Genomic DNA, 47,769 nt, shown 5'->3' on the forward strand with positions numbered 1-47,769 from the left:
GCACTCGATCCATACCCGTCTACCGACCGAATCACCCTCATCGATCGGACCGGCTGTGCGACACACCCGCCCAACCCACAAACCAAACGCGCTCTGAGACCGGCACCCTTCAGCGGTGACTTGAAATGGCAAGCCCGCACATCTGCCGATGAGCGGGCGTAAGGCCTCGTTATCGTGCCCCTCCGCGGCGAGCTCCCCGATCGAAGCGAGCTCGGATGAGGCCAGACGACTTCCTCGGCTTTTTCTGCATACCCGTGCAGCACGGACTGCTGGTCCTTGGGGACATCAACTCGGTGGACACCCACGACGGCTGGGACGCTACGCAGCGGAGACCTCTTCGGCGAGACCGAAGGGGTCGACGTTGGCTCCGCAGCGGAGGCGGTAGGACTTCCAGACAGGGCGAGCATTGTCGTCACCGTCAGGTGGATTCGGTTCGTATGGTGTGATCGCCTCCGTGATGACGTGGAACGCGGCAGCGTACGAGATCCTTGGCGGGTTCGAGGGGGACGCGGCGGCAGGTACCGAACTGGCCGCGCTCGAGAGATGGGTTAGAGGGCGGCTGCCGGAAGCAGTCCGTGAGTGGTATCTGTTCGGCGGTGACCGGCGCTTGGCCTCGATTAGTTCCAACCTGGTCACGCGGACGCAGGATTTCACCAACCAGACGGTTATCCGGTTCCTCGCGTCTGGATACCTGCTGTTGGAGACCGACAGCCAGCACTGTTGCAGGTGGGTCGTGGAGGCCTCTTCCGCTGACGACGACCCGCAGGTGTACCTCGTCGATCCGGACGACGACGCTTGTACATCGGGAAGCCGCTACGTCGGCACGTTCTCCGACTACGCCTTCACCGCTGCGTGGGATGCGGTGCTCTGGAAGGGCGAGGTGTGGGCCGATTTCGACCATCCACTGCCCGTCGGCGCGCTTGACGCGCTGAAGACCCGGCTTACCCCGCTTCCGACAACGAGCGGGTGGGCTATGAACCAGAGGTGCGACGCGGTTTACCGATTTGAAGGAGTGGCGAAAGTCGCCGTGGCCGTAGCGGGAGGTAGTGCGCTGTGGAGCGCGATTGCTGCTCCGTCCATCGCCACGCGGAGAGCGTTCGCAACGCTCGTCGGTGCCACTCCGGAAGGCGCCGATGATCGTTAAGGCTGTCGTGCGCACCATCGGCTTGCCTGTGTTGGTCACCCGACGCGCACCCTCCTCTGAGGAGCCTCGGAGTACCCCCACTCGGTTATTCAGATGGCGTCGCCGAGCCCGCCGCACAGGCTGAAGGGGGCAGTCTGGCCGATCGCCGCCAGGGTGGACACCGCCACGTAGTTTGCGGACCAGGAGGTTCGGCTGGGCGAGGGGTGGGCGTCACGAGTCAACGGTCCGTCGTTGTGTCGCCGGGTCAAGTCGATGTACGCGGCGCGTAGTTTGCGCCCGAGTGGCGCTTCCACCTCTCGCAGCTGGGAGCCGCGTCACCGATCGCCGGCCCGGCCGATGTACTGGGCCTACCTGCCGGGACCTGGAGCCTGCCTGAAACCATCAGAGCCGTGACGACGTTCCGCCTCCTGCGGCAGACGAATCGCTTTTCGCGATTCGCTCAGGTCACCGTCGAGGTCGCACCGTCGGGCCAGCCTGACGTGGAGGTGACCGCCGTCGTGGTCGACGAACACCGGCGGGAAGCGGCGCTCGGCGCTCGATGGGCTCTGCATGGACTCCCCGCCGCAGCGAGGGTAACCGTGACCGACATCGTCACCACAGAAGCCGACACCAGCGTGGGCGACGTTCACGAGGCCACCTCCCGAGCAGTGTGGCAGGCGCTGCGCGTAGAGCGCCCGATGCCGCACGTAGGCTTCGGCGATCCCGAGATGGTCGCGTCGTGGCTGAAGAGCATGGTGGGCCGACGGCTCGACGCCGTGACGGAGGCCCGGTACTGGTGTGAGGGACGGCGTGGTCCGGATGCCGAGAGCCTGCTGCACGCGTGGCTGTTTTTCGCAGACGCGATGCCGGTCGGTCTGCACGGTCGTGGGGACGAACTCCTGCTCGCGAAGGAATATCCGTACCGCTCCTACGACATGGACGAGTACGCAGAGACCAGGGTCGGCCCGGCGCGACACCCGGACCTGCTGTCCGGGTTCATCGGCGCCCGGCTCACCGACGGCGCTGTGATCGTCGGCCACGACGTTGACGCGGTCTGCGCGGGTTTGGTGCTGCGGTTCGAGGAGGGCGATCTCGTTATCGGCACCCTTGGGGACGAGTGGGTTCTCGCCGTCGACCCGGTGCCGACGGCGGCCGCTCATTACTGGGCTGTGCAGCCCTTCGTGCACGGCGGCTGCCGGTAGCGGCGACTTCGTCAACTCCTAGCGGATCAGGCTGCGCAGATCATGACCGTGTCATCGCAGGCGCCATCCGAGTGTGACAGCCGTTGGAGGTTGCGCTCGTGCCAGTCGGCTCACGCGGGGGAGTCGAAATAGCCGATTTTCGTGGTGCCCGACGCGACGCGGACGCGATACCCCCAGTGCCGTAGGACCTGGGTGATCTTTGCGGCACCGGCCGGGTTGGCGGAATGGACGTTGATGACGCCGACGTCAAAGGGGCGGTTGTCGAAGGCGGCCCGTTCGAGGATCTGCACGACAGGCCAGATCGTGTCGTCCCCGCCGAGGTCGTGGTCCAGCCACAGCTCGTCGAGGCGCCGGTACCGGTACCGACAGAGGAGGTCCACTCCCGCGGCACTGGTGCGGGCCACCTCGGCGCGTCGGCCGTCCGCGAACGAACGGAGGTCATCGATTAAAACGATCGTTCGGCGGGCATCCACGCGACGATGATGCCTGGCAACGTCAGGATCCGAAATCCGGATTCACCACCGACCGCGCGCGTCGGCACCAAGGTCATCCCTCGTGACTACCGGTGGACAGTAGGCGATCGTGGCGATGTCGCTGTCATGGATGTCGACGGGCAGGGCCCGGCTTGTCGGCCGGCCCGTGCGCTCATGCCAAGTTGAGTGCGCCCCCGTGGGAGCGGGCTGCACATTGTCGCTATGGTCGGTGTCGTGGAGACACTGGGCCGACTTGCCGGAGTCACGGTCGACTGCCGGGATCCGCAGCGACTGGCTGACTTCTGGTCTGTGGTGCTTGGAGGACGCGCAACGGAGTCTCTTCCCGGCTGGCGGCGCGTCACTGTTGCCGGGGGCGGTCCGGTGCTGACATTCCAGCCGGTCCCGGAGCCCAAGGCCGGCAAGACGCGACTACACCTCGACATCGCCGTTACCGACGTTGACGATGCGGTCGATCGGATCGAGATGTTGGGCGGGCGGTGGACAGGTGAACGGCATGACTACCAGGAGGGCGCAGTCCTCGTCATGACCGACCCGGAGGACAACGAGTTCTGCGTCGTGCAGTACTACCGGGAGTGATCTGGTCGGGCTTTCGACCGAGCATCCGAGACCTGCTGATGGCGTCGTACGCGCACCGTCGTCGTTGCACACTGATCACAGGCGGCCGCGAAAGCGTGCAGGCGTCGACACACTCCTCTGCAGCGACGCGCGCGATCGGCCAGGCTCTCGGACGTCCGACTCTGTCGAGTTGGGGGAGGCGTTCGTATGGTGAGTCACCGCAGTGCTGCCGCGAGTTCGGCGGCGTTGTCGAACGCGGATGCCGCTCTTTCGGATTCGTCTTCCGTGAGCGCGACGGACTGGGCGCGGGCCAGCATCTCGGCCGCAGTCTTCGGATCGTGCAGCACCATCGCGAGTTCGGCGCGATAGACCAGGACCTCTACCTGCTCGACCGGGTCATCGTCGGCTTGCGTGCGGGCCAACGCGCTGTCGAGGATCCGAACGGCCTGTTCGACGCTCCCCCTGGAATCGGCCTGCACGACGGCATTCGCCAGGGCCTTGGCCAGCCGCCCGGCAGGCGTGGCGGCCGGCATGGGCGCGGTGGCGGCGTCCCGAAAGACGCGGATCCAGTTGCCGCCCGGGTCGATGACGCTGAACCCGCCCAACCCGTCTGCGTTCTTTCGCGCCCTGGGCCGGGTCATCCGCGGCGTTCCGGACACCAGTACCTTGCCGTACGCGACGCGCATGCCGGCCGCGAATGCCCGGTGTAGTCCCTCGATGTCCGCGGTGAGTACGAGACAGGAGCCATAGGACTGCTCCGGGTCAAATTCGGCGATCTCGAAGAACTGCAGATGCAGGTCTTCCCGCTGAACCCCCACACACGCGTTGGGCTTGCGTTGCTTGTACGTGGTGCGGAAACCGAGAACTCCGTAGAAGGTTCCGATGTCGTCGATGGATGCGCACGGCAGGAGGGGAACGGTCCGCTCGTTGGTCATGCCTCCTTCCTAAGCGTCGCAGGGTGTCCGTCGCACATGGAAATAGCCGATCGTCGCCTTCGGTCATCCGATCGGCTGATGACCCAGAACGCAAAGCTTTCCAGCCGAACCATGAGCGGTGCGATCCTGCCTGCCATACGTCTCGCCAAGATCAGGCACCCGGATCTGCCGCGCCCCGCGCGACTGCGCTTGAACTGTCGTCCGACGTACCCGACGTTTGCCGGCACTGCAACCGCTGCCGGGCCTCGGGTATCGCCGCATGGGTCTTGCACGACCGCCCCTGACGGGTGCCCGGCGGCTTTCGGCATGATGGCGGTCATGGACGTCGAGGAACTGATCGCGCAGCATCCGCAGGTCTTCCACACGATGTCGGCGACCGCGTGGCCATCCGTACGACGACACGGCCTCCTATCCACACAGCGACTGATCCAACTATTCGACCTTGATCCGGCCGAGCGCGACCGACTCCTGAACGCCCCTCGCAAGCAGTCCACCGTTCTGCGCGCGCCCGGCCTGGCGCCTGCCGTAATTCGTGATCAGAAGCCCATGAAGTTCGTTACGGAGAAGATCGATCCAGACTCGTCGCTGGCCGAGTACCTCGCGGCCATCAACTCTCGGGTCTTCTTCTGGGCCAGCGGTGAGCGGCTGGATCGGCTGCGTCAAGCAAAGGAGTACCGCACCGAGGACCAGGTGGTCCTGCACGTCGACACCCGTGCCCTCGTCGAGCGACATGGCCCACGAATCGAACTCTGCCGGCTCAACTCCGGTGCCGTGATGCAGAAGAACCACCCCCTGCGGGGGCATCGATCCTGGCTGCCGATCGCCGACTACCCGTATGCCGAGTACCGCCGCCGCTACGGCCGCCATGGCGCCCTGGTCGAGGTCACCGTGTTGGACGCGGTCCCCGACATCCTCGAACTGACTGACAAGATCGAGGGCACCATCAACTGATACCCCACCGGGATGGTGAGAGGACTGCTCTGCGCTCGGGAGTGCGGCACTCGAGCACCTTTGCGCCAATCTGACCACGCCCGGCGTGTCAGGCTAGACCGGTAGCGCCGTTAGGTGTTGCTGCTCCCGGGATGACTGGCGCCGGCCAACGTCTCGGTGTGCCTGAGGAGACGTCTGTCGGATTGCTGCAGATCCTTGTGGAGCTCTGCAGGCGAACTTGCTGGAATCCGTTGGGTTTCTTAGTTCGAAACACCGATCCCACGGGCGGGCGTGACCAGGCCCTTCAGTCTGGAGAACTCTTCGGCCGATCCAAGGGCGTCAGCGTCGGCACCCCCGCGGAGCGGTAAGGCGGCGTTTGCACATGCGGATGCGGGTGTTCGGAGTCGATGTGGTTGCGTCACAATTCCCGGAGGGCGGGTATTTTCGGCGGTGTTCGTCTGCTGCGCAGGCACCCGTCAGTCGACGTCGGCAAGGCCTAGGAGGTCCCGCAGCGCTGCTTTTCCGTTCGGAGTGAGCCGCACCGCCCGACCGGATCCAATTCGGGCCACCCAATCGTTGGCGAGGAACGTCTCACACAGCTTCGCCCCGGCCAACCCGGCTAGGTGCTGCCGCCGTTCCGTCCAGTCGAGGCATCCGCGTGCGAGGGGTCGGTTGCCGGGCCGTAGGTCTTCGGGGCTCAGCCTGAGGGTGTCGGTGAGCCAGGCCAGGCCGGCCGCGGTCAGGGCGAAGCCGCCGGCCTGGTCCAGCAGTCCCGCGCGGGTCATCGCGTCGGTCACCGCCACGCCGAGCCGTCCGGCGAGGTGGTCGTAGCAGGTGCGGCCACGTCGCAGGGCCGAGTTCGCCGTCACCTCCCGCAGCCCTCGCGGCGAAGCCGGGCGGTGCTCGATCCGGGCCGACAGGTCCTCGAGAAGCTGCGCGACGGACGCGCCGGCGAGTTGTACGTATCGGTGACGACCCTGGCGTCGCTCGACGAGCAGCCCGCCGTCGATGAGGCGGTGCAGGTGCTGGGTCGCAGTGGAGGGTGCGATGCCCGCGTGCGCCGCCAACTCGCCCGCGGTCCACGCGCGCCCGTCGAGCAGCGCGAGGCACATTGCGGCCCGGCTCTCGTCAGCCAGCAGAGTCGCGAGCGACGCCAGGTCGGAGGCTGAGGTCACGCACCCAGCGTAGGTCGCTTCTTTTCGGCCGCCGCCGAACGATCCCGACCGTACCGTCGCCTCATGCAGCAGATCAACGGCCGCGACGCGGCCTTTGCCGTCCTGAACAACCCGGCCTTCGTGGTGCCCCCGGTCCCGTCCGGGCCCGCCGGAGTCGCCTGGCTACGCGCCACGGTCGGCCGCTTCAGTACCGGAGAGGCCCACGAGCACCGTCGCGCGCTCTGCATCGCGATCCTGGACGCGATCCCGCCGGAGTCCCTCCGCGGCTACGGCCCGATGCATCCGGTGGCGGTCCTCGCCGGCAAGATGGGCGTCGACGAGCCCGTCGAAGACCTCGTACGCGATGTCGCGCAGGCCTACCAGCCCGGCACCGGCGACGAATCCAGGGCGGACGCGGCGGTCGGCCGGTTGGTTGCGGCCTTCGGCGGCGTCTTTGACGAGCCGACCGCGGCCCGCATCGGGCTACTCGTGCAGGCTTGCGAGGCCACCGTGGCCATGACCGAACGGGCCCGACACCGCCCCGTTGACGAGGTGCTACGCGACGACCCGCCGGTCCCGGCGACCAAGCGGCAGGCGCTCGTCACAGCCATCGTCGGTGACGTCACGGTCGAAGCCGGCGAGGTGGTGCAGGTGCGGCTGGCAGGCGATCTGGCATTCGGGGCGGGGCCACGTCGCTGCCCCGGACACGCACATGCCCTCGCACTCGTCGAAGGAGCCCTCGTATGAGGGACTTCGCCGCCCTTCACCGCAGCGGCGACCCGCTTGTCCTGCCGAACGTGTGGGACGTCGCGTCAGCCCGGTGTCTGGTCGAGGCCGGCTTTCCCGCACTCGGCACCACCAGCCTTGGCGTCGCGGCCGCAGCGGGCCTCCCCGACGGCGCGGGCGCCGCCGACGCCGAGACGCTGCGCCTGACGCGCGCCCTGGCGAAACTGCCGGTACACCTCACCGTCGACATCGAGACCGGGTCGGTCGGCACCGCGGTCGCCGTGGCTGCGGCCGGCGCGGTCGGCGTCAACATGGAAGACAACATGGGACCCGCCGAAGCGCACGCGGCGTTGATCCGAGTGGTGAAGCGGGAGGTCCCCCAACTGTTCGTCAACGCCCGGACCGACACTCATTGGCAGCGCCCCGGCGACCTCGACGAGACCCTACGCCGGGTACGGCTCTACGCGGACGCCGGCGCCGACGGGGTATTCGTGCCCGGTCTGGCGGAGCCGGCCGATGTCGGCGCCGTCGTGGCGGCGGTCGACGTACCGGTCAACATCCTGTTCCTACCTGGCCGGCACACCGTCGCGGCCCTGGCAGAACTGGGCGTCCGACGCATCAGCACCGGCTCCCTGCTCTTCCGCGCCGCCCTGGCGGCGTCCCTGGACACCGCGGAAGCCGTCCGCGACGGCCTCGCCGTACGACCGAACCTGCCGCCCTACGCCCAGGTCAATATCTGGTCGACGGCACAGTGACGCCAACGAAACCATGGCTTGCACAGGCAAGATCAACCATTCGCTCCTGCACTTGTCACGCCGTCAAGGAGGACTCCAGATCGCGACGGGTGAGAGCGGCGCGTAGCCGCAGCGCCTCGGCCGCGAGATTCTGTCGTCCACCCTGCTCGCGATCGATGGCGCAGATGACCGAGTCGACAACGGCGCCACTGGCCCTCAGTTGCCGGCACGACGCCAGCAACGCCCCGCCGGTGGTGACCACGTCCTCGATCACCACGACCCGCCGGCCGTCCACGGGGCCGCCCTCGGCTGCCCTGCCCGTGCCGTACTCCTTGGCCTGCTTCCGGACGAAGACGGTCGGCAGCCCGGTCAGCTGCGACATCACCGTCGCGATCGGTATGCCGCCCATCTCCATCCCAGCCAGCACATCGCACTCCGGCAGCAGGACGACCATCGCCTCGGCCACCTCACGCAACAGGCCGGGCTGCGCCTCGAACAGGTACTTGTCGAAGTATTCGTCGCTTACCTGCCCCGAGCGGAGGCGGAACGACCCGGTCAGATGGCACGCGTCGTAGACGCGACGCGCGAGCGGGGGAGTCACGCAATCAGCCTCGCATGACCCTGCCCGGTGTGGCCGCCCGAGCTTCCTCTCATGCCGCGATCCGCGCGTAGAGGGCGACCGCATCGCCACAGGCACCCATTCGATCAAGGCGTCCTACCGCCGCATTGACGCGGGTCTCAGCTCGATCGACCTACTGGTGCGGAGCATCCGGTGACGGGTGCGTCATGGGATGACGCGCACCAGCCGTCGTAGCGCGTCCCGGTCGCCGGTTATCTCGAAAGCATCCAGTGTGGACGGGTCGGCGAGCAGGTCATTGAAGGCGCGCGGGCTGGTGCTGATCCCCGCGTCGGCGTGGGGCGGCCCGCCCGCCTCGACGTGAATGCGGCCGTCCCGGGTCCGCACGGTCCAGATCTCGACGCTTTCGTTTCTGCCGCCCGGTTTACCGTCGACGCTGCGCTCGCGGAACTCGATACGGTAGGTCGCAGGCGGGGCTCCGGCGTCAGGGTGCCCGGCAGTGCGTAGGTACAGCAGGACGGACGTGGCACTGAGCGCGAACGGCTCTGGCGGCCGCGGTACGTCGGCACCCCACTCGCCCAGCGCGAGGAGGACGGGTTCGAGTCGCCGCCCCCGCTGCGTCAGCTCGTAGACCCAGGAGCCCGCCGGCGGCGGTAGCTTGCGGCGGCGGATCACGTCGCGGCCCTCCAGCTCGCGCAGCCGGTCGGCGATCAGGTTGGAGCTGGCCCCGGGCAGGCCGCGCCGCACGTCGGAGAAGCGCCGCGGGCCGAGCAGCAACTCGCGCACGACCAGCAACGCCCACCGCTCCCCAACGACGTCCAGGCTGCGTCCGATCGGGCACGCGTCGCCGTAGCTGCGGGTGGTCGGCATGGTAGAAACTTACAACCTCGTGGTTGTTCTTCACAACTAGCAGACCTATGGTGAGGGCTGACGAGCGAGAGGAGTCGGCCATGGCACAGCCAGTGGTGCACTTCGAGATCATCGGTACGGATCCGACCAAGCTGCGCGGCTACTACGGACAGCTGTTCGGCTGGCGGTTCGACACGGAAGGCTCGGTGGCGCCGTCGATCTCCGCAGCCGGCGACTACGGGTTCGCCGAGCTCGACGGGGTTCCCGGCGGAATTGGCGGGGGCACGGGCTTCGACCCGCATGTCGTGTTCTACGTCGGGGTGCCCGACGTGGAGGCCGCGCTACAGCAGGCCGAGCGCCTCGGCGGGATCCGCCGGATGGGCCCGGATCGGGCGCCCGGCCGAGACCTCGTCGTCGGCCATTTCACCGACCCGGAAGGTAACCTGGTCGGCCTCGCCGGTCCGGCCTGGGCCGTGTGATCGCTGAGGGACTGGCCCGGTCTGAGCCCGATCCGAGCTATTGGTACTCCGTCCACGGCCTGCCCTACGGGTACGACATCCAAGCGGCGGGCGTCCATGTCAAGCGAGTACCACCCGCCGTCCCGCCTGAATCCACGGCAAGGCCGATGGGCCGGCCAAGCATGAGTACGCCTGCCCGTCCCTCGCCGGGCCTTCAGCGTCAGTAGGGGAGCTTGACCGGGTCCGATACCGGCTGGCCGGTCGCCTCGTCGAAGAAGTCGTTGACGCCGGTGGCCCCTTGCCGCGTCAGCAGGTCCTCGGCTTGGGAGTTCTGAGCGTCGTCCAGCGCATATACCCGGCCGTTCCGAGCGAATTTGGTGTTCGCGTTCGCCGGGATCGTCAGGTCGAATGACGTCGACCGTCCGGTCATCTTCCGCCGGGGGTAGTAGTCGATATTTCCGTCGCCATAGTTCACCTCGACGACGAACCAGTACGTCAGCCCCGACTCCGGCTCCCCGGATGCGGTGGCCGTGACCTTGACCGTGTGCGGGTCGCCGGGCGATGAGCTGAGCTGATAGCGCAGATCCTCGGGTGTCGGGCTCGACGTGGTCGGTACGACGCTCGGAGTTGGTGTGGAGGCGGTCCTCTCGCCATCGGGTTCTTCCGGTGCTGCGGCGACGGCGAGCTGGGCGACAGCGGCAAATCCGAAGAGGACCATCGCCACGAAGGAGATGATCGCCCATTTGTTGCTGTGTTTGCGCAGATAGAAGAACGCGGCCACCAGGATCACGGTGATGAGTCCGCTGATGGCGGCGGTGATGTAGAAAGCAGTGCTGCTCACGCGGCGAGTCTGCCGTATGGGAGCCAAGCCGCGCCCTGTCAGTATTGCGACAGGGCGCGGGAGCAGCGATTTTACTGGTCCGGATTGCGGATCGACGGATTCGGCGTTTCCGTGAATGCGGGGGCGGCCCGCTCACTTCAGGTGCGGACGTGCGAAACGGTCGGCCGATTCTGCCGGAGCGTCCGGCCATTCTCGACCATTGGTGCCGTCCAGTCAGCCGGCCAGTTGCCGGCGGCGAGCCGCCAGGTCCTCCAGCACCTGGCCGCGCCGGTCGTGCCAGGCCAGGGAATCGACGATCCCGGTGGACAGGTCGCGCTGTGCCCGCCACCCCAGCACCTCCCAGGCCCGGCGGCTACGGGTGAAGGCACCGGCCGTGTCTCCGGGGCGCCGTGGTGCCTCGCGGACCAGAACCGGACGGTCCACCACCGCGTTGAACGCCGCGACCAGTTCCAGCACCGTCGTGCCGGTGCCGCTGCCCAGGTTGAGGGCGGTGTGCGGAGCACCGCCGACGGCGAAGATGTCGTCGAACCGGTCCAGTGCCCGAAGGTGGGCGTCGGCCAGGTCCCAGACGTGGACGTAGTCACGCAGCCCCGAACCGTCGCGCGTCGGCCAGTCCAGACCGTTGACCGAGAACGGCACGCCGGTCTGGTGCGCCTGCATCAACCGGCCCAGGGCGTGCGAGGGCGTGGCGACCTGGAGCCCGGTGCGCAGCGCCGGATCCGCGCCGATGGGATTGAAGTAGCGCAGGGACAGCACCCTCAGTGGACTGCTTGCCGCGATGTCGGCGAGCATCCGTTCCACCACCAGCTTGGTCTGCGCGTAGGGGCTGGTGGCGTCCAGTGGCGAGACCTCGTCGACGCCGAGATCCGCGTCCGGCCGGTAGATGGCCGCGGACGAGCTGAAGATCAGCCGGTGTACGCCGTGCGCGAGCAGTCGGTCGACGAACTCCAGGGTGGCGGAGACGTTTGCCCGGTAGTAGTCCACCGGCCGGGCGACCGAGTCCGGCACCGCGATCAGGGCCGCGCAGTGGATAACCGCGTCGATGTCCGGATGCCGCGTCAACAGCCGGTCCACCCCGTCCGCGTCCGCGATGTCGCCGACATGGAAGGACCGCCCCCGGCAGAATTCGCGGCGACCGGTTACCAGGCTGTCCAGCACCACTGGTGTGTGGCCCGTGTCGATCAGAGCGGACGCGATGGTACTTCCAATGAAGCCTGCCCCACCCGCGATCAGCACCTTCACGAGCAGACCTCCCCCGGCCGGCACCCGACAACGCGTCGCACTCTGCTGCATTCTTTGCACAGCGCAAGGCCGTTGACCTGGGAAATCGACCGATAGGTGCACCGCCGGGGCGTCGACGAATACCGATGACTGATCCGCGACTGGCCGGGTAGGCGGCGGCTCGGGTCGGACGTGCAGGTCGAATCAGGAGGCGGCATGACGGAGGAGCGCATCGGGGTCGCGGTGGTCGGACTGGGTGGAGCGGTCGCGACCACGGCGATAGCCGGGGTGGAGTTGCTGCGATTGGGCATGACGGACATGTCCGGACTGCCCCTGGCGCACCGCACTGATCTGGTGCCCTACGAGTCGATGGTCTTCGGGGGTTGGGACCTGGCTCCGGACGACCTGGCCAAGGCGGCGCACCTGCACCGAGTGGTGGAGCCAGCCCACCTGGACACCGTCGCGGGGCCACTGGGGCAGATCCAGCCCTGGCCGGCCGTGGCGGACCCGGCGTACTGCCGGAACGCTACCGGGGCGAACGTGGTGCCGATCGGGCCGCTGCGTGAACGGGTGTCACACCTGCGCGCCGACCTGGGCCGGTTCAGGTCGGCGCAGGACGCGCAACGGGTGGTGGTGGTCAACCTGGCCTCCACCGAGGCCCGACCGGATCCGGCGTCACCGGCGCTGCAGAGTGTCGACGGGTTCGAGGCCGGGCTGGACGCCGACGATCCGGTCATCACCCCCGGTCTGCTCTACGCCTACGCGGCGATCCGGGAGGGCTGCCCCTACGTCAACTTCACGCCCAGTCTGGGGGCCGACGTGCCCGCGCTGCTGGAGTTGGCCGAGCGGGAGGGCGTGCCGGTCGCCGGTAAGGACGGGAAGACCGGCCAGACGCTTGTCAAGACGGTGCTCGCTCCGGCCTTCCGTTCCCGGGCGCTGACGGTGGAGGGCTGGTACTCGACGAACATCCTGGGCAACCGGGACGGGCAGATCCTCGACGACCCGTCGTCGCTGGCCAGCAAACTGGACACCAAGGGTTCGGTGCTCAACCAGATCCTCGGCTACGACGTGGACGACCACGTGGTCCGGATCGACTACTACCGGCCGCGCGGTGACGCCAAGGAAGCCTGGGACAACATCGACCTGATCGGTTTCCTCGGGCAGCGGATGCAGCTCAAGGTGGACTTCCTCTGCCGGGACTCGATCCTCGCCGCGCCACTGGTGCTGGACCTGGCACGGCTGATGGCGGAGGCCGCCCGCCGGGGTGAGAGCGGCGCGCAGGAGCAACTCGGCTACTTCTTCAAGGCCCCGATGACCCGGGACGGCCGGACACCCGAACACGCGCTGCACGCGCAGGAGCGGACACTGCTGGACTGGCTGGACGCGGCGGCATGACCACTGCGCTGGCGGCCCCGCCGGTCGACCGACTGGCCGCCGTGACACCCACGCTGCGCCAGATCGGCGACCTGAAACGGGTCCGGGTGGCCCACGCCGAGGGCTCGGTGGCCGAACGGGCGTTCTCCCGAGCGTGGGCGGCCATCGTCGCCGGTGCCGACCCGGCGGACGTCGCCGACCGCGAGTGCGCCGCCGCGCTGGCGGGGGCCCGCCTCGGTGGGATGGACGCGGCCACCCTCACCGCCTGCGGACTGGCGGAGGCCGAGGTGGAGAACGTCCTGGCCCGCGCTGTCGACGAGCTTGTCGGCTCGCTGCACCCGGACACCGGACGCCGGGTGCGAGCGGCGCTGCCGCGACTGGTTGCCCAATCCCTGCCCGACGCGCCGGTCCCGTCGTTCGTGACGGCCCTGCGCCGACAGCCGCGCGCCGGTGCCACCGCCGCGGGACGGCCACGCCTGGTGGTCGAGCCGGCTGAGAACCATGCCGAGCACTGCTGGGCCGTGGCCGTGTACGGGGCGCTGCTCGCTGACGACACCGGCGCGGACCCGGCGCAGGCGTTCCTGCTCGGTCTGGCCCACCACCTGCACAACGCCCGGCTACCCGACGCGGGCTTCGCCGGTGAGATGCTGCTCGGCGACTACCTGGAGCCGATGACCGACCGGCTCACCGGGTGGGAGTTGGCCGAACTGCCGGAGCAGGTGGCCGCCCGGGTCAGCGCGGTGCTGGCGTTCCGGGTGGACGCCGACACGCCACTCGGACGGACCTTCCACAGCGCGGACGTGCTGGACCGGGTGCTCCAGGTGCACCATCACGCCCGCGCCGCCGCGTTCACCGTTGAGCAGGCCCTGGTGGACCTGGCTCTCGTGCACGACGGCCCGGTGGTGGACTACCAACGGGCGGTCCTGCGGGCGGCGGGGCTGTGACCGCCGTCCGCGCGGTGCCCGCCGCCACAGCGACCCGGTGGCGGGGACCCGACGGCACGCCCCTGCACGCCGACACGTCGTGCACTCTCACCGACGGGGTGCGCCGCTGGCCGGTGGTGGACTCCATCCCCTGGCTGCGTCCCGACCGCGACGACCTGCGGGAGCAGGCGGTGGCCGCACTGGACGCGGGCGATCCGGACCAGGCCGCGGTGACGTTGCTCGCCGACTCCGACGACTGGTGGGACGGCCCGACGCCGCCGGCTGACCAACTGCGTGCGGCGCTACGTGCCAGCACCCTGCGCGACGCGGTGGAGCTGCTCGGGTTCGGCCGGGTCGGGGTCTACTTCCTGCACCGCTGGTCCGACCCGAGCTGGCTGGCTGCCCTGGCGCTCACCGCCGCACACCCGCCGCACGGTCGGCCGGTGGTCGATCTGGCCTGCGGCGCCGGGCACCTGCTGCGACACCTGGTCCTGCACGGCCACCGCGATCTGACCGGCGTCGACGTGGTCTTCGCCAAGCTCTGGCTGGCCCGCCGGTTCGTGCTGCCGCCCGACGTGCCGGTGGCGCTGGTGTGCGCCGACCTGACCGCACCCTGGCCGCTACCACCTCCGGCGGCACCTCGCCACGTGGCCTGCCACGACGCCCTGTACTTCCTTGCGGACAAGGCTGCCGTGGTCACCGCCGCGCTCGCCTGCGCCGGCCCCGACGGTGCGGTGCTCCTCGGTCACCTGCACAACGCACAGCATCCCGCCGGTACGACCGGGTTGCCGCTGTCACCCGACAGCTGGACGGCCCTGCTGCCGGGTGCCACCGCGTACAGCGAGGAAGAACTGACCGCAGCGGCGGCGGCCGGGCAGCTGCCCGCCCCGGCTGACCCCGCCGCCCTGATCGGCACCGAGGCTGTCGGCCTGGCCCGCGACGCCGGCGACGCACCGGCCGACGCCGCCCTGCTGGGGCCCGCGCCGGCGAGCCGGCTGCGACCCAATCCGCTCTACACCGACGGGGTCCGCTGCTGGCCCGACCCGCGGTGGGCCGCCGAGTACGGCGACCGGGCCGCCGCGTACCTGCCGGAGCGTTGGCCGACGGACCCGGGCCCGGACGCGGTGCGACGTCGCCTTCTCCTCGACCTGCCTGAGCGGTGGTGAGCGGTGAAGCCGGTCGGGTGGGGTGTGGTCGGCTGCGGCTGGGTCGCCCGTGACCACGTGGCCCCGGCCATCCGCGCGGCCGGGCACCGGCTCGTCGCCGCCTGCGACCCGGATCCGAGCGCCGCCGGTGGGCTCGCCCCGGATCGGGTGGCCACCACCGATCTGCACGAGCTGCTCGATCACCCGGAGGTCGAGGCGGTACACGTCGCGACCCCCAACCACACGCACGCCGACGTGGTGGCGGCGGTGGCCAAGGCAGGGCTGCCGGTGCTGTGCGAGAAGCCTCTGGCGGCGACCGTGCCCGATGCCCGTCGACTGGTCGACGCCGCCGGTGGCGCCCTCGCCGGGGCCGCGTTCGACCAGCGGTTCCATCCCGCCCACCAGCGCATCGCCGCGATGGTCGCCGACGGTGAACTGGGCACGGTGACAGCGATCCGGATCGTGTACGGCTGTTGGCTGCCCGAGCGGTGGAGTCCCGACGGTCGACCGCACGACAACTGGCGGATCGACAGGGCCCGTTCCGGCGGCGGGGCCCTGGTGGACCTGGCCCCGCACGGCGTCGACCTGGTCGGTGTGCTGCTCGGCGAGGACCTGGTCGAGCTGACCGTGCGGACACATCGGCGGGTGCATCCCTACCCGGTGGACGACGGCGCCCTGCTGGCCGGGGCAACTGGCAGCGGGGTGCTGGTCCAGGCCCACGTGTCGTTCAACACCGCCGACCCGCTGCCTCGACGCCGGCTGGAAGTGGTCGGCACCGACGCGCAACTCGTCGCCGTGGACACCCTGGGTCAGACCGCCGGCGGCACACTCACCCGTCTCGACGCCGCGACCGGCACCGCCGCCGAGGTGCCGTTCGATGTCGACACGACCCCGTTCACCGGTCAGGTGCGCGCCTTCTCCACCGCCGTGCGCGAAGGCGGTTGGCCGTGGCCTCTGGACCGAGACCTGCGCCTGCACGAGTTGCTGCAGACCGCCGCGGAGAGGAACTGACGGTGCCCCTCCGCCCGTACGCCTGCGCGAACTGCGGCCACTGGCAACGCTGGTTCGCGTCCCCGCCGTTCTGCCCGGTCTGCACGGACGTGCGCAACGCGCTGCCCGAGGACGGCTGGCAGTTCGCCTCCGCCGACGAGGTGGCGGTCGGACGACAGGCACGTCGGGCCGTCGTCGCTCCCGGCGTGACCGGTTACTGGTGCGAGCCGCAGCTCGGGCTCGGCACCACCGGCTGGGTGATCGAGACCGACGCCGGCCTGGTCGGTTGGGAGGCGGCCGGCTGGTACCCAGCCGACGCCATCGCCGACCTGCGCGAGCGCGGTGGTCTGGTCGCGCTCGGGGCGAGCCACGTGCACGGGTACGGCGCTCTGTGGCAGCTTCAGGACGCATTCGCCCCGCCGGTGCTCGCGATCGGTGTCGACGATCTCGTCTGGACGAAGGCGTTCCAGGTGACCTGGCCCACCGACGATCGACATCTGCTCGCACCCGGCCTGGTGATGTACCGCAGTGGCGGTCACTTCCCCGGGCACAGCGTGCTGCACGACGAGCGGCGCGGGATTCTCTTCGTCGGTGACCTGATCAAGGTGGAGCTGGCCGGGGAGAGCCCGGTCGGCCTCTCCTGCCACAAGGCGTTCCATGCCCAGGTCCCGCTCTCGCACGCCGAGGTGCGGCAGGCCCGCGACCTGGTCGAGATGCTCGACTTCGAAGCGGTGGCCACACCCTTCGAGTACGCGGCGCCGGTCTCTCGCCGGCAGGTGCTAGCCCTGTTCGACCGGCAGCTGCGGGGGCAGCCGACGGCCGGACCCATTCCGATCGAGGAGCTGACGTGACCCGAGCCGCCGAACCGCGTACTCCCACCATCTCGGCGACGTCGGTCGCCGACCGGCTCGCCGATGCGCTGCCCGCCGGCGAGGTCGGTGACTTCGACGTCTCCGGGCTGGACCGGATCGGTCTGCCGGTGGTCTCCGCCGACCACCTCGGCGACGGTTGGCCCCGGGCCGCGGCGATGGGCTACGGCGCCACCCTCGAGCAGGCGCGCACCGGTGCGTACGGGGAGCTGGCCGAGGCCCTGTTGCTGCACGGACAACTACGGGCGATGGTTCCCCGGCGGGCTTCGTACGCGCAGCTTCGTACCGAGCTGGGCGTCGGCGGTGTGGTGGATCCGCGGTCGCTGGTGCTGCCCGCCGGCACCACCGTCGACGACGACCAGCCCCGCTCCTGGCTGCCCACCGTGCGGTGGCGCACCGGCGAGACGGTGCTGGTTCCGGCGGAGTTCTGCGGTTCCGCGAGCGAGGACCTGCCCTGGCAGGACCCGGCCGAACGGCTTATCACGGTGATCACCAACGGGTCGGGCGCGGGCGACACCATCGAACGGGCCGTCGCACACGGCCTCCTGGAACTGCTGCAACGCGACGGCAACACCACCGCCTTCCGGGCCATGGACGCCGGTGTGGTGATCGACCTCGACGAGGTCCGGGACCCGGTGACCCGAGCCACCCTGGACCGGCTGCGGGCCGCACACATCGACGTCGTCCCGAAGCTCGCCTCTACCGACTTCGGGCTGGTCGACGTCCACGTCGTCGGCATCGACAGGGAGCCGGAGACCCCACCGTTGGCGGTCACCGCGTGTGGGGAGGCCGCCCACCCGGACCGCGAGACCGCACTGCGCAAGGCGCTGCTGGAGTACGTCTCCTCCCGTTCCCGCAAGGTCTTCTCCCACGGGCCGTTGGAGGTGCTGCGGCGGTTCACGCCGGAGGCGTACTGGCGGCGGGAGTTCGCGCGACCGGCCGAATCACAGGAGACCCGTGCCCTGGCCGCGATGCGCGAGTGGACGCACCTCGACGGCGGGCAGCTCCGCGCCCTGCTGGAACCCGTGGTGCTGGCCCAGCGGAGCACAGTGCCCTTCACCGCGTTGCCGACCGTCGCGCCCGGAAGCCTCGACGACCCGAGCGCGCTGCTGGCCGACCTGCTGCACCGGCTCGCCGAGTTCGACGTACTTGTCGTCGTCGCGCCGGGCGACGGGGCAGTGGCGGTCAAGGTGATCGTGCCCGGACTGGAGGCGGAAACCATGTCGTACGGGCGAATCGCGGCGCGAGGGGTCGAGCGCCTGATGGAGAGGGGCTCGCCGCTGGTCGGGCTCGGGGCGCCTCCGCACGACGGTGCCGCATCGGTGGTCCTCGACCCGGTGGGCCGGGAACGGCTGGGCGACGAGGCATGGCTCGACCTGAGCCTGGTCGCCCGGACGATCGGCCCGCTCTATCCGCTCTATCGCGAGCCGAGTCGGCACGTCGTCGCCCGGAGTGGGACATGAGCCTGCGATACGCCTACAACACCAATGGGATGACGTCGCACCGGCTCGACGACGCACTGGTCCTGCTCGCCGACTGCGGCTACGACGGTGTCGCGCTCACCCTCGACGTGGCCCACCACGACCCGTATGCGCCCGACCTCGCCGGGCGCACCCGCCGGTTGGCCGGCCGTCTCGACGCGCTCGGCCTCGCCAGCGTGGTGGAGACCGGCGCGCGGTTCCTGCTCGACCCGCGGCGCAAGCACCACCCCACCCTGGTCTCGCCGGCCGAGGACGACCGGACGCGGCGGCGCGAATTCCTCCGTCTCTGCGTGGACGTCGCCGTGGAACTGGGCAGCGAGGCCGTGTCGTTCTGGGCCGGCGTACCCGAGCCCGGCACCGACCGTGACCGCACCTGGCACTGGCTCGTCGACGGCGTCCGCGACGTCGTCGAGTACGCCGGCCGGCACGGCATGACGTGCGCTCTGGAGCCGGAGCCCGGGATGCTGATCGACGACTGCGACGACTGGGCCCGGCTCGCGGCCGAGGTTCCTGGTCTCACGCTGGCCCTGGACACCGGTCACTGCCTCGTGTCCGGCCGGTACGACCCCGCCGCCGCGGTGCGCGCCTTCGCGGCCAGTCTGGGCGCCTGCGCCATCGAGGACATGCCCCGCGGCCGGCACGAGCACCGCGCTCCCGGTGAGGGCGACCTGGACTTCCCCGCAGTGCTCGGCGCACTGACCGAGGCAGGCTATCGCGGGCTGGTCAGCCTCGAACTCTCCCGGGACGCCCATCGGGCCGACACGCTGGTGCCTGCCGCGCTGGCCGCGCTGCGCCACGGCGAGCAGCAATCCCGCACCTCCACCGAGCTGAAGGTCGGTGTCCGATGAGGATCTGCTTCGTGTCGCGACGGTACTGGCCGGCGGTCTCCGGGATGAGCGCGTACGCCGAGAACCTGCTGGCGCACCTGGTCCGTGCCGGTCACGAGCCCACCCTGGTGTCTCAGTACCGAGGCGACGCCGCGGGTCGCGCCGTGTACGGCGGAGGCCCACCTCCGTCGGACCGGGTGCCCGCCGGCGTCGAGGTGCACGCTCTGGAGGCGCGCGGGGAACAGGCGGTGGGTCGGGGCGAGCCGGCGGACTTCGAGGCCGACGTCGCGGAGATGACCGACACCGTGCTGCGGCTGCACGCCCGCCGACCCTTCGATGTGCTGCACGCGCAGTACGCGTACCCCAACGGGCTTGCGGTGCTCCGTGCGGCACGGGCGGCCGGGCTACCCGCCGTGGTCTCCGTGCAGGGCGGCGACGGCCACTGGGTCGGCACCTGCTGTACCACCCACGGTCACCTGGTGCGGGCGGTCTTCGCCCACGCGCCGGCATTGCTGATCGGATCACCGTCGTTCGCCGCCGAGGTCAGCCAGCGGCACGAGCTCGACCCGACCCGTTTCACCGTCGTTCCCGGCGCGACCGACACCGAACGATTCGTGCCGGTCGCGTCTCCCGGTCGGGTCTCCGACCCGGCGGTGCTGCTCTACCACGGTCGGGTCGACGCGCGGAAGGGCGTGCTCGACCTGCTCGACGCGGTCGCCAAGCTTCGCGCGGAGGCGGTTCCGGTGCGTCTGCTGCTCTCGGGTATCGGCCCGGACCTGGGCGCTGTCGAGACCCGGATCACGGAGTTGGGCCTCCTCGAGACCGTCGAACTGCTCGGTGCGGTGCCGTACGAGCGGGCCCATGAGGTGTACGCGCGGGGAGAGATCTTCGTCAGCCCCACCTACGCGGAGGGTTTCTCCAACACCATCCTGGAGGCGATGGCCAGCGGCCTGCCGGTCATCTCCACCGACGTGGTCGGCGTGCGCGACTGCGTGCGCCCGGAGGAGAACGGTCTGCTGGTGCCGGCCGGTGATCCGGCGGCACTGGCGGGCGCCGTCCGCCGCCTGCTCGACGACGCGGCGCTGCGCCGTCGGCTCGCCGGGCAGGCCCGAAGTGACGTCGAGCAGCAGTGGAGTTGGCCGGTGATCGCTGGTCGGATCACCGCCGTCTACGACGGGCTGGCCGCGTCCGTACCGGAGATACCCGACCCGCCGGTCGACTCGACCTGTCGCTTCCGCGCGGCACCCCACCTGCTGTGAGCGCGAGTCGACAACCCTCCGCCGTTCCGGACGACGGGCCACCGGTAACGACGGGTCCCGGGGTCGCGGTGGCGGTCAGCCCGCACCTGGACGACGCGGTGTTCTCCGTCGGCGGCACCCTCGCGGCGCTGGCCGCGGCGGGTTGGACGGTGCGGGTGGTCACCTGCTTCACCGCCAGCGTGCCAGACCCGTCACCGTTCGCCCTGGCCTGTCAGCTCGACAAGGGGATCGCGGCCGACGTCGACTACATGGCGCTGCGCCGGGCGGAGGACGAAGCAGCCTGTGCGGTACTCGGGGTGCAGCCGGTACACCTGCCACTGCCCGAGGCGCCACACCGCGGTTATCCCGACCCCGCCGCGCTCTTCGCGGGTGTCCGAGGTGATGACCGGGTGGCGGCTGCCCTCGTACCAGCGCTGCGTCCGCACCTGGCGGACGCCGACCTGATCTTCGCGCCGCAGGCCCTCGGCGACCACGCCGACCATCGCATCGTCAGCGAGACGGTCGCCGCGCTCAGGCCGGACGGCCTGTGGTGGCGCGATGTGCCGTACGTCAGCCGGCAACCAGCGGCGTCACCGTGGCGCGGCGTGCCCGACGGCGTCGAGGCGGGCGCCGACATCAGCGATCACCTGGCCAGGAGGGTGACGGCCGCCGCCAGCTATCACAGCCAACTCGGGTTCCAGTTCGGCCAGATCGGGGTGGCTCCTCTGCTGCGCAACCTCGCCGCAGAGGAGGCTGCCAGGTTGGGCCTGCCGGGCGCGGTCGAGGCGTTACGCGGGAGGCCGGAGAGTCTCCGGTTGATCGGCGCGGTGTCACCTGCCCTGGTCGTCCCCGAGATCCCAGGCCGGAGCGCCTAGCAGTACCAGCAGCGCAGCTTGGTTGACGGCACCAGCTGGGACCACGGCCGCAGCTCGACCGAGCAGGTCGGCAACATTTACGCGCGGACTATTCAACGTTGCCGCAGCATCAGCGCAATGCTCCCCACCGGCGCGCGGGTCTATCGCTGATCGAAGGCGCAAACGGCAGCACCTCTCGGTGAATGTGCCTTGCCGGCGTAAGTGCTACAAGGGCTATGCCCAGGGTGGGATGTATCTGCCGATGTAGTCGTGGGCACGGGGGCGCGGGTCATGCCAGTACTGGTTCGGCATGCGGTGGTGGTACTTCCGGCAGAACTCAGCAAGACCGATTGTGACCTTGAGGCGCTGCAGCGGTTGCCCTTCGAAGTCTGCGTTGACCGCCAACAGTTGCGGCTCGCGATTCCAGCCCGAGTGGTCGAACGCCCAACCGTTCCAGGCCGCGTAGGTGTGGAAAACCTGGCGCTCGCCCGTGAGGCGCACCGCGACTATATCGATCGATCTGTCTGGATAGCATTCCTGGCAGGCCCAGGCGAGGATGTGGCAGGCTCCGGCAGCGAAGAAGGCTTGGTCTGTCCGGTCCCATGCGACCCGCTGGTCAGACCGCTCGATCGGTGTTCGACGAAACGCTCCCGCTGCTCTGGCTGCCACAGTCCGGACGGTAGTGGATGAGCTGAGGCATCCGATCATGCCGCCGACGGGCGTCGTGATGAGTAACCGGCTGTGGCGCCGACGCCGTCCGATCACGAGTACCAACACGTCAACCCGCCGTGATGCTGCCGGATGAGGTGAGGCGGCCGGCTACGTGCCGGTGTGGGAGAATTTTCTGTACGTCTATCTGCGGGGACCTGCCCGGACGAAGCGCACAGAACTTACAAGCGTGGGGTCAGCGCTGGCTGGACCGGAACCAGCATCGGAACAGGCTAGCGCTTAGTGCCAGCGGTCGATGGCTTACGTTTGCGCAGATCAGGTAAAGGGTAGGCGGCCTTAACCCCGGTTAGCCCACCACTCGGCGACGGTCCTAGCGCCAGACGGTGGCCGGCAGGCTGCGAGTCGGGTGCCGGACAGATGGCAGTTACCGTGCGCCTGTGGTCCGCTACTTTCGATCACCATGAAGGATCTGGGACGGTACTGGGGCTATCTGGCGTTCATCATCCTCGTTACGGCCTGGTGGACTCGCGCTGTGGGGCCGCTGGCGCTGCTCGTGCTGTCCATACTGGTGACCGGATTCTTCCTGTTCCAAGCGCCTGTGTGGTGCTGTGCTGTCAACCGGGACGGGACCCTCTGCCGGAACAACTCGGCTGGCCTCCTGCTCGGATGCAGCAAGCGGCAGCACAAGTGGCAGAAGCTCAGGATGACCGTCGTCCCGAACGCCTGGCGTCAAATGAACCGCGGGCTCTGGGCGTCACCCAGGGAAGGACTGACGACCCTAGGCGCGATCGTGGGGATGCTTTCGGCGATCGCGGCCACAGCGATTAGCGTTGCTGGGCAGTTTGCTGGCAATGCGTGACCAGCTACCTCGCGAAAAGGGTGCAGGGTGGGCATCGCTAGACGGTTGGCGACGTACGGCTCTTTGCCTCACCGGCATGCGAAGCGTGGCGAGGTTCGGCGCGGATACTGGCGGGGTGGATGAGCAGGATCAGGCGACGGAGTTGACCCGGTGGACCGTGCACGGCGAGCGAGTGGTCGACGACTCCCGCCGGGCGCGGCTGAGCATTGCCGAGGTGGAGTTGCCGGACGGGGTTCGTTTCGAGCAGTACGTGATCCGGGCTCCCCGGTCGGCCATGGTGGCCGTACTCGATGATCGGGAGCGCCTGTTGTTGATGCGGCGCCACCGGTTCGTGTTCGACCGGTGGGTGTGGGAGTTGCCCGGTGGCTACGTCGACGACGAGGAGCACCCGGCGCGGTGTGCGGTGCGGGAGGTTGAGGAGGAGACCGGCTGGCGGCCCCATGAGGTCGAGCCGCTGTTGTCCTTCCAACCCTGGGTCGGCACTGCCGACGCCGAGAACCTGCTGTTCCTGGCCCGGCAGGCTGAGCACATCGACGCGCCCGTGGACGTGAACGAGGCCGAGCAGGTCGCCTGGATTCCGCTCGACGAGGCGTACGAGCTGGTGTCTCGAGGCGAGATCGTCGGTGCCGGCACGGTGATCGCGGTGCTGGAGCTGATCGCGCGTAAGGCCAGGGGAGAGCTGTAGGGGTCAGCGCCGCCGGCCTAGGGTGGCGTCGATGCGGCCGGTGAAGTGCCGGACGGCGGGTAGTCGCCGGTATGGGGCAAGTTGGGTTTGCAGGTCGCGGAGGTAGCGGACGGCTCTGGCAGAACGTAGCTGGGCGGCCAGGGTCAGGGCTTCCGCGCCGATGGCACAGGCCCGGTCGGGTTGGCTCTGTTGGGCGTGGACGCTGGCGAGTAGGGCGAGGTTGAAGGCCTTGCCTCGGACGTATCGGTTGTCCATGCGCAGCGATCGGGCGGCGAAGCGCTCGGCGTGGGTGTTGCGGCCGAGGGCGTGGAAGCAGTGGCCGAACTTGGCCGACAGGTACGCCTCGTCGAAATAGCTGAGCCATTGCGGGTCGCTGCTGCGGTCGGCCCGGTCTAGGGCTTGCTCCGCCTGGTGCAGGGCGGAGGCGCACGCCCGTTCGTCGTTGGCCTTGGCAAGGGCGTGGGCTTCCGTGACGTGGGCCTCGGCGGTAAGGACGGGGATCCCGGCGCGTCGGGCCGTCCGGCCAGCGGCGCGGGCGAGGTCGAGGCCGGTGGCGGTGTGGCCGAGGTAGGTTGCCTGGTGACTCATCGCGGCGAGGATCTCCGCACCGAGGCCGGCGTCTCCGGCGGCGTGGGCGAAGTTCAGGGCGAGGGTCAGGTACCGCTGGGCGATGCCGTGTTCGGCGGTGTCGTAAGCCTGCCATCCGGCGAGTTGGGCCAGTTCGGCAGCGGCACCGAGCAGCCGTTGACCGGTCGGGTGGTCGTAACGGCCTTCGGTGAGCAGAGGGGTCACCTCCTGATGGAGGTAGCGGGCCACGGTGTCACGCGCGTGCCCACCGCCGTACTGGTTGTCCAGCCCGCGGTAGGTCGCGGTCATCGCGCGGATGGTGTCAATCTCCGGTTGACCGACCGTCCTGCGGCCGGGTTGGGTGACCGGGGCCGGGTCGGGGGCGGTGAACCAGCGCAGCGCCGGCAGGGTGTAGCCGGCGGAACTGAAAGCCACCTGCAGGAGTACGTCTCGGCGGTTCACGTCACCACGCCAAAGCTCTGCGGCACTATGCACATCCTCCTGCCAGATCCGGACGGCCGGCGGGTCGCTCGGGAAGCGTCGGTTGGGGTCGGTGGGTGCGACGGCCTGTCGGGGTGCCAGGCCCATCGTGGTCCGCGCCTGGTCGGGCATCCGGCAGCCGTCGGCGATCCGTTCCAGGACGTCGATCGAGGTGACCTTGCGTCCGGCCATGATCCGGCTGACGTAGCCCTGTTCCAGCCCGACGGCGGCCCCGATCCGGCTCTGACTCGCCCCGGTGAGACACGTGATCCAGCGGAACAACCCGCCGATGTCGCGGGCGGCCAGGGCTTTGAGCACCTCGCCGTGCGACCACGCGTCTTCCGGTATTCGCAGTGGATCGAGCAGCGCGGCAGCCCTCAGCGTCGCGTTCCGACTACTCAAGGTGTTCAGATCGACAGCGTATGGCGGCTCTACACGCTGGTCGAGCCGTCCCATGTCACCGTGACATGACCGCTGGCCATGGAGCGGCGCGCCGCCGGGCGGGACGGTCGGCGCATGTCCTTCGATGTGGCAGCCCAGCCCCGGTATCGAGGGCCAGACCCGCCACGACATCGTCATCGTCAAGGTCCACGAGTCCCACGACCCGCGGTTCGCGTGGGTGTACGGCCACGGCCCGGACTGCAGTTGGTTCACGGCGGACTGCGCCGTCCCATGGTGCTTCGAGGTGCTGGTCAGCGTCGACGTCTTGGCCGCCACCGTCGCAGGGCAGCGACCGTGACCACGTACCCATGCTGGCAGGTGGCCTCGGGGACCAGTCGGCGGGCGCGGTCCCTTGTGGCGGCGCTGCTCGGAGGCCGCGCATGACCACGCACGACCCGGTGCTGCCGATCTGGAGCTGCAGCGGCTGCGATGCGCCCTGGCCCTGCCGGGCGCGGCAGCGCGAGCTACGCGCCGAGTTCGACGACGCTCCGATCTCCCTGGCTCTCTACCTGGGCGCTCAGCTGACCCGGGCCACCCAGGACCTGACCTGGGTGGAGGCGGCTGCGCTGCACAAACGCTTCCTCGGCTGGCTTCGGTGAGCATCCTGCGGTCCGGCGACGAGAAGTTCCAGCACAGCGACGGGCTGACCGCTGCCGATACCCAGCCTTTGGGCCTCACTATGGCCCAAAACAGGAGCGTGCGTCCCCCCGTGCGTCCGGCGGCGCCCACGTATGTCGGCCAGCCTGCGCCGTGGCCGCGGTCATCGCGGTCAGACGCCCTGAAGTCGACGGGGCGACGGGCGCAGGTACACGAACCAGGTGATGACGAAGCAGATCGCGGCGAGGGTGAGGCCGTCCGGCTCGCGGGCCCGACGAGCGGCAGTGCGGAGGACGACGGATACTCGCCTGATGACTGAACCGGATCTCGACCCCGAACAGTATCCGCCCATCGACCCACGTGAACCGGTGCCCGACGACGCGAGCGTCCTTCTGCCTGGCGCGTCGGACGAATTGCCCGAAGCCCCGGCCGAACCGATGCCCGACGACGGTGGCAACGCCGGCGGCGTGCGCGAGCCGGCATAGAGCCATCCTCGGTCGAGCGCGACACCGGCTCGACCGAGGATGTCGGCGCTGACGGCGGTCAAGACGTCGGCGTGCCGCCCACCGGAGATCCGTCGACGCCGCCGGCTACGGCTCGTGGGCTTCGACCGATTAGGTTTCCGCGCCGTGCCCGTCTGTACGTGTGAGATCAACCCACGGAAGGCTGGCACAATGCGGAAACTGATCTTCGGGATGAATGTGACCCTGGACGGCTACATCGCCGCGCCGGGCGATGACCTCGGCTGGAGTGCGGGTGAGGGGCCGGACTCGTCGTCGAGCGGCGAGTTGTTCCAGTGGTGGTCCGCCCGGGTTGGGGCGACTGACCTGGCGTTGTACGGGCGCAAGCTGTGGCAGACGATGAGTTCTCACTGGCCGACCGCTGACCAGCAGCCCGGTGCCACACCGACAGAGATCGAGTTCGCCCGCCGCTGGCGGGACATGCCGAAGGTGGTGTTCTCCTCGACGATCAAGACGGTCGACTGGAACACCCGCCTGGTCACCGGCGACGCGGTCACCGAGATCACCCGGCTCAAGGCCGAGGACGGCGGCCCGATGGACATCGTCGGCGCGACGCTTGCCGGGGCGGCCATGCGGGCCGGGCTGATCGACGAATACGCCCTGGTCACCTACCCGGTCCTGGTGGGCGGAGGCACGCCGTTCTTTACCGCGATGGACACCTGGGTGAACCTGAAGCTCATCGAGACGCGGACCTTTCCCGGCGGCATAGTGCTGGCCCGATACGAGACAAGACGATGAACACGAGCCCGTTGCTGCGAGTCGTGCTCACAGCGTCGGGGGCAGGTTCAGCCATGGTTTGTCGGCGGCGCCGAATCCGGTGAGCTCGGCGATCCTCCCGTCGACGATGCCCAGGACCGCGATGTTGAACAGCCGGTACGTCGGGTTGTCGGGGGTGCGGAGGTACAGCGCGGCGGTCGGCATCCGGTTGACCGTCGTGGTGGTACAGCGCCAGTCGTCGTAGCCGCGCTGGAAGAGCCCGTTGGAGACCCAGCCGTCCACCGCGTTCCTCGCCGTGACGATCAAGGTGCCCGGCGTCGGAAGCATCGTGAACCGCAGATCGTCGCGGAGCAGGGCCATCAGGCCGTCGAGGTCGTTGCGCTCGTGGGCATCGATGTACGCCTTCACCACGGCGCGCTCGTCGTTCGACAGCTCGTGCGTTGCGGCGCTCCGCCAGTCGAGACGGCGGTCGGGTAGCTGCTCGCGCATCGTCACGCGCGCCCGCTGCAGTGCGCTGGTCACCGATGCGACGGTCAGCTCGAGGGCCTCCGCGGCCCTCGACGCTGGCCAGCCGACCACGTCGCGCAGGATGAACACCGCCCGTTGCCGCGGCGGCAGGTGCTGGACGGCGACGATGAAGGCCAGCTCTATCGTCTCCCGCGCCACCACCGAATCCTGCGGGTCCATCGGGAGCATCTGGTCCGGGTAGGGCTGCAGGTAACGCACTTCCGAGCCCGGGCCCGGCAGTTCGGCAGTCACGGGTGTGCGGTCGTTGCGCTTCTCCAGGAAGTCGAGGCAGGCATTCGTCGCGATCCGGTACAGCCAGGTCCGCAGGGACGCATTGCCCCTGAACGACTCTCGTTTGTTCCACGCCCGCAGGAACGTCTCCTGCGTCATGTCCTGGGCGTCCTCGTAGTTCGCGAGCATCCGGTAGCAGTGCACCTGCAACTCCCGGCGGTGACGCTCCGTCAACTGTGCGAGCCGTTCCGCGTCGTCGGAGCGGGCCGCTTCGATGAACGTGGCCTCGTCGGCACGCCGCGGTCTGGCGTCGGTCATGGTCATGGATCCTTCCATCGGTGCGAGGGGGCCACCAGAACCGACGACGGGGCGGCGGGTTTCTGATCGGTGCACCGCGCGACGCGCCTTTCGCGGTGGCCGGTCTACCAGGCGCTCAGGACCCACTGCTGAGCGGCGGTGTTGTTGCAGGTCCACTGCCACACGGCGTTGCCCGCGACAGGGTCGCCCCAGGGCACATCGACGCACTGCTTGGTCTGGAGGTTGCGCAGCGCGTATCCATTCACACCGGGTATCTGTGTGACCGACCAGAGTTGCCGGGCGACCCCCAGGCAGTCCCACAGTTGCAGCGTCTGACCGGCTGCCGGGTTGCCCCAGGGCAGGTCGAGGCACTTGGGGCCGTCCGCCGACCAGAGAGAGCTGACAAGCTGGTAGTAGACGACGCCTTCCCACCTGCCCTCGTACACCACGGTCCATTTCTGGGCCGGGCCGTCGTAGCAGGGCCACTGCTTGATGGCCGTGCCGTTGGCGGTGCTGGCGTACGACACGTCGATACACAGGCTGCCGAAGGGCTGCTCACCGGTGGCGGAACTCTGGGATCGGAATGAGTATTCGGTGGCGGCACTGGCAGGCGAGGCGACCCCCAGGCTGGCGGCTACGAGTCCGACGCACGCCGCGAGCACCATGGACGTCCGGCTGAGGATATTCATGATCGTTCCTTCCACGTTGTCGACAAGGGGGTGGCCGCTCGCTCACAGGCGGCCGCTGGTGTAGAGGTAGTCGAGCAACCGGCCGTCCACCCGGTCCTGGAAGGTGTCGGCCAGCGTCAGATCCGGTTGTTCGTACTCGTAACCGCAGCGCACCCAGCGTTCCGGGACACTGGTGACGTCCAGGTAACCCTCGTCGACGGTGCCCACCTCGAAGCCGGGCTTTCCGGCCGACTGCCAGCAGCTGAAGAGGTGACCGTCGGCGTTGACCACGGCGCCGTACCGACCACCCGGCTCCGAGCAGATGTGGCAGATGGTTCTCATGCTGGGTCGGACCATCCGGAAGCCCGCTTCCAGTGCCGCGATGCTCCAACTCGCGAACGCGTCGCTCACATCGTCGATGTGCCGCATGGTGTTGCGGTAGCCGAAGCCCGCGTCCCCCACCCAGGCGAACGTGATCGTGCACCGCTCGGGGCTCAGGTCGGCGGCCAGCTCCCCGACGAGGTTGGCGATCCGGTCGACATTGTGGTGCGACACGTTCACCCGCAGGTTCCAGTTCAGCCCGGTCACCTCAGTCGCGCGGGCCACGTTGCGCAGGATGGCATCGAAGGTGGGCGCCCCGGACCGCTTGACCCGGATCTGGTCATGGTCAGCCCGGCTGCCGTCGAACGTCACCTGCACGCCGTTCAGACCTGCCTCGTACAGCTCGCGGGCCAGTCGCGGGCTCAGCAGAACACCGTTCGTGGTCATGGCGGACTGGTCGAGCCCGATCGCACGGGCCCTGTCCAGCAGGCTGAGGCAGCCGCGCGGGTTGAGCAGCGGCTCACCGCCGAACAGCAGCAGGTAGAGGCGATCCAGCTCAGCTCGACGCATCCGGTCGCGGGCAAATGTGATGATGCGCTCGACGGTGTCGGTGTCCAGCCAGGCCCGCCGTATCCGTGGTGGCCGTGCGCCGCCGGTGTCGTCCAGCCCCGTGTTCTGGAAACAGTAACCACAACCGAGGTTGCAGGTGGTCGTGGTGAGCACGGTCAGCGAGAACGAGGCCGGCAGACGCGGCCGGAACGCTCCCGTACGGTGAAGGAAGCCAGTGGTGGTGGCATCCATCGTGCCGTCGGGCCCCACACACTCGGGCCGCAGCAGGGTCCAGGTCTGGTTCCCGATGAACCACCAGCCGTGTTCGCTACGGATCAGACGCGGCGCGTCGATGTCGTCCAGGCGGGTGCCGATCATGATTTACCTCCATCGGTGCTGCCGGATGTCGGGTGAGCGGGACCCGTAGGCAGTCGTAGCCGCCGACGGGCCCCGCGGTGATGCGCCCCTCTAGGCGTTCGGGTTGGCGTTGCCCTCCAGCGTGGCGTTCTCCGGCGCGCCGATCTGGATCCCGCAGGAGGCGTCCGTGAGCTGTGCGGAACTGCGATTGGCGAGAACCCGGCTCACCTCCGGTGCCCCGATCTGGACGCCGCAGGCGGCGGCCTCCTCAACGGAGACGTCCGGCCCTCGGTTGACGAGGATGTTCTCCAGCTCTTCGGCGCCGATCTGGATACCGCACATCTGTCCTGCTCCCCTCTCCGGCGGAACGACTTTCCGCCGGTCTTGTCAATACGTGGCGGCAGGGCCGGTGCAGATACCGATCCGTCGGGTTCTATCCACCGCCCGGGCACAACCCGGTGCCACGGATCGGCAGAGCGCTGTCCAGGTATGCCGCCGCGATCCAGCCGGTCTCTCCGAGGACTGTCGTCCGGGCCCATACGTCGTCGTCCTTGACGGCTTGCCCGGTGCGGTAGCAGGTCACCCGGCCCAACGTGCCGTCGGGCACCTTCCGCAACACCCGGTCGCCCGTGGAAGGGCCGGCGCGGAGCGATACGTCGGGTCGGGCCTTGACCGCGACGAGCCGGCCATCGCCGGGAACCAGGCCGTCCTGGAGTCCCCGGCAGGTGAGCGCCGACGAGCCGATCCACATGATGGTGTAGTCCTCGCCATCGCGTTTCTGGTGGCTGGTGTCGAAGCAGTACGCCGGGTTGTCCTGGTCCGGTCCGATGCCCTGGGTGGCCAGATCCAGGAGCGGGATCTGCTTGATCAGGAAGCAGGCGGCGGTGTCGGCGACCGCGCCGAGGCGGCCACGGAGGACCGCTACGACGCCGATCGCCCACGAGTCGCGCCGGCTCTGGTAGATCCGCACCGCCAACCGGTCCGTCTGGTAGGCGCACTGGACGGCGTCGTCGACCTGCCCGAGCCGGTCGGCAAAACGGCCGAGGTTGTTGAGGAACTGGCCGACCCGGGGCCGTTGCCCGGGCACGATCCGTTGGGTCACCTCGCTCACCAGGTCGACGTACGGCAGGCAGGGGTTTTCGACCGAGGTGTAGCTACCCTCGTCCAGCTTCGGGAGCAGTCCGCCGCTCCGGGTGCCGGCCGCCGGACAGCCGCCTCCGGCGATCTTCGCGAGGCCGTCGGCGGTGCCCGGGCGGTTCTGGGCGCCGCCGCTGGTGGCGCCGCCGTTCGTGCGGCACCCGACCAGGAGACCGGCCGCCACGGCGAGCACGGTGATGCCGGCGGCGAGAGCCGCCCGGCGTCGGAGCTTCCTCACATTGTGGTCAGTCATGCCTGGATGGGGGACCGGGCGGCATCCTGGATACCTGCTGTCGGCAGGATTCTGAGGCTGTCGGCTCAGCCGGCACCGAAACAGACGAAGCTCGGTGGCTGGTTGCCGCGTACGGCCTCCGCCAGTGCTGCTGCCGGCGGCCGGCCGGCGACGACCGCCCGATGGTAGGCGGCCATGATCTCCATGGCCGCCTCGTCGGCGACCCGGCTGACGCTCGCGACGACAGTGGCGGTGCCCGCGGCGAGCAGGGCCGTCGGCATCCCGAGCGCCTCGTCGCCGTGCCGCACATCGGTCAGGCCCAGGTCACAGCTGGACAGGACGACGGTACGCGGGGCGGTCCGCAGTTCCTGCACGTCATATCCCATCAGCGGACCGCCGGCCAGCTCCAGCGTGGAGAACAGAGGGTTCTCCATCTGGTGCTGCCCATGCGCGGCGATATGGGCGAGGCCGACGCCCGCCATCGCCGCGAGTGCCGCCGCCGGGGTCGCCTCCGGCCCGGTGAGCAACGCGGCACCTCGGTGCAGCGACGCCACGGCCCGGGCCTCCGCCTCACCCCGGGGGATTCCCGGTCCCGCCACCACCGTCACCGCCGACGACTCAACGGTGGGCCTGGCATCGTTCAGGCGGCGTCGGGCGGCCAGCCAGACCGCGACCGACGGCGCCACCGTGACCGACCGGGACGCGCACGCTGGCAGGGCGTGCCAGGGCGTGGTCAGCAACAGCCCGGTCGGGACCACCACCAGCTCCCGGTCGCCGACCAGCGGAAGCACCGGGTCGAGCACCATCGAGCCCAATCGGTCGGCGTTCCGACGCGTCGCGTCGCGGACCACGGCCGCCAGCCGGGCGGGCATCGCCCGGCCCGCCTGCGCGTCCAGGTCGGCGCGTAACCGTCGTACCGCCTCCTCCGCCGCGCCGCGATCGCCGAGCACCACCACCGAGGTCGCCCGGTCGGTGACCACCAGTGCACGCAGGACGTCCCCGGCGGCCACGTACACGACGAGCGCCGCGCCGGCCAACTCCGCCGTCACGGCGCTCAGCGGCGCCGGCGTCGGCGGCGCCGCGTCCCGGGGGCCCGGCGTCGCCCAGGCGCGCTCCCGGATCATCCGCCGGAGCCCTTCCATTCGCCCGTGGAAGGCCACGGTCGGGCGGCCCGCGAGTTCGGCCTGCCGGACGCGGTGTTGTAGCTGGCGCAGCTCCTCCAGTGCCTCGGCCGCCACCGGGTCGTCGGGTGGCCGTACCGGCGGCAGCAGCAGCGCCTGGGCCCGGACCCGCTCGGACCACCGGTAGACGGCGTTTGCGGAACCCTCCGCCAGCGCCGCGGTGAGCCCCGCTCGGGCCAGGTCGCGGCCATGCACCGCGGCCCCGGTCTGCAGGTCGGCGCAGCCGAACCGGGCGCGGTGCCGGTGCAGAGCGGTCATTCCGGCCAGCAGACTCCGCCGGGCCTCGGCCGACCGGCCGACCGAGGCCGCCACCTCCGCGCGGGCCAGGTGCCAGAGCAGACGCGTGTCAAGGCGATCGGTCCGCCGCGGTCCGGTCTGTCGCCCGATCAGCTCCGCCGCCCGGCGGGGTCGTTCGGCGGACACCAGCGCCCGGGCCTTGACCATATCGGCGACCCGGGCGTCCTCGGGCAACCCGAGCCGGGCCAACCGGCCGGCCAGCACCCCGGCGCGCCGGGCCACCGTCGCCTGGTCGACCTCGCCGACTGCCTGGTCGGCGCGAAGCTCGAGCAGGGCAGCCAGGGCGGCACGGCGGACGTTCGTACGGCCGAGGAACGCGGCACGGGCGTGTCGGGCCCACCGCGCGGCAGCGACCGGCTCGCCGGCAAGCAGAGCCGCCTCCGCGCGAACCTGGAGAGCATCCGCGTACGTGTGTCCGAGCTGCTGCTGCGTCGCCCGCTCCACCGCGCTCGCGAGTTGACGCTCGGCCTCGCGGTACAGCCCTGCGGCGACCAGCGCGCGAGCCCGTTCCACGGCCAGGTTGGCGAGCCGGCCCGGCGCGAGCGCCCGGTAGTCGACGTCGGAGCGGGCGAACGCCCGCAGCGCGGCGGGCAGGTCACCCGCGATCACGTCGAGACAACCCAGATTCGTCCGCGCCATGGCCACATGCAGGCCGAGCCCGTGCCGGGCGGCGACCTCGGCGCAGCGCAGCAGGTCGGCCCGGGCGAGCCGTACGTTGCCCGCCTCCAGGTGCACGAGGCTGCGATTGTTGAGCGCCTTGACCAGATCGGACGGGTGCGTGAGGTCACTCAACAGGTCGACGGACTCGTCGTACTGGCGCAGCGCCTCCTCGTTGCGGCCGCTGCGTTTGAGCAGCAGGGCCCGCTGGCCGAGCAGGATCGGCCGCTGTGGGGGAGCCACAAGTGTCTCGGCCTCGTCCAGCAGCCGGAAGCCCAGCTCCACCCGGCCTCGCTCGGACTCGGCCCAGGCGAGACTGATCAGCAGGCGGGCGTGGATGTCGCGCAGGGCCGGGTGGCTCTTCGCCAGCCGCAGGCCCGCCCGCAGTTCCCGGGTGGCCCGCCCTGGCTGGCCGGCGTCGCTGGACGCCAGACCGGCCGCGTGCCAGCGGGTGGCCCGGCGAGCCAGCGCGGTCGGGTCCATGTCACAGGGCGAGGGCCGGCGTGACCACCTGGGGCGCGTGCTCGCCGCGTGCCGGGTGCACCACCACCTGCGCCAGGCCGTGTGGCACGCCGTCCAGCACGAACCGACCGGACGCGTCGGACTCCACCGTCTGGGGCGGGTCGGGCGCGGGGTACCGCAGTTCGACCCGTACGGCGGCGCCGGGCGCGAGCCAGCCGTCGATCCGGACCAGGCCGTCGGGCCGGTCCACGATCGTGATCATCACGGTTCGACTCTCCGCGTCGAACGTCAGGGTGCGGGTCCGTTCCGTGCCCCGCACCGCGCCGACGAGCTGCTCTTCGCGCAGCCGAGCGACCTCCCGGTCGACGTCGTCGAGTGCCAGCACAAGGCGTACCCGGTCGTCGAGGTCGGGAGGCGGCGGGTCGAGCTGGGCGAGCACCGAGGCCAGCTGGTCCAGAATCACCTGGTCCAGGTCATCGAGCGGCTGGTCGGAGGAGTGCGGGGTGGTCATGTCGGGCTCCACGTCGAGTCGGCGGCCAGCATCTCCCGCAGCTTCGCCAGGCACCGGCCGCGGGTCGGCCCGATGCTGCCGCGCGGCATGCCCAACGCCTCGGCCACCGCCGTGTAGTCGGGGCGGTCGACGTGCGCGACGATTCGCAGCAGCGCCCGGCACCGCTGCGGCAGCCGCGCCACGTGCCGCCACAGCGCCCGGTCACGTTCCTCGGACAGCAGCAGGTCGGCCGGGCCGGGCTCCGGGTCGGGCGAGGACTCCAGCCTCGCCGCGTCATGCGGCGTCTGCCGCTGTGCGAGCCCCCGTACCCGCCAGGACTCCCGGCGGGTGGTGGTCACCAGCCACGCGGTGAGCGCGCTCGGGGATCGGATGGTGTGCAGTCCGCGTACCAGCTCCAGCCAGGTCGTCTGGACGACGTCGGCCGCCTCCTCGGCGTCGAGGCCCTGTGCCCGGGCGACGTGCCACAGCAGCGGGTTGAGGTCCCGGACCACCTCGTCGAGGGCATCCCGGTCGCCAGCCCTGGCCTGCTCGAGGCGTTCGGCGAGGCGGGCCGCGCGGTCGAGTGACGCGCCTGCCCGGTCCACCGGCACGTTGGGCATGTCGTCAGTCCAACAGTCGCACGGGTGCCGGCACCAGCCTCTGGGCGAGCCGGCCCGCGTACCGGGCCGCCGCGAACGAGGTGCCGGTCCAGTAGGCGTACGCGCCCAGCTCGACGAGCGGTGCCGTGGACAACGGCATGATGCTCACCGCGTTGGTGCCCTCGTGCCACTGGCGCACCCACACCCCGTGGTTGCTGTACGGCGCCCGGGCGGTCGGCGTCGCGCAGGCTCCGACGCTGACGACCGTGAGCGTCGGGTCGACCGCGAAGGCAGCCGGATAGACGGGGTTGTCCGTACCGTCGTTCCCGGCCGAGGCGACCACCGGAACCCGATGGTCCGCCAGGCGTTTGAGCGCCTTGCGGACCGGCTCCATCTCTTCGTCCTGGCCGACCAGTGGGCGGCCGAACGCGGTCAGCACGACGTCGACGCGGTGACCGTCGCCGACCCGGTCCGCCAGCCAGTTCAGCGCGTGTGCCGCGTTGAGGTCGCTGACCCGGCCCGCGTCGCTCATCACCCGCAACGAGAGGATCCGCGCGTCGGGCGCCTTGAGGCGGATCAGTCCGGCGAGGAAGGTGCCGTGCCCCCAATGACTACCGAAGTCCGGATCGTCATCCTCGCCGCGGCTCTCCTGGCCGGCGACCTCCGCAAGAGTGCGCGGCGGCGTCCATCCCTGCGCTTCCTCCCAGTACGGCTCGCCGTCGGTCTCCGCCAGCCAGTCGTGCTCCCGTACCCCGGTGTCGAGCAGCGCCACCACGGGCCGTCCGCCCGGTAACTGGCTGGCCGGGCGCCGTAGGGGCTTCGGCAGCATCACGTAGTCGGGTGCCGGAAGCCACGCAACGGTGCCATGCCCGCTCTTGCAGCCGCTGGCCCGGAAGTACGGGTAGAGAGTGCTTTCCGGTCGGGCGTCGTCCTCCACCGTGGCGGCAACGCACTCGTAGTCGGGGAGGCACTCCGGCACGTCGACGTCGGATCGGCTGGCCAGCCGGCGGATGGCCCGAGCCACGGCCACCGGGTCGCCCGCAACGGGCAGCTCCACCAGTTCGACGGCGGGCGGTGCGGGGGCAACCGGCGGGGACAACGGCTGGCCGAGACCAGCCTCGGCCAGCAGCTCGTTGAGGCGCTCGACCGTTTCCGGACGCTCCGCCACCCACGCAGGCACGAGTACGACGTCAGGACGGTACGGGGAACGGGACACCTGACCTCCCGGTAGTACGACCGATGCACTGAGGTCCGTCCTGCGCCCGGCGCGGGGCGGCGGGCCACCAGCACAGTTGAGCACGTTCCGCTGCCGCCGCCAATGGCCCGGTCGTCGCATCGACGACAGCCATTCGACGTGTATCTCACGAGCCCGTCCGCTCTCCTGCTGTGGATGGGTCGCACGCCCCGTCTCGACGGAACCCGGGTCGAGACGTTGCCGCACGCGCCGCGGCTACGCCCTCGAATCGGGCAGCGCTGGCGCGTTCGCGGCGCTGGGCGGGCAGGACGCCGGAGGATTCGCCAGCAGCGGTGTGTCGAGGGCGACTGCGGCTGCCGGCATCATCGGGCACGATCGTCGCATGGTCGGCATCAGCCAGGAGTCCCCTGACGAGACCGTGCTGCGGCTGCGGCAGGTCATCGCGGCTGCGGAGCTGGTCATCTTCGATGGTGAGTGGTCGTTTCACGAGGCGCCGCTCACTCAGCCACCGGCCCTGACGGTCGACCTGCTTGCCGTCGTGCGCGACGAGGACCGGTGGTCCTGGCTCGCGCCAAGCGGCGGCGCGACCGACGGCGAGTGCTTCACGGTCTTCTCGTTCCACTTCCCGCCGGGCGTGGACAACAGCGGGTTCGTCGGATGGCTGGCCACCGAGTTCAAACACCGGCTGGGTACGGGGGTGTTCGTCATCTGCGGCCACAACAGCGACCGCGGTGGCATCTACGACTACTGGGGCTGCCCGGCGCAGGTCGGCGCCGAGGCTGTGCAGGTCCTTGGTGACCTGCGCGCCGGTCGGTAGACCTTTACGGCACGACTGACGGGGGCACGCACCTTCGTCGAGAGCGAGGCCCCCTGTCCAGCGGCGAGGCCCACAGTGTGCCTCCGACACCGCAGCCACCGGGCGCGCCGAATTCGTTCCACCTTGCGCCCATCCGTCTCCGGCTCGGCCTCGAATGCCTCATGACAACAGCAGTGACGTACAAGCATTTGAGGAGTTCGGATGAAGCGACGCCTTTTTGCCTCGGTTGGCGTGATCGCAGTGCTGGCCCTGTCCGCCTGCGGCGGCACCGACAGCGACGACGGTGCCAGCGGCGCGCCGAGCACGTCGGCCAGCGCGCCGATGGCATCGGCATCGCCGTCGACGATGATGTCGGGTCAGTTCGGCTCGGGATGCGCCGCCGTGCCGACCGATCCCTCCAACCCGGGTAGTTTCGACGCGATGGCGAAGGTGCCGGTGGCAACGGCCGCGTCCGGCAACCCGCTGCTGTCGACCCTCGTGACTGCCGTGAAGAAGGCCAACCTGGTCGACTCTCTCAACGGCGCGCAGGGCGTCACGGTGTTCGCGCCGACCAATGACGCGTTCGCCAAGATCCCGAAGGCGGACCTGGACAAGGTCCTGGCCGACGACGCCATGCTGAAGAAGGTGCTGACCTACCACGTGGTGCCGACCCAGTTGTCGCCGGACACCCTGGCGGGCACCCACAAGACGTTGCAGGGCGGCGACCTGGAAGTGACCGGCAGTGGCTCGTCGTTCACCGTCAACGGCACCTCGATGGTCGTCTGCGGGAACGTCTCGACGGCCAACGCCACCGTGTACATCGTCGACACCGTTCTGATGCCCAAGAGCTGATGGCGTCGACCGACATCGAGCCCCGGCCGGCGACCCGCCGGTCGGGGCCGTCCCTCAGCATGACCGCCTTCCGCGGCCCCGTCGTCGGCGTGCTGACCGCCGGAGTGACCCTCGCCGTGGCGCATCTCCTCGCGGCGCTGCTCGCCCCCGTCTCCGATCCGGTGCTGGCAGTCGGCGGTGTCGCCATCGACCAAGCACCGCAGCCCGTCAAGGCGTTCGCCATCCGCACCTTTGGCGCCCACGACAAGATCGCACTCCTCGTCGGCGTCTACGCGCTGCTGGCCCTGGCCGCGGTTCTGCTCGGCGCGGCGGCGGTTCGACGACGACGCTACGGTCTGGCCGGCCTCGCCGTGTTCGCTGCCGTCGGCGCGGCCGCCGTTCTGTCCCGTCCGGGTGCGACGCCCTCGGACGTCCTGCCGGTGCTGGCAGGTGCGGGTGTCGGGTCGGCCGCGATGCTGGTGTTGGTGCGCGCCGCCCGAACGGTCCGGGTGGGCGCGTCGAGCCGGCCGAGGCTGCTCAACCGCCGTCAGTTCCTGGCCACGGCGGCAGGGGCAACGCTGAGCGCCGGTTCCACGGCCGCGATCGGCGAGGCTGTCGGTCGCGGCAGCGCGCTCGGTGACCGTTCCCGTGCCGCCGTTCGTATCCCGCCGCCCGTGCGCCCTGCGCCGCCGCTACCCGCGGCTGTCTCCGCCGGCGTCGACGGAGTCTCGGCGTTCCTCACCCGCAACCGGGACTTCTACCGGGTCGACACGGCTCTCACCGTCCCGCAGGTCGACGTGAAGACCTGGCGACTGACCCTCGACGGGGCGGTCGACCGTCCTCGTACCTGGAGTTTCGAGGATCTTCTCGCCCGTGGCCTCGTCGAGCGTGACATCACCCTCAACTGTGTCTCGAACGAGGTCGGTGGCCCCTACATCGGCACCGCCCGCTGGATCGGCGTCCCCCTCGCCCCGCTGCTGCGCGAGGCGGGCATCCACGCCGGGCAGAACCAGCTGGTCAGCCGCTCGGTGGAGGGTATGACCATCGGCACTCCGCTCCAGGCGATCCTCGACGGGCGCGACGCGATGCTGGCCGTGGCCATGAACGGCGAACCCCTGACCCTGGAACACGGCTTCCCCGTCCGCATGCTCGTGCCCGGCCTCTACGGCTATGTGGGCGCCTGCAAATGGCTCACCTCGATGAAGCTGACCACGTTCGACGCGTTCGACCCTTACTGGGTGCAGCGCGGCTGGGCCGCCGACGCGCCCGTCAAGACCGCATCACGCATCGACACTCCGCAACCCTTCGCCCAACGCCGTGCCGGACCTCTCATGATCGCCGGGGTCGCCTGGGCGCAACGGCGGGGGATCACCGCCGTCGAGGTGCAGGTCGACGACGGGCCGTGGCAGCGGGCACTGCTCGCCGACGGTCCGTCGCCGGACCTGTGGCGGCAGTGGACCTACCGCTGGGACGCCACCCCCGGCAGCCACACGTTGCGTGTACGGGCCACCGATGCCACCGGTGCGACCCAGACCGACGAACGGGTCGCGCCCTTCCCCGACGGCGCGACCGGCTGGCACAGCACCACCGTCACGATCACGTGATCGGGTGCCTGCCGTCCGGCGGACCGTCAGCGACATAGTCGAAAAAACCTCGTCCGGCACCAGTCCAGCGACCGCCACGGCACGAATCCCTCACGACCGCACCCGAGTAGCAACGCCGTATGCACGCGGAACGGAGACGTGGAGTGCACTGCCGCGACAATGTCATCGTCTACCCGCGCCTCGCTCACGCGCACGTCGCCAAGCATTCGAGCATGCGGCGGCAGGCTGAACGGCCGCCAGCACAGGAGAGGACATGCCGAGGATGAGCGGTGACCCGGAACACGTGCGGCGGTTGCGGTCGGTGCCGCCGGACACCGTCACGCCGAGTCCTGACGAGCTGTTGTCTCGGGTGGCGCGGGGTGAGGAGGCGGCGTTCGCGGCGCTGTACGACACCGTGGCCGGCCGGGTCCTCGGGCTGGCCCGCCGGGTCCTGCGTGACCCGGCGCAGGCCGAGGAGGTGACGCAGGAGGTGATGGTCGAGGTGTGGCGTACCGCTGGCCGCTTCGAGGCCGGTCGTGGCTCGGCCTCGGCCTGGATCCTGACGATGGCGCATCGCCGGGCTGTGGATCGGGTGCGCTCCGAGCAGGCTCACACCGACCGCAGCCGGCGCGTCGCCGCGACCGAGACGCACGTTCCCTACGACGAGGTCGTCGAGGACGTCACGGCCCGGTTGGAGAGGGAACAGGTCCGTCGCTGTCTGGGCCGCCTGACACCGGTGCAGCGGGAGGCGGTGACCCTGGCCTACTACGGCGGCCACACCTACCGTGAGGTCGCCGAGAAGCTGAACACGCCGCTGCCGACGGTGAAGACGCGGATGCGCGATGGACTGATCCGGATGCGCGACTGCCTGGGCATCGACATGGAGGGACGGGCATGAGCGCCGACATCCACACCCTCGCCGGCGCGTACGCCCTGAACGCGGTCGACGAGCTTGAGAGGGCGACGTTCGAGCGGCACCTGGCGGACTGCGAGTCGTGCCGTCTGGAGGTGGCCGAGTTGCGGGAGACCGTCGCACGGCTCGCCGACGATACGGTCGTCGAGGGCATGCCGCCGGCTCTACGGGAGCGCACCCTCACGCAGGTGGCGCGCACCCCGCAGGTGCGTACCGCTGCCGTAGGAGACAGCGGCAGAGGGCGGGCTGGCAGGTGGCGGCGCCTGACCGCGGCCGCTGCGGCGGCCGTGCTCGTGGCCGGCGGCGCGAGCGCGGCCACCTGGGCCGTGACCAGTGATCGGATCAGTGACGAGCGGGCCAGCAGTGACCAGGCGCGGCAGATCGCCGCGGTCCTGGATGCCCCGGACGCCCGGGTGTTCGAGCGGTCGCTGCAACCCGGCGGCGCCGCGACCGTGGTGGTCTCGCGCGACCGGGACCGTGGGGTGGTGCTGCTGCGGGACCTGCCCGAGGCCGGCCCCGGGCGGATCTACGAGCTGTGGCTCATCCGGGGTAGCGAGCCCCGCAAGGTCGGACGACTGGCAGAGGGCGTCCGGGAGTCGACCATGGTCGTCGGTCCGGTCGCGCAGGCGGGCAGCTTCGGCGTCTCCAACGAACCCGTGGGCGGTTCCGTCGTCCCCACACGAATCCTGGGTACGGTCGAGCTGAGCTGAGCACGGTGAGCACCCGCGCCTCTGTGGCAACGTCAAGTACCGGCCGGCAGGCAGGCAGGCAGGCAGTAGGGCGGCTACCACGAGACCGCCCTCAACCGTCGATGAGCATGTGTACGTGGAGCGCGTCAGGTCCGTGCCGGACTGCGATGATCGACGCGTGACGTACATCCCTGACCTGGCGCCCTATGACTACCACCCGGGCGCCCCGGACGCCCTCGCCATTGGATGGCTGGATTCGAGCATGCCCTTCACCACCGGAGCCTGCCCCCGCGACGTGCGAGATCGCTTGGTAAGCCTCGGCACCACACCGGTACGGCTCATGCGTGGCTACCACTACTGCCAGTTCTGCCCGGCTGCGGTTGAGCCGCACGTGACCGGGGTCGACACTCGGCTCCCCGAAACGTCCGATGTCGCACGCGGGAACGGCGAGATCTGGCTCACCGGAGTGGGCGGAACGAACTTCGCCGCACCGGCGCTGATCGGCCACTATGTCGAAGAGCATCGCTACCTGCCACCCGATGGCTTTATCGAGGCGGTTCGGACCGGTGTCCCCACCCCCGGTGTCGCATAGCAGCGTCCGGCTCCTACCGCACTCGGCTGGCCCCGAAGTATGCGCTGACCGCCGTCGAACACGGCTCTGGTCATCCTGAACCGCGACGGTTGCGCAAACTTCCCACCGGCATGATCCTGCCGTCGACCGGCCCACCCCAAAATGACGCCTCTACCCCTGTCAAGGCGCCATGATGACGCAGCGCTCCGTCCGGCCGCGCTACTGCAGCAACTCGGCGTGTGGATGCTCCGGCGACACCGGACAGACGTAGAGCTGCAGGTTGAACCCGGCGATGGACACCAGGCTCGGCCGCGCCGGGTCCGGGTGGGCGTTCCGCATGGCGGCGTCTCTGTCCTCGTAGGGGATCCAGCTGTGGTTGCTGTCGTCCCACTCGCTCGAGGCGATCGTCAGCAGTGGTTCGAGCGGTGTTCCGCAGCTCTGGCAGGGCAGCGCCTGAGGGTCGATGAAGCTCCAGGGCGCCCAGCCGCCGACCTTCCAGCCCGGTGCGACGGACAATTCGTACTGGTAGAACGCCGACTCTGCCTGGTCGTACGCGCTTCCCGGGGCAGCGTCGGCTTTCTGCCGAGCACTCCACTGCTCCACCTGCTCGCGCAGACCCTGCTTCAGCTCCAGCGGCGCGGGATACTCCGTCACCTGCTCGGGATGGACGAGGCACGGTTGCGGCACGTAACCCTCATGTTGGACCGCGACGGGTTGCGGGGGAGTGACGACCACGTCCGTGAGTCGGGTCGAGGAGCGCCAGAACAGCGCCGTCCTGGGTATCTGCTGCTCGGGGTGGTCGAACGGGCACCACAGCACCTGCACCATGTCCGCCTGCTCGGGCACACGGAGATGGGGCACGTCGCGACGATAGAGCTGGGCGACGGGCAGCAACGCCACCGGCTCGTCGGGCCAGGGGCGGCCACCATCAATACGATCCACGACCTCCTGCTCCTGCGGTGTGAACAGCATGTCACCGGCAGGACGGTTGTTCGCAGCCGTGATGAGCTGCCGCAGCAGTCTCACGTCCTGCACCGTCGTCGCAGGTCGGCCGTCCGGTTGGTGCGGACCATCGCAGAACGGCCATGCCTCGGTGACCGGCCACAGCAGCGGCCCGCCGACCGAACTTTGGCGAACAGACGGTGAGCCGGGACGTGGGTGCAGGCGTGTCGTCGTGCGTGCCAGCGGCGCCAGTTGCGGGAACACCGCCGCGATGTCCGCCGGACGTGGCGGGGTGCTGCGGGGGGCGCCGGCTGTCGATGACCCGGGACCGTCAGTTTCCAAGGTTGACCACCGCTCCGTTGACCGTCCGATTGTTGGGCACCATACTGCCGCTGAACAGGGGCTGCGTCGTGCCGTCGGCCTTCTGGACGGTAGCGCTCATGGTGACCGACGTCGGGATGGTGCTGGTGGCGTCGCGGTACTGCGCCGTCACCTCGTAGTACACCGCCTCGCCGGCGTTCAACCGTCCCACCGCTGTCTGGGCGGTCTGCTCGTACGTGCGCATGCTGGGCGTGCCGGTGTTCATGCCCACCTGCCAGCAGGGGACCAGGTTGGCCGCGATGCCCTTGCCTCCGAGGACGTTGGCGACGAGGTGGCACCGGGCGAGACTGCCGCCGCCGTTTCTGGCGGCGAACGATTGCGCGTCCTGCCAGCCGGTGATGTCTCCCTGAGCGGCGGTTCCCTTCGCGGCGGGCCTGGTGATGCAGGCGGTCGCCTGGCTTGCCCGAGCACCGGGACCGCCTGGGGGAGTGGTGGTCTTGTTGCGGTTGGCCACCGGTTGTGTGGTGTTCACGATCCACCCGCCGCCGCTGCCCTGCGCGCCCGGCGGACGGGAACTCACGCATGTGCTTCTGCTGGGCGAAGGGGAGACGGTGGCGGGTGCGGGCGATGCGCTGGCGCTCGGCGCGGCCGTGGGCGTCGGCTGCCGGCGGGTACGGGCGTCGTCGAGCCACTCCTGCAGCTCGTCGAGGATCCGCTGGACCTGCACGCGTGTCACCGCCCGCGCCAGCACCTGGGCCTGCGCCGCGTAGACGTGCGCGCCGCGCTGAGTACGGGCCCGCAGGTACCAACTGGTCCAGGTGGGGGACACGTTGGTGCAGCTGAGTTGGCCAGTGGCGTTGACCGGCAGGGTGCCTGTGGTGGCGCAGCCGCCGACTGGTCTGCCATCACCGGTCATCGTGACGGTCATGGTGGCGCTGGCGGACTTGGGCGTCTGCAGGTCCTTGCCCACGAAGCGGCTGCTGATGGTGACGGTTATCCGGCAGGCGCCGGGACCGCATCCGGTGAAGCGGGCGTTGCCCTTGGCCGTGAACTGGTAGGACAGGTCGAACGAACTCTCCAGCTCCTTGGCCTTTCCGGTCAGGTCGCGGAACAGGGCATCCACCTCGGCTTGCCCCATGTCGGCCACCCGGATCCGTCCGGGCAACGTCGGTGCGGCAGGGGCCATCCGCCGCCAGCTGACCTGTCGCGAACCACCACTGCCGGCCCCAACAATGGAGGTGTGCGCGGCGCCCTGCAGCGTCGGCATGCCGGGCAGTGTCGGCAGGCTCGGCGGCGACGGCAGACTCGGCAGATCAGGCGCCGAGGGATCAGCGCCCCTGGTCGGCAAGGCCGGCAGGCTCGGCAAGGACGGAAGTGACGCGCCTCCCTCCTTCGACACGATCTGCACCAACCGATACGGACGCTGTGTGCTCACGAAGATTTCGGCCTGAGGGGTGGTGGCCTTCCAGGTCGTCACCCCCTCCGCCGGCGTTGTCTCAGTTGAACGCGGGAAAGTGGCGCCCTCGGCGCGGAGGCGTTCGTCGACGGCGTCAGCGAGGGTGCGGGGCGTGAGAGGCTGCTGGGCGGCGGGACCGGTTGCGGCCCCTCCGGTGAGCCACTTACCGGTCAACGAACTCGACTGCGCGCCGGTGGTGCCAGGGACCGCGAAGCCGTCCGGGAAGCGGACATAGACCTTGCCGCCGATGCTCAAACTCTGCACATCGATGCTACCGAGTGCCATCGTGCTCAGAGACTGGCCGGCACTGGTGGCGCGCGTGGTGACCGCTACGCCCCCCAGATCCGACGTGTACTGCAGCGCGGGTGCCTGCCGCATCGCTTCTATGGCCGCTGTGAAAGCGTCCTTGGTGCCGACCTCGACCTTCTTGCCTCCGCCGGTGCAACCGGTGAGCGCTAACAAGGCCACCGAGACGCCGCACAGAAGGGCCTGCCGCCGCCCGCTCATAATGTCCTCCCCGTTGGACCGACTGAGCCGCGAAACGTCAACGGTAGAGCGAGACATTCGTGATCGCTGTCTGGTACCTGACGACCTTTCACGAAAAAGGCGGTGCGGTTGATGCGTTGTCAGGCTGGCAAGGTCACCTGCCGTCCAACACCCGCTGATGGGAGGTGTCGAGTGCGGCCTGGACAACGGGCTTCCACTGGGCAGCGAAGGCATCCGAGAATCGCTCATGGTCCGACCGCCGCTGGATGTTGCCCACCTTCCGAGCGCGGTGTTGGAGCAGATGATGGCCAAGCTCGTGCAGCAGTACGTCGAAACGCATGAAGTCCCGCAGCCGAGCCGCTTCGCGTGCCGGTTGTTCGTAGAGAAGGATCTCGCCCGGTGCTCTGGTCCTGCCAAGGACAACCGATCCGAGGTCGAAGTCCTCGGTCTGCCGCAACTCGATGACGCGTAGCCCGTACCAAGCGAAAGCCCCGACGGCCTCCAGCACCTCACGAACGTCACGCCCGCTTGCCGGATGCGCGAATCCCGGTCGCGCTGCATGAACGTGGATCCGTACCCGTTCCACCCCGGGAGCGCGACGGTGCGCCTGGCGCGACCGGGGATCTGTACGCAGGCTTCGGCTCACCTCGCCCATGCTCGGCGACCCCACGATGTGCGACAACCGATTTCACCGCGGAACGTACGTCTCCTCCACAGGGTCAGTACGGCTGGCCGCACACCTTCCAGGCGCCGTCCTCCTTCACCAACGCGAACATGTGCCGGTCGGTGAAGCCGCTGTCCAGCGTCAGGGCCATGTTCACCGTCGCGGACGTGCGGCCGTTGACACTCGACACCTTGACGCCGTTGACCTTGTGGCCGCGGATCTTCGGCTGCTTGGCGACGCCCTGGACGAACGCCTCTCTCGTGTAGCTGACGCGCGTGGCGCTGCACAACAGGCCGTACGCCGCGTCGGCATCGTCCTCCTCCAGGTCGCTGACGAACGACTCAGCGGCCTGCAGCGCGGGATCCGTTGCCCCCTTGACTCCCTTGTACAGGAAGAAGCCGCCGACGCCGGCTCCACCGCAGCACAGCACGACGACCACGCCGACGACGATCAACACGGTTCGCAACGTCCGCCGCTTCGGCGGTGGGGGCACCTGGTACGGGTGGGTCATAGGTGGGGACGGTAAAGGATGCGAGAAGCTCTCGACAGCCGCGGTGGGCATTCCGGCCGTGGCCGATGTTAGGTTCGCAAACGTGACGGTGCAGATCACCGCTGGTGGTTTCCACGCGGCTGACGGTGTCGAAGACTGGCGTTGTCTCTACCACCTGGTCTCGGCCTACTTCCGGACCGGCTCGCTGTCGGCGGGGATCGCGTTCGTCGATGAGATCGGCCGGCTGGTTGGTCGCGACGAGCAGGAGCACCTCAACCTGGACCTGCGCCACGCTGGCGTCACCGTCTCGCTGTCCCGGCGTGACATCTCTCTGGCGCGACGGATATCGGCCGCGGCCCGGGCGCTCGGCATCCCCGCCGACCCCGGTGCGGTGCAGCTCGTCAACATCACCCTCGATGCCCTGGTCAACTCGGACGTGCTGCCGTTCTGGCAGGCACTGCTTGGATACCGGCAGATCGGTGACGACTACCTGGCCGATCCGGCGCGACGAGGCCCCGGATTCGGGCTGCAACCCATGGAGACAGAGCGACCGCACCGCAATCGGATGCATGTGGACATCGCCGTCCCGCACGATCAAGCGGAGGATCGCATCGCTGCCGCTCTGGCCGCCGGCGGACGCGTCGTTTCCGACGCACATGCGCCGATGTGGTGGGTGCTGGCCGACCCAGAGGGTAACGAGGCGTGCGTCGCGACCTGGGTCGGACGCGAATAGCGGAGTTTGACACCATTGCCTTGTGCGGCGACATCCGAGCGAGTCACCAACCTCAGTGCTGGCGGGGGCCGACGTGGCGCTCGTGGGCCTCTTCTCGGCAAAGGACAAGGAGTTCGGCTCAGAGCTGGACGCGTTGGCGGCCTCCGTGGAGGGCCATGGCGGACGGGTGGTGTGCCGGCACGTACAGCGGCGGGGGGTGTCGCTAGGCGGTGCGGCCAAGATGGACGTGCCGTTCTCGCGGCGGACACTGCTCAGCCCGGGCAAGGCGCGCGAGATCGCGCAGGCGTGCCGGGCCGCAGAGGTCGATGTTGCGGTGTTCGTAAACCCGCTCACGGAACACCAGCGGGTCGTCCTCGGCGACATGTTCGGGTGCCTGGTGACCAGCGCTGAAGACCTCTTCGCCAGGTCACTGCACAGCGGTGGCCGGGGGATGATCGGCTGAATCGGGGCAGCGAAAGATGTACAGCGAGTAGCCACGGCCGATCTGCACACCAACGATGTCTGGGGACGCGCTCGGGTTCTCCTCGGACGGGCGCCAGCTGCAATGCATGCCGTTCCAGTCGCCCGAATCCACAGTGAAGATCAGGGTCATCGTGGTGCCGCAGGCAGCACACTCCATCGGGTACGGATCGGTCAGTGACCAGTTCGCGAACCCGCCGACCTTCCACCCGGGCGCCAGCGACAGGTCGCTCTGATAGTGCGGGCGGCTCTCATCGTCGTCATCCCACTCGTCGAGCCGCTCGCGCAGGTCATTGGGAAGTAGGTCGGCGTACTGGTATTCGCGGACCTGCTCGGGGTGCACCACGCACGGGATTGGCAGGTACATGTCGCTGATCACCGGCGACTCGGGAGGCGCTTCGAGTAGCGGGCCGACGGCGGAACTGTTGCGCCAGTAGAGGAAGACGCGAGGGCTGTAGTGCCGGTCCGAGTGGTCCACCGGGCACCACAGCACCTGGAACAGGTCGGTGCCGTCCGGACCGGCGTAGGGCGTGTCCTGCCGATCTTGTAGTGGTTGATCGTTGACGATGTGCCGGTGGTACGTCGTGGTGAGCTGACTGACGAGGCTTGGGCGGTGATC

Annotated in this window: 53 protein-coding genes and 1 pseudogene; 30 read left to right on the top strand and 24 right to left on the bottom strand. The window is 69.7% G+C overall.

Annotated features, from left to right (window positions below; genetic code table 11):
* Nucleotides 1-454: 454 nt before the first annotated feature.
* Nucleotides 455-1,144 (top strand): hypothetical protein, encoded by a 690-nt coding sequence (locus tag ABZU91_RS29985; protein WP_355247727.1) that lies wholly within the window; start codon nucleotides 455-457, stop codon nucleotides 1,142-1,144.
* 110 nt (nucleotides 1,145-1,254) lie between these two features.
* Here the strand turns inward: ABZU91_RS29985 and ABZU91_RS29990 are convergent.
* Nucleotides 1,255-1,446 (bottom strand): annotated as a pseudogene (locus tag ABZU91_RS29990) (SMI1/KNR4 family protein); the annotation flags it as partial.
* Nucleotides 1,447-1,533: 87 nt separating this feature from the next.
* Between ABZU91_RS29990 and ABZU91_RS29995 the strand changes: the two are divergent.
* Nucleotides 1,534-2,325: a hypothetical protein gene (locus ABZU91_RS29995; RefSeq protein ID WP_355247730.1), complete on the top strand. Its 792-nt coding sequence runs from the start codon at nucleotides 1,534-1,536 to the stop codon at nucleotides 2,323-2,325.
* A gap of 110 nt (nucleotides 2,326-2,435) precedes the next feature.
* Here the strand turns inward: ABZU91_RS29995 and ABZU91_RS30000 are convergent, their stop codons facing one another.
* Nucleotides 2,436-2,798, bottom strand: a complete 363-nt coding sequence (locus ABZU91_RS30000; RefSeq protein WP_355247733.1) for a cyclic-phosphate processing receiver domain-containing protein — start codon at nucleotides 2,796-2,798, stop codon at nucleotides 2,436-2,438.
* Between the two features lie 234 nt (nucleotides 2,799-3,032).
* Between ABZU91_RS30000 and ABZU91_RS30005 the strand changes: the two genes are divergently transcribed.
* A complete protein-coding gene (locus ABZU91_RS30005; protein WP_355247736.1) occupies nucleotides 3,033-3,395 on the top strand; it encodes a VOC family protein in 363 nt (120 codons plus the stop codon).
* A gap of 194 nt (nucleotides 3,396-3,589) precedes the next feature.
* On the opposite strand, the gene ABZU91_RS30010 is transcribed toward ABZU91_RS30005, so the two are convergent.
* Nucleotides 3,590-4,309 (bottom strand): VOC family protein, encoded by a 720-nt coding sequence (locus ABZU91_RS30010; RefSeq protein ID WP_355247738.1) that lies wholly within the window; start codon nucleotides 4,307-4,309, stop codon nucleotides 3,590-3,592.
* Between the two features lie 78 nt (nucleotides 4,310-4,387).
* On the opposite strand from ABZU91_RS30010, the gene ABZU91_RS30015 reads away from it, so the two are divergent.
* The gene (locus tag ABZU91_RS30015) at nucleotides 4,388-5,260 is read left to right on the top strand and encodes a hypothetical protein (protein WP_355247741.1); all 873 of its coding nucleotides are present in this window, start codon (nucleotides 4,388-4,390) and stop codon (nucleotides 5,258-5,260) included.
* Nucleotides 5,261-5,715: 455 nt separating this feature from the next.
* On the opposite strand, the gene ABZU91_RS30020 is transcribed toward ABZU91_RS30015, so the two are convergent.
* On the bottom strand, nucleotides 5,716-6,414 hold the full coding sequence (locus tag ABZU91_RS30020) for a winged helix-turn-helix domain-containing protein (RefSeq protein ID WP_355247744.1): 699 nt from the start codon (nucleotides 6,412-6,414) through the stop codon (nucleotides 5,716-5,718).
* Between the two features lie 63 nt (nucleotides 6,415-6,477).
* Here ABZU91_RS30020 and ABZU91_RS30025 point away from each other — a divergent pair, with 63 nt between their 5' ends.
* Nucleotides 6,478-7,140 carry a hypothetical protein gene (locus ABZU91_RS30025; RefSeq protein WP_355247746.1) on the top strand — a complete coding sequence of 221 codons (663 nt, stop codon included), beginning with the start codon at nucleotides 6,478-6,480 and terminating at the stop codon, nucleotides 7,138-7,140.
* A complete protein-coding gene (locus tag ABZU91_RS30030) occupies nucleotides 7,137-7,874 on the top strand; it encodes an isocitrate lyase/phosphoenolpyruvate mutase family protein (protein ID WP_355247749.1) in 738 nt (245 codons plus the stop codon). Before ABZU91_RS30025 ends, ABZU91_RS30030 begins: the two co-directional genes overlap by 4 nt.
* 55 nt (nucleotides 7,875-7,929) lie before the next feature.
* On the opposite strand, the gene pyrE is transcribed toward ABZU91_RS30030, so the two are convergent.
* On the bottom strand, nucleotides 7,930-8,454 hold the full coding sequence (pyrE, locus tag ABZU91_RS30035; RefSeq protein ID WP_355247751.1) for an orotate phosphoribosyltransferase: 525 nt from the start codon (nucleotides 8,452-8,454) through the stop codon (nucleotides 7,930-7,932).
* Between the two features lie 183 nt (nucleotides 8,455-8,637).
* Nucleotides 8,638-9,300, bottom strand: coding sequence for a winged helix-turn-helix transcriptional regulator (locus ABZU91_RS30040; RefSeq protein WP_355247754.1), 663 nt, complete (start codon nucleotides 9,298-9,300; stop codon nucleotides 8,638-8,640).
* Nucleotides 9,301-9,380: 80 nt separating this feature from the next.
* On the opposite strand from ABZU91_RS30040, the gene ABZU91_RS30045 reads away from it, so the two are divergent.
* A complete protein-coding gene (locus ABZU91_RS30045) occupies nucleotides 9,381-9,758 on the top strand; it encodes a VOC family protein (RefSeq protein ID WP_355247757.1) in 378 nt (125 codons plus the stop codon).
* A gap of 199 nt (nucleotides 9,759-9,957) precedes the next feature.
* Here the strand turns inward: ABZU91_RS30045 and ABZU91_RS30050 are convergent, their stop codons facing one another.
* Together ABZU91_RS30050 and galE are read right to left on the bottom strand one after the other, a co-directional pair.
* Entirely contained in the window at nucleotides 9,958-10,518 is a 561-nt protein-coding gene (locus tag ABZU91_RS30050) for a hypothetical protein (RefSeq protein WP_355247760.1), read from the bottom strand.
* Nucleotides 10,519-10,791: 273 nt separating this feature from the next.
* On the bottom strand, nucleotides 10,792-11,871 hold the full coding sequence (gene galE, locus ABZU91_RS30055; RefSeq protein ID WP_355247763.1) for a UDP-glucose 4-epimerase GalE: 1,080 nt from the start codon (nucleotides 11,869-11,871) through the stop codon (nucleotides 10,792-10,794).
* A 144-nt stretch (nucleotides 11,872-12,015) separates the two neighbouring features.
* Between galE and ABZU91_RS30060 the strand changes: the two genes are divergently transcribed.
* The 9 genes from ABZU91_RS30060 to ABZU91_RS30100 are packed head-to-tail and all read left to right on the top strand — an operon-like array spanning nucleotide 12,016 to nucleotide 21,521.
* The gene (locus ABZU91_RS30060) at nucleotides 12,016-13,194 is read left to right on the top strand and encodes an inositol-3-phosphate synthase (RefSeq protein ID WP_355247766.1); all 1,179 of its coding nucleotides are present in this window, start codon (nucleotides 12,016-12,018) and stop codon (nucleotides 13,192-13,194) included.
* Nucleotides 13,191-14,117: an HD domain-containing protein gene (locus ABZU91_RS30065; protein ID WP_355247769.1), complete on the top strand. Its 927-nt coding sequence runs from the start codon at nucleotides 13,191-13,193 to the stop codon at nucleotides 14,115-14,117. Before ABZU91_RS30060 ends, ABZU91_RS30065 begins: the two co-directional genes overlap by 4 nt.
* Nucleotides 14,114-15,262, top strand: coding sequence for a class I SAM-dependent methyltransferase (locus ABZU91_RS30070; protein WP_355247772.1), 1,149 nt, complete (start codon nucleotides 14,114-14,116; stop codon nucleotides 15,260-15,262). Before ABZU91_RS30065 ends, ABZU91_RS30070 begins: the two co-directional genes overlap by 4 nt.
* A 3-nt stretch (nucleotides 15,263-15,265) precedes the next feature.
* Entirely contained in the window at nucleotides 15,266-16,252 is a 987-nt protein-coding gene (locus ABZU91_RS30075; protein WP_355247775.1) for a Gfo/Idh/MocA family oxidoreductase, read from the top strand.
* 2 nt (nucleotides 16,253-16,254) lie between these two features.
* Entirely contained in the window at nucleotides 16,255-17,082 is an 828-nt protein-coding gene (locus ABZU91_RS30080) for an MBL fold metallo-hydrolase (RefSeq protein ID WP_355247778.1), read from the top strand.
* Nucleotides 17,079-18,563: a YcaO-like family protein gene (locus tag ABZU91_RS30085; RefSeq protein ID WP_355247781.1), complete on the top strand. Its 1,485-nt coding sequence runs from the start codon at nucleotides 17,079-17,081 to the stop codon at nucleotides 18,561-18,563. The genes ABZU91_RS30080 and ABZU91_RS30085 overlap by 4 nt, the downstream gene beginning before the upstream one ends.
* Nucleotides 18,560-19,429 carry a sugar phosphate isomerase/epimerase family protein gene (locus ABZU91_RS30090; protein ID WP_355247784.1) on the top strand — a complete coding sequence of 290 codons (870 nt, stop codon included), beginning with the start codon at nucleotides 18,560-18,562 and terminating at the stop codon, nucleotides 19,427-19,429. The genes ABZU91_RS30085 and ABZU91_RS30090 overlap by 4 nt, the downstream gene beginning before the upstream one ends.
* Before the next feature lie 11 nt (nucleotides 19,430-19,440).
* Complete coding sequence (locus ABZU91_RS30095) at nucleotides 19,441-20,667, top strand: glycosyltransferase family 4 protein (RefSeq protein ID WP_355247787.1); 1,227 nt, start codon at nucleotides 19,441-19,443, stop codon at nucleotides 20,665-20,667.
* Entirely contained in the window at nucleotides 20,664-21,521 is an 858-nt protein-coding gene (locus tag ABZU91_RS30100) for a PIG-L family deacetylase (RefSeq protein WP_355247789.1), read from the top strand. Before ABZU91_RS30095 ends, ABZU91_RS30100 begins: the two co-directional genes overlap by 4 nt.
* A gap of 213 nt (nucleotides 21,522-21,734) precedes the next feature.
* On the opposite strand, the gene ABZU91_RS30105 is transcribed toward ABZU91_RS30100, so the two are convergent.
* Nucleotides 21,735-22,169, bottom strand: a complete 435-nt coding sequence (locus ABZU91_RS30105; protein ID WP_355247792.1) for a hypothetical protein — start codon at nucleotides 22,167-22,169, stop codon at nucleotides 21,735-21,737.
* A 460-nt stretch (nucleotides 22,170-22,629) separates the two neighbouring features.
* Between ABZU91_RS30105 and ABZU91_RS30110 the strand changes: the two genes are divergently transcribed.
* On the top strand, nucleotides 22,630-23,028 hold the full coding sequence (locus ABZU91_RS30110) for a hypothetical protein (RefSeq protein WP_355247795.1): 399 nt from the start codon (nucleotides 22,630-22,632) through the stop codon (nucleotides 23,026-23,028).
* A gap of 76 nt (nucleotides 23,029-23,104) precedes the next feature.
* Nucleotides 23,105-23,713 carry an NUDIX hydrolase gene (locus ABZU91_RS30115; protein WP_355247798.1) on the top strand — a complete coding sequence of 203 codons (609 nt, stop codon included), beginning with the start codon at nucleotides 23,105-23,107 and terminating at the stop codon, nucleotides 23,711-23,713.
* A gap of 3 nt (nucleotides 23,714-23,716) precedes the next feature.
* Here the strand turns inward: ABZU91_RS30115 and ABZU91_RS30120 are convergent, their stop codons facing one another.
* The gene (locus ABZU91_RS30120; RefSeq protein ID WP_355247871.1) at nucleotides 23,717-24,952 is read right to left on the bottom strand and encodes an XRE family transcriptional regulator; all 1,236 of its coding nucleotides are present in this window, start codon (nucleotides 24,950-24,952) and stop codon (nucleotides 23,717-23,719) included.
* A 334-nt stretch (nucleotides 24,953-25,286) separates the two neighbouring features.
* On the opposite strand from ABZU91_RS30120, the gene ABZU91_RS30125 reads away from it, so the two are divergent.
* From ABZU91_RS30125 to ABZU91_RS30140, 4 genes are all read left to right on the top strand, one after another.
* Nucleotides 25,287-25,499, top strand: a complete 213-nt coding sequence (locus ABZU91_RS30125; protein WP_355247801.1) for a hypothetical protein — start codon at nucleotides 25,287-25,289, stop codon at nucleotides 25,497-25,499.
* A gap of 82 nt (nucleotides 25,500-25,581) precedes the next feature.
* Nucleotides 25,582-25,800, top strand: coding sequence for a hypothetical protein (locus ABZU91_RS30130; protein WP_355247804.1), 219 nt, complete (start codon nucleotides 25,582-25,584; stop codon nucleotides 25,798-25,800).
* Between the two features lie 309 nt (nucleotides 25,801-26,109).
* Nucleotides 26,110-26,283 carry a hypothetical protein gene (locus ABZU91_RS30135; RefSeq protein WP_355247807.1) on the top strand — a complete coding sequence of 58 codons (174 nt, stop codon included), beginning with the start codon at nucleotides 26,110-26,112 and terminating at the stop codon, nucleotides 26,281-26,283.
* Nucleotides 26,284-26,472: 189 nt separating this feature from the next.
* Nucleotides 26,473-27,057 (top strand): dihydrofolate reductase family protein, encoded by a 585-nt coding sequence (locus tag ABZU91_RS30140; RefSeq protein ID WP_355247810.1) that lies wholly within the window; start codon nucleotides 26,473-26,475, stop codon nucleotides 27,055-27,057.
* Between the two features lie 27 nt (nucleotides 27,058-27,084).
* Here ABZU91_RS30140 and ABZU91_RS30145 read toward each other — a convergent pair whose 3' ends face one another.
* From ABZU91_RS30145 to ABZU91_RS30185, 9 genes are all read right to left on the bottom strand, one after another.
* Nucleotides 27,085-28,092: an RNA polymerase subunit sigma-70 gene (locus ABZU91_RS30145; protein ID WP_355247813.1), complete on the bottom strand. Its 1,008-nt coding sequence runs from the start codon at nucleotides 28,090-28,092 to the stop codon at nucleotides 27,085-27,087.
* Between the two features lie 104 nt (nucleotides 28,093-28,196).
* Nucleotides 28,197-28,760 carry an RICIN domain-containing protein gene (locus tag ABZU91_RS30150; protein WP_355247816.1) on the bottom strand — a complete coding sequence of 188 codons (564 nt, stop codon included), beginning with the start codon at nucleotides 28,758-28,760 and terminating at the stop codon, nucleotides 28,197-28,199.
* A 42-nt stretch (nucleotides 28,761-28,802) separates the two neighbouring features.
* Nucleotides 28,803-29,987, bottom strand: coding sequence for a radical SAM protein (locus tag ABZU91_RS30155; protein ID WP_355247819.1), 1,185 nt, complete (start codon nucleotides 29,985-29,987; stop codon nucleotides 28,803-28,805).
* A 90-nt stretch (nucleotides 29,988-30,077) separates the two neighbouring features.
* Entirely contained in the window at nucleotides 30,078-30,308 is a 231-nt protein-coding gene (locus ABZU91_RS30160) for a hypothetical protein (RefSeq protein ID WP_355247822.1), read from the bottom strand.
* Nucleotides 30,309-30,399: 91 nt separating this feature from the next.
* A complete protein-coding gene (locus tag ABZU91_RS30165) occupies nucleotides 30,400-31,356 on the bottom strand; it encodes a hypothetical protein (protein WP_355247824.1) in 957 nt (318 codons plus the stop codon).
* 65 nt (nucleotides 31,357-31,421) lie between these two features.
* Entirely contained in the window at nucleotides 31,422-33,953 is a 2,532-nt protein-coding gene (locus tag ABZU91_RS30170; RefSeq protein WP_355247827.1) for a CHAT domain-containing protein, read from the bottom strand.
* A 1-nt stretch (nucleotide 33,954) separates the two neighbouring features.
* On the bottom strand, nucleotides 33,955-34,443 hold the full coding sequence (locus tag ABZU91_RS30175; RefSeq protein ID WP_355247829.1) for a hypothetical protein: 489 nt from the start codon (nucleotides 34,441-34,443) through the stop codon (nucleotides 33,955-33,957).
* Entirely contained in the window at nucleotides 34,440-35,042 is a 603-nt protein-coding gene (locus ABZU91_RS30180) for a sigma-70 family RNA polymerase sigma factor (protein WP_355247831.1), read from the bottom strand. The genes ABZU91_RS30175 and ABZU91_RS30180 overlap by 4 nt, the downstream gene beginning before the upstream one ends.
* Before the next feature lie 4 nt (nucleotides 35,043-35,046).
* On the bottom strand, nucleotides 35,047-36,201 hold the full coding sequence (locus ABZU91_RS30185; RefSeq protein ID WP_355247835.1) for a S8/S53 family peptidase: 1,155 nt from the start codon (nucleotides 36,199-36,201) through the stop codon (nucleotides 35,047-35,049).
* Between the two features lie 397 nt (nucleotides 36,202-36,598).
* Here ABZU91_RS30185 and ABZU91_RS30190 point away from each other — a divergent pair, with 397 nt between their 5' ends.
* The 6 genes from ABZU91_RS30190 (at nucleotide 36,599) to ABZU91_RS30215 (ending at nucleotide 41,620) form a co-directional block, all read left to right on the top strand.
* A complete protein-coding gene (locus ABZU91_RS30190) occupies nucleotides 36,599-37,033 on the top strand; it encodes a DUF6196 family protein (protein WP_355247838.1) in 435 nt (144 codons plus the stop codon).
* A gap of 201 nt (nucleotides 37,034-37,234) precedes the next feature.
* Nucleotides 37,235-37,864 (top strand): fasciclin domain-containing protein, encoded by a 630-nt coding sequence (locus ABZU91_RS30195; RefSeq protein ID WP_355247841.1) that lies wholly within the window; start codon nucleotides 37,235-37,237, stop codon nucleotides 37,862-37,864.
* 59 nt (nucleotides 37,865-37,923) lie between these two features.
* On the top strand, nucleotides 37,924-39,447 hold the full coding sequence (locus tag ABZU91_RS30200) for a molybdopterin-dependent oxidoreductase (protein WP_355247844.1): 1,524 nt from the start codon (nucleotides 37,924-37,926) through the stop codon (nucleotides 39,445-39,447).
* A 262-nt stretch (nucleotides 39,448-39,709) separates the two neighbouring features.
* The gene (locus ABZU91_RS30205) at nucleotides 39,710-40,324 is read left to right on the top strand and encodes a sigma-70 family RNA polymerase sigma factor (RefSeq protein WP_355247874.1); all 615 of its coding nucleotides are present in this window, start codon (nucleotides 39,710-39,712) and stop codon (nucleotides 40,322-40,324) included.
* Complete coding sequence (locus tag ABZU91_RS30210) at nucleotides 40,321-41,049, top strand: anti-sigma factor (protein WP_355247847.1); 729 nt, start codon at nucleotides 40,321-40,323, stop codon at nucleotides 41,047-41,049. The genes ABZU91_RS30205 and ABZU91_RS30210 overlap by 4 nt, the downstream gene beginning before the upstream one ends.
* Before the next feature lie 157 nt (nucleotides 41,050-41,206).
* Nucleotides 41,207-41,620: a hypothetical protein gene (locus ABZU91_RS30215; RefSeq protein WP_355247850.1), complete on the top strand. Its 414-nt coding sequence runs from the start codon at nucleotides 41,207-41,209 to the stop codon at nucleotides 41,618-41,620.
* A 198-nt stretch (nucleotides 41,621-41,818) separates the two neighbouring features.
* Here the strand turns inward: ABZU91_RS30215 and ABZU91_RS30220 are convergent, their stop codons facing one another.
* From ABZU91_RS30220 to ABZU91_RS30235, 4 genes are all read right to left on the bottom strand, one after another.
* On the bottom strand, nucleotides 41,819-42,805 hold the full coding sequence (locus ABZU91_RS30220; RefSeq protein WP_355247853.1) for a hypothetical protein: 987 nt from the start codon (nucleotides 42,803-42,805) through the stop codon (nucleotides 41,819-41,821).
* A gap of 67 nt (nucleotides 42,806-42,872) precedes the next feature.
* A complete protein-coding gene (locus ABZU91_RS30225; protein ID WP_355247855.1) occupies nucleotides 42,873-44,825 on the bottom strand; it encodes a DNA/RNA non-specific endonuclease in 1,953 nt (650 codons plus the stop codon).
* 133 nt (nucleotides 44,826-44,958) lie between these two features.
* Complete coding sequence (locus ABZU91_RS30230) at nucleotides 44,959-45,312, bottom strand: hypothetical protein (protein ID WP_355247858.1); 354 nt, start codon at nucleotides 45,310-45,312, stop codon at nucleotides 44,959-44,961.
* A 211-nt stretch (nucleotides 45,313-45,523) separates the two neighbouring features.
* Complete coding sequence (locus ABZU91_RS30235) at nucleotides 45,524-45,925, bottom strand: hypothetical protein (protein ID WP_355247860.1); 402 nt, start codon at nucleotides 45,923-45,925, stop codon at nucleotides 45,524-45,526.
* 136 nt (nucleotides 45,926-46,061) lie between these two features.
* Between ABZU91_RS30235 and ABZU91_RS30240 the strand changes: the two genes are divergently transcribed.
* Together ABZU91_RS30240 and ABZU91_RS30245 are read left to right on the top strand one after the other, a co-directional pair.
* Entirely contained in the window at nucleotides 46,062-46,691 is a 630-nt protein-coding gene (locus ABZU91_RS30240; protein ID WP_355247864.1) for a VOC family protein, read from the top strand.
* 73 nt (nucleotides 46,692-46,764) lie between these two features.
* Nucleotides 46,765-47,133 carry a hypothetical protein gene (locus ABZU91_RS30245; RefSeq protein WP_355247867.1) on the top strand — a complete coding sequence of 123 codons (369 nt, stop codon included), beginning with the start codon at nucleotides 46,765-46,767 and terminating at the stop codon, nucleotides 47,131-47,133.
* On the opposite strand, the gene ABZU91_RS30250 is transcribed toward ABZU91_RS30245, so the two are convergent.
* The coding region (locus ABZU91_RS30250; protein ID WP_355247869.1) for a hypothetical protein at nucleotides 47,098-47,769 on the bottom strand (672 nt) is incomplete at its 5' end. The genes ABZU91_RS30245 and ABZU91_RS30250 overlap by 36 nt on opposite strands.

It is taken from the genome of Micromonospora sp. NPDC005174, assembly GCF_040608495.1.
GTDB lineage: Bacteria > Actinomycetota > Actinomycetes > Mycobacteriales > Micromonosporaceae > Micromonospora.

Bases quoted from the DNA above. Each gene is read 5' to 3' on its own strand.
- ABZU91_RS30010 (WP_355247738.1), bottom strand. From the start codon at position 4,309: ATGACCAACGAGCGGACCGTTCCCCTCCTGCCGTGCGCATCCATCGAC.
- ABZU91_RS30015 (WP_355247741.1), top strand. From the start codon at position 4,388: ATGACCCAGAACGCAAAGCTTTCCAGCCGAACCATGAGCGGTGCGATC.
- ABZU91_RS30025 (WP_355247746.1), top strand. From the start codon at position 6,478: ATGCAGCAGATCAACGGCCGCGACGCGGCCTTTGCCGTCCTGAACAAC.
- ABZU91_RS30030 (WP_355247749.1), top strand. From the start codon at position 7,137: ATGAGGGACTTCGCCGCCCTTCACCGCAGCGGCGACCCGCTTGTCCTG.
- ABZU91_RS30040 (WP_355247754.1), bottom strand. From the start codon at position 9,300: ATGCCGACCACCCGCAGCTACGGCGACGCGTGCCCGATCGGACGCAGC.
- ABZU91_RS30045 (WP_355247757.1), top strand. From the start codon at position 9,381: ATGGCACAGCCAGTGGTGCACTTCGAGATCATCGGTACGGATCCGACC.
- galE (WP_355247763.1), bottom strand. From the start codon at position 11,871: ATGCAGCAGAGTGCGACGCGTTGTCGGGTGCCGGCCGGGGGAGGTCTG.
- ABZU91_RS30060 (WP_355247766.1), top strand. From the start codon at position 12,016: ATGACGGAGGAGCGCATCGGGGTCGCGGTGGTCGGACTGGGTGGAGCG.
- ABZU91_RS30065 (WP_355247769.1), top strand. From the start codon at position 13,191: ATGACCACTGCGCTGGCGGCCCCGCCGGTCGACCGACTGGCCGCCGTG.
- ABZU91_RS30090 (WP_355247784.1), top strand. From the start codon at position 18,560: ATGAGCCTGCGATACGCCTACAACACCAATGGGATGACGTCGCACCGG.
- ABZU91_RS30110 (WP_355247795.1), top strand. From the start codon at position 22,630: ATGAAGGATCTGGGACGGTACTGGGGCTATCTGGCGTTCATCATCCTC.
- ABZU91_RS30115 (WP_355247798.1), top strand. From the start codon at position 23,105: ATGCGAAGCGTGGCGAGGTTCGGCGCGGATACTGGCGGGGTGGATGAG.
- ABZU91_RS30120 (WP_355247871.1), bottom strand. From the start codon at position 24,952: ATGGCCGGACGCAAGGTCACCTCGATCGACGTCCTGGAACGGATCGCC.
- ABZU91_RS30125 (WP_355247801.1), top strand. From the start codon at position 25,287: ATGTGGCAGCCCAGCCCCGGTATCGAGGGCCAGACCCGCCACGACATC.
- ABZU91_RS30130 (WP_355247804.1), top strand. From the start codon at position 25,582: ATGACCACGCACGACCCGGTGCTGCCGATCTGGAGCTGCAGCGGCTGC.
- ABZU91_RS30135 (WP_355247807.1), top strand. From the start codon at position 26,110: ATGACTGAACCGGATCTCGACCCCGAACAGTATCCGCCCATCGACCCA.
- ABZU91_RS30140 (WP_355247810.1), top strand. From the start codon at position 26,473: ATGCGGAAACTGATCTTCGGGATGAATGTGACCCTGGACGGCTACATC.
- ABZU91_RS30145 (WP_355247813.1), bottom strand. From the start codon at position 28,092: ATGACCGACGCCAGACCGCGGCGTGCCGACGAGGCCACGTTCATCGAA.
- ABZU91_RS30150 (WP_355247816.1), bottom strand. From the start codon at position 28,760: ATGAATATCCTCAGCCGGACGTCCATGGTGCTCGCGGCGTGCGTCGGA.
- ABZU91_RS30155 (WP_355247819.1), bottom strand. From the start codon at position 29,987: ATGATCGGCACCCGCCTGGACGACATCGACGCGCCGCGTCTGATCCGT.
- ABZU91_RS30160 (WP_355247822.1), bottom strand. From the start codon at position 30,308: ATGTGCGGTATCCAGATCGGCGCCGAAGAGCTGGAGAACATCCTCGTC.
- ABZU91_RS30165 (WP_355247824.1), bottom strand. From the start codon at position 31,356: ATGACTGACCACAATGTGAGGAAGCTCCGACGCCGGGCGGCTCTCGCC.
- ABZU91_RS30170 (WP_355247827.1), bottom strand. From the start codon at position 33,953: ATGGACCCGACCGCGCTGGCTCGCCGGGCCACCCGCTGGCACGCGGCC.
- ABZU91_RS30175 (WP_355247829.1), bottom strand. From the start codon at position 34,443: ATGACCACCCCGCACTCCTCCGACCAGCCGCTCGATGACCTGGACCAG.
- ABZU91_RS30180 (WP_355247831.1), bottom strand. From the start codon at position 35,042: ATGCCCAACGTGCCGGTGGACCGGGCAGGCGCGTCACTCGACCGCGCG.
- ABZU91_RS30190 (WP_355247838.1), top strand. From the start codon at position 36,599: ATGGTCGGCATCAGCCAGGAGTCCCCTGACGAGACCGTGCTGCGGCTG.
- ABZU91_RS30195 (WP_355247841.1), top strand. From the start codon at position 37,235: ATGAAGCGACGCCTTTTTGCCTCGGTTGGCGTGATCGCAGTGCTGGCC.
- ABZU91_RS30200 (WP_355247844.1), top strand. From the start codon at position 37,924: ATGACCGCCTTCCGCGGCCCCGTCGTCGGCGTGCTGACCGCCGGAGTG.
- ABZU91_RS30205 (WP_355247874.1), top strand. From the start codon at position 39,710: ATGAGCGGTGACCCGGAACACGTGCGGCGGTTGCGGTCGGTGCCGCCG.
- ABZU91_RS30210 (WP_355247847.1), top strand. From the start codon at position 40,321: ATGAGCGCCGACATCCACACCCTCGCCGGCGCGTACGCCCTGAACGCG.
- ABZU91_RS30225 (WP_355247855.1), bottom strand. From the start codon at position 44,825: ATGAGCGGGCGGCGGCAGGCCCTTCTGTGCGGCGTCTCGGTGGCCTTG.